This window comes from Secundilactobacillus silagincola (assembly GCF_002583405.1).
Classification (GTDB): Bacteria; Bacillota; Bacilli; order Lactobacillales; family Lactobacillaceae; genus Secundilactobacillus; species Secundilactobacillus silagincola.
On the sequence record NZ_BCMJ01000009.1, the window covers coordinates 1 to 57,671 of the forward strand.

The 57,671-nt window shown below is 43.1% G+C and carries 50 protein-coding genes and 3 tRNA genes (1 of these 53 running past the window's edge); 42 read left to right on the forward strand and 11 right to left on the reverse strand.

Features of this window, described 5'->3' with window-relative positions:
• Nucleotides 1-188: 188 nt before the first annotated feature.
• A tRNA-Thr gene (locus CES82_RS09740) sits at nt 189-261 on the reverse strand.
• A 218-nt stretch (nt 262-479) separates the two neighbouring features.
• Here CES82_RS09740 and CES82_RS09745 point away from each other — a divergent pair.
• Both CES82_RS09745 and CES82_RS09750 read left to right on the forward strand, forming a co-directional pair.
• A tRNA-Pro gene (locus tag CES82_RS09745) sits at nt 480-553 on the forward strand.
• Between the two features lie 65 nt (nt 554-618).
• A tRNA-Leu gene (locus tag CES82_RS09750) sits at nt 619-703 on the forward strand.
• An 88-nt stretch (nt 704-791) separates the two neighbouring features.
• Here CES82_RS09750 and CES82_RS09755 read toward each other — a convergent pair.
• On the reverse strand, nt 792-1,346 hold the full coding sequence (locus tag CES82_RS09755; RefSeq protein ID WP_098825947.1) for an NUDIX hydrolase: 555 nt from the start codon (nt 1,344-1,346) through the stop codon (nt 792-794).
• Between the two features lie 83 nt (nt 1,347-1,429).
• On the opposite strand from CES82_RS09755, the gene CES82_RS09760 reads away from it, so the two are divergent.
• Nucleotides 1,430-2,611 (forward strand): cation:proton antiporter, encoded by a 1,182-nt coding sequence (locus tag CES82_RS09760; RefSeq protein WP_098825831.1) that lies wholly within the window; start codon nt 1,430-1,432, stop codon nt 2,609-2,611.
• A gap of 80 nt (nt 2,612-2,691) precedes the next feature.
• On the opposite strand, the gene helD is transcribed toward CES82_RS09760, so the two are convergent.
• Nucleotides 2,692-5,001 (reverse strand): RNA polymerase recycling motor HelD, encoded by a 2,310-nt coding sequence (gene helD / locus CES82_RS09765; RefSeq protein WP_098825833.1) that lies wholly within the window; start codon nt 4,999-5,001, stop codon nt 2,692-2,694.
• A 383-nt stretch (nt 5,002-5,384) separates the two neighbouring features.
• Between helD and trpS the strand changes: the two genes are divergently transcribed.
• The 25 genes from trpS (at nt 5,385) to CES82_RS09885 (ending at nt 34,158) form a co-directional block, all read left to right on the forward strand.
• Nucleotides 5,385-6,401: a tryptophan--tRNA ligase gene (gene trpS / locus CES82_RS09770; protein ID WP_098825835.1), complete on the forward strand. Its 1,017-nt coding sequence runs from the start codon at nt 5,385-5,387 to the stop codon at nt 6,399-6,401.
• 36 nt (nt 6,402-6,437) lie between these two features.
• On the forward strand, nt 6,438-7,364 hold the full coding sequence (locus CES82_RS09775; protein ID WP_098825837.1) for a Ppx/GppA family phosphatase: 927 nt from the start codon (nt 6,438-6,440) through the stop codon (nt 7,362-7,364).
• Nucleotides 7,365-7,386: 22 nt separating this feature from the next.
• The gene (locus CES82_RS09780; protein WP_098825838.1) at nt 7,387-8,655 is read left to right on the forward strand and encodes a hydroxymethylglutaryl-CoA reductase, degradative; all 1,269 of its coding nucleotides are present in this window, start codon (nt 7,387-7,389) and stop codon (nt 8,653-8,655) included.
• A 5-nt stretch (nt 8,656-8,660) separates the two neighbouring features.
• Nucleotides 8,661-9,620: an IpaB/EvcA family protein gene (locus CES82_RS09785; protein WP_098825840.1), complete on the forward strand. Its 960-nt coding sequence runs from the start codon at nt 8,661-8,663 to the stop codon at nt 9,618-9,620.
• A 27-nt stretch (nt 9,621-9,647) separates the two neighbouring features.
• Nucleotides 9,648-10,346: an NAD-dependent protein deacylase gene (locus tag CES82_RS09790; RefSeq protein WP_098825842.1), complete on the forward strand. Its 699-nt coding sequence runs from the start codon at nt 9,648-9,650 to the stop codon at nt 10,344-10,346.
• A 64-nt stretch (nt 10,347-10,410) separates the two neighbouring features.
• Nucleotides 10,411-11,016: a TMEM175 family protein gene (locus tag CES82_RS09795; RefSeq protein WP_098825844.1), complete on the forward strand. Its 606-nt coding sequence runs from the start codon at nt 10,411-10,413 to the stop codon at nt 11,014-11,016.
• Between the two features lie 14 nt (nt 11,017-11,030).
• Nucleotides 11,031-11,876: a DUF72 domain-containing protein gene (locus CES82_RS09800; RefSeq protein WP_098825846.1), complete on the forward strand. Its 846-nt coding sequence runs from the start codon at nt 11,031-11,033 to the stop codon at nt 11,874-11,876.
• 161 nt (nt 11,877-12,037) lie between these two features.
• A complete protein-coding gene (metG, locus tag CES82_RS09805) occupies nt 12,038-14,089 on the forward strand; it encodes a methionine--tRNA ligase (protein ID WP_098825847.1) in 2,052 nt (683 codons plus the stop codon).
• A gap of 92 nt (nt 14,090-14,181) precedes the next feature.
• Nucleotides 14,182-14,958, forward strand: a complete 777-nt coding sequence (locus CES82_RS09810) for a TatD family hydrolase (protein WP_098825849.1) — start codon at nt 14,182-14,184, stop codon at nt 14,956-14,958.
• A gap of 1 nt (nt 14,959) precedes the next feature.
• A complete protein-coding gene (gene rnmV / locus CES82_RS09815) occupies nt 14,960-15,529 on the forward strand; it encodes a ribonuclease M5 (RefSeq protein WP_098825851.1) in 570 nt (189 codons plus the stop codon).
• On the forward strand, nt 15,526-16,410 hold the full coding sequence (gene rsmA, locus CES82_RS09820) for a 16S rRNA (adenine(1518)-N(6)/adenine(1519)-N(6))-dimethyltransferase RsmA (protein WP_098825853.1): 885 nt from the start codon (nt 15,526-15,528) through the stop codon (nt 16,408-16,410). The genes rnmV and rsmA overlap by 4 nt, the downstream gene beginning before the upstream one ends.
• A gap of 197 nt (nt 16,411-16,607) precedes the next feature.
• Nucleotides 16,608-16,865, forward strand: coding sequence for a Veg family protein (locus CES82_RS09825; RefSeq protein WP_098825855.1), 258 nt, complete (start codon nt 16,608-16,610; stop codon nt 16,863-16,865).
• A gap of 468 nt (nt 16,866-17,333) precedes the next feature.
• Nucleotides 17,334-20,240, forward strand: a complete 2,907-nt coding sequence (locus CES82_RS09830) for an SEC10/PgrA surface exclusion domain-containing protein (RefSeq protein ID WP_098825856.1) — start codon at nt 17,334-17,336, stop codon at nt 20,238-20,240.
• Nucleotides 20,241-20,481: 241 nt separating this feature from the next.
• Nucleotides 20,482-21,561: a hypothetical protein gene (locus CES82_RS09835; RefSeq protein ID WP_098825858.1), complete on the forward strand. Its 1,080-nt coding sequence runs from the start codon at nt 20,482-20,484 to the stop codon at nt 21,559-21,561.
• A 27-nt stretch (nt 21,562-21,588) separates the two neighbouring features.
• Nucleotides 21,589-21,738: a hypothetical protein gene (locus tag CES82_RS12510; protein WP_180245724.1), complete on the forward strand. Its 150-nt coding sequence runs from the start codon at nt 21,589-21,591 to the stop codon at nt 21,736-21,738.
• Nucleotides 21,739-21,960: 222 nt separating this feature from the next.
• The gene (ispE, locus tag CES82_RS09840) at nt 21,961-22,812 is read left to right on the forward strand and encodes a 4-(cytidine 5'-diphospho)-2-C-methyl-D-erythritol kinase (protein ID WP_098825860.1); all 852 of its coding nucleotides are present in this window, start codon (nt 21,961-21,963) and stop codon (nt 22,810-22,812) included.
• 14 nt (nt 22,813-22,826) lie between these two features.
• Nucleotides 22,827-23,750 carry an alpha/beta hydrolase gene (locus CES82_RS09845; RefSeq protein ID WP_098825862.1) on the forward strand — a complete coding sequence of 308 codons (924 nt, stop codon included), beginning with the start codon at nt 22,827-22,829 and terminating at the stop codon, nt 23,748-23,750.
• Nucleotides 23,751-23,855: 105 nt separating this feature from the next.
• Nucleotides 23,856-24,551: a metal ABC transporter ATP-binding protein gene (locus CES82_RS09850; RefSeq protein ID WP_098825864.1), complete on the forward strand. Its 696-nt coding sequence runs from the start codon at nt 23,856-23,858 to the stop codon at nt 24,549-24,551.
• Nucleotides 24,544-25,335 carry a metal ABC transporter permease gene (locus CES82_RS09855; RefSeq protein WP_098825866.1) on the forward strand — a complete coding sequence of 264 codons (792 nt, stop codon included), beginning with the start codon at nt 24,544-24,546 and terminating at the stop codon, nt 25,333-25,335. The genes CES82_RS09850 and CES82_RS09855 overlap by 8 nt, the downstream gene beginning before the upstream one ends.
• A gap of 432 nt (nt 25,336-25,767) precedes the next feature.
• On the forward strand, nt 25,768-26,613 hold the full coding sequence (purR, locus tag CES82_RS09860; protein WP_098825868.1) for a pur operon repressor: 846 nt from the start codon (nt 25,768-25,770) through the stop codon (nt 26,611-26,613).
• Nucleotides 26,614-26,671: 58 nt separating this feature from the next.
• Nucleotides 26,672-28,051, forward strand: coding sequence for a bifunctional UDP-N-acetylglucosamine diphosphorylase/glucosamine-1-phosphate N-acetyltransferase GlmU (glmU, locus tag CES82_RS09865; RefSeq protein WP_098825870.1), 1,380 nt, complete (start codon nt 26,672-26,674; stop codon nt 28,049-28,051).
• A gap of 59 nt (nt 28,052-28,110) precedes the next feature.
• A complete protein-coding gene (locus CES82_RS09870; protein ID WP_098825872.1) occupies nt 28,111-29,088 on the forward strand; it encodes a ribose-phosphate diphosphokinase in 978 nt (325 codons plus the stop codon).
• A gap of 255 nt (nt 29,089-29,343) precedes the next feature.
• Nucleotides 29,344-31,680: an ABC transporter ATP-binding protein/permease gene (locus tag CES82_RS09875; RefSeq protein ID WP_098825874.1), complete on the forward strand. Its 2,337-nt coding sequence runs from the start codon at nt 29,344-29,346 to the stop codon at nt 31,678-31,680.
• A 169-nt stretch (nt 31,681-31,849) separates the two neighbouring features.
• Nucleotides 31,850-33,727: a DUF2207 domain-containing protein gene (locus CES82_RS09880; protein WP_098825882.1), complete on the forward strand. Its 1,878-nt coding sequence runs from the start codon at nt 31,850-31,852 to the stop codon at nt 33,725-33,727.
• Between the two features lie 80 nt (nt 33,728-33,807).
• On the forward strand, nt 33,808-34,158 hold the full coding sequence (locus CES82_RS09885) for a DUF3899 domain-containing protein (protein ID WP_225364893.1): 351 nt from the start codon (nt 33,808-33,810) through the stop codon (nt 34,156-34,158).
• A 76-nt stretch (nt 34,159-34,234) separates the two neighbouring features.
• On the opposite strand, the gene yidA is transcribed toward CES82_RS09885, so the two are convergent.
• From yidA to CES82_RS09900, 3 genes are read right to left on the reverse strand one after another with little or no spacing between them, the layout of a single operon-like run.
• On the reverse strand, nt 34,235-35,041 hold the full coding sequence (gene yidA / locus CES82_RS09890) for a sugar-phosphatase (protein ID WP_098825884.1): 807 nt from the start codon (nt 35,039-35,041) through the stop codon (nt 34,235-34,237).
• 18 nt (nt 35,042-35,059) lie between these two features.
• A complete protein-coding gene (locus CES82_RS09895; RefSeq protein WP_098825886.1) occupies nt 35,060-36,409 on the reverse strand; it encodes an HD domain-containing protein in 1,350 nt (449 codons plus the stop codon).
• Between the two features lie 21 nt (nt 36,410-36,430).
• Nucleotides 36,431-37,255, reverse strand: a complete 825-nt coding sequence (locus tag CES82_RS09900; RefSeq protein WP_098825888.1) for a lipoate--protein ligase family protein — start codon at nt 37,253-37,255, stop codon at nt 36,431-36,433.
• 217 nt (nt 37,256-37,472) lie between these two features.
• Here CES82_RS09900 and CES82_RS09905 point away from each other — a divergent pair, with 217 nt between their 5' ends.
• The 5 genes from CES82_RS09905 to CES82_RS09925 all read left to right on the forward strand — a co-directional run bounded on the left by CES82_RS09905 (nt 37,473) and on the right by CES82_RS09925 (nt 42,316).
• The gene (locus tag CES82_RS09905) at nt 37,473-37,916 is read left to right on the forward strand and encodes a YwiB family protein (protein ID WP_098825890.1); all 444 of its coding nucleotides are present in this window, start codon (nt 37,473-37,475) and stop codon (nt 37,914-37,916) included.
• Between the two features lie 44 nt (nt 37,917-37,960).
• Nucleotides 37,961-38,602: a DNA-directed RNA polymerase subunit delta gene (rpoE, locus tag CES82_RS09910; RefSeq protein WP_098825892.1), complete on the forward strand. Its 642-nt coding sequence runs from the start codon at nt 37,961-37,963 to the stop codon at nt 38,600-38,602.
• Nucleotides 38,603-38,847: 245 nt separating this feature from the next.
• Nucleotides 38,848-40,458 carry a CTP synthase gene (gene pyrG / locus CES82_RS09915; RefSeq protein ID WP_098825894.1) on the forward strand — a complete coding sequence of 537 codons (1,611 nt, stop codon included), beginning with the start codon at nt 38,848-38,850 and terminating at the stop codon, nt 40,456-40,458.
• A gap of 221 nt (nt 40,459-40,679) precedes the next feature.
• Complete coding sequence (gene murA / locus CES82_RS09920) at nt 40,680-41,960, forward strand: UDP-N-acetylglucosamine 1-carboxyvinyltransferase (RefSeq protein ID WP_098825895.1); 1,281 nt, start codon at nt 40,680-40,682, stop codon at nt 41,958-41,960.
• A 104-nt stretch (nt 41,961-42,064) separates the two neighbouring features.
• Complete coding sequence (locus tag CES82_RS09925; RefSeq protein WP_098825897.1) at nt 42,065-42,316, forward strand: type B 50S ribosomal protein L31; 252 nt, start codon at nt 42,065-42,067, stop codon at nt 42,314-42,316.
• Between the two features lie 331 nt (nt 42,317-42,647).
• On the opposite strand, the gene CES82_RS09930 is transcribed toward CES82_RS09925, so the two are convergent.
• Nucleotides 42,648-43,886 (reverse strand): multidrug efflux MFS transporter, encoded by a 1,239-nt coding sequence (locus CES82_RS09930; protein WP_098825899.1) that lies wholly within the window; start codon nt 43,884-43,886, stop codon nt 42,648-42,650.
• Between the two features lie 165 nt (nt 43,887-44,051).
• On the opposite strand from CES82_RS09930, the gene CES82_RS09935 reads away from it, so the two are divergent.
• A complete protein-coding gene (locus tag CES82_RS09935; RefSeq protein WP_098825901.1) occupies nt 44,052-44,753 on the forward strand; it encodes a class A sortase in 702 nt (233 codons plus the stop codon).
• A gap of 311 nt (nt 44,754-45,064) precedes the next feature.
• Here CES82_RS09935 and CES82_RS09940 read toward each other — a convergent pair whose 3' ends face one another.
• A complete protein-coding gene (locus CES82_RS09940; protein WP_098825912.1) occupies nt 45,065-45,529 on the reverse strand; it encodes a low molecular weight protein-tyrosine-phosphatase in 465 nt (154 codons plus the stop codon).
• 172 nt (nt 45,530-45,701) lie between these two features.
• Between CES82_RS09940 and CES82_RS09945 the strand changes: the two genes are divergently transcribed.
• From CES82_RS09945 to CES82_RS09970, 6 genes are all read left to right on the forward strand, one after another.
• Nucleotides 45,702-46,487, forward strand: coding sequence for a hypothetical protein (locus tag CES82_RS09945; RefSeq protein WP_098825914.1), 786 nt, complete (start codon nt 45,702-45,704; stop codon nt 46,485-46,487).
• Between the two features lie 111 nt (nt 46,488-46,598).
• Entirely contained in the window at nt 46,599-47,981 is a 1,383-nt protein-coding gene (locus CES82_RS09950) for a UDP-N-acetylmuramoyl-tripeptide--D-alanyl-D-alanine ligase (protein WP_098825915.1), read from the forward strand.
• 184 nt (nt 47,982-48,165) lie between these two features.
• Nucleotides 48,166-49,710 carry a degradosome RNA helicase CshA gene (gene cshA, locus CES82_RS09955; protein WP_098825917.1) on the forward strand — a complete coding sequence of 515 codons (1,545 nt, stop codon included), beginning with the start codon at nt 48,166-48,168 and terminating at the stop codon, nt 49,708-49,710.
• A 188-nt stretch (nt 49,711-49,898) separates the two neighbouring features.
• On the forward strand, nt 49,899-50,261 hold the full coding sequence (acpS, locus tag CES82_RS09960; RefSeq protein WP_098825919.1) for a holo-ACP synthase: 363 nt from the start codon (nt 49,899-49,901) through the stop codon (nt 50,259-50,261).
• Entirely contained in the window at nt 50,258-51,370 is a 1,113-nt protein-coding gene (gene alr, locus CES82_RS09965; protein ID WP_098825921.1) for an alanine racemase, read from the forward strand. The genes acpS and alr overlap by 4 nt, the downstream gene beginning before the upstream one ends.
• Nucleotides 51,371-51,685: 315 nt before the next feature.
• Entirely contained in the window at nt 51,686-52,072 is a 387-nt protein-coding gene (locus CES82_RS09970; protein WP_098825951.1) for a type II toxin-antitoxin system PemK/MazF family toxin, read from the forward strand.
• 149 nt (nt 52,073-52,221) lie between these two features.
• Here the strand turns inward: CES82_RS09970 and cbpA are convergent, their stop codons facing one another.
• The 3 genes from cbpA to CES82_RS09985 all read right to left on the reverse strand — a co-directional run bounded on the left by cbpA (nt 52,222) and on the right by CES82_RS09985 (nt 55,776).
• Nucleotides 52,222-52,863 carry a cyclic di-AMP binding protein CbpA gene (gene cbpA / locus CES82_RS09975; RefSeq protein WP_098825923.1) on the reverse strand — a complete coding sequence of 214 codons (642 nt, stop codon included), beginning with the start codon at nt 52,861-52,863 and terminating at the stop codon, nt 52,222-52,224.
• Between the two features lie 451 nt (nt 52,864-53,314).
• On the reverse strand, nt 53,315-54,694 hold the full coding sequence (locus tag CES82_RS09980) for a L,D-transpeptidase family protein (RefSeq protein WP_098825924.1): 1,380 nt from the start codon (nt 54,692-54,694) through the stop codon (nt 53,315-53,317).
• Between the two features lie 128 nt (nt 54,695-54,822).
• The gene (locus CES82_RS09985) at nt 54,823-55,776 is read right to left on the reverse strand and encodes an L-lactate dehydrogenase (protein WP_098825926.1); all 954 of its coding nucleotides are present in this window, start codon (nt 55,774-55,776) and stop codon (nt 54,823-54,825) included.
• A gap of 429 nt (nt 55,777-56,205) precedes the next feature.
• On the opposite strand from CES82_RS09985, the gene pth reads away from it, so the two are divergent.
• Both pth and mfd read left to right on the forward strand, forming a co-directional pair.
• Nucleotides 56,206-56,763 carry an aminoacyl-tRNA hydrolase gene (gene pth / locus CES82_RS09990; RefSeq protein WP_098825928.1) on the forward strand — a complete coding sequence of 186 codons (558 nt, stop codon included), beginning with the start codon at nt 56,206-56,208 and terminating at the stop codon, nt 56,761-56,763.
• Between the two features lie 17 nt (nt 56,764-56,780).
• Nucleotides 56,781-57,671, forward strand: the 5' end (the start) of a protein-coding gene (gene mfd, locus CES82_RS09995; protein WP_439959063.1) for a transcription-repair coupling factor. Its footprint extends 2,625 nt past the window's final position; only the first 891 of its 3,516 coding nucleotides appear in the window; the start codon lies at nt 56,781-56,783; the stop codon falls past the right edge of the window.

Sequence of the window (57,671 nt, forward strand, 5' to 3'; positions counted from 1 at the left end):
AAGCTTCCGTAAGTTTAGGGCAAGAGTACTTTATACCTTGCGTATTAAGACTAAAAAAGTCCTAATCACGAAATAGTGATTAGAACTGATTTAATAAATTTACCAACAACAGTTGTCAAAGAGCCCTTTAAGTGAACGCTGACTGCAGCTATTTAACTAACACAGCATCACAACATGAATCAAACAAAAGCCGCTTATCGGATTTGAACCGATGACCTCTTCCTTACCATGGAAGTGCTCTACCTTCTGAGCTACAGCGGCAACTCATATTATACTACATAGAAGGTTGGATACGAAGCTAGTGAAGCAAAGTCCATAAAGTGCGACAAAAGAAATTTAAGATACTACAACAGGGAGAATGTTTTCTTAATTCGGAAAATTCAAAAAAATTCAATAACGACAAATTAGGCTAAAAATATGCTAGTAATAATTAGGGCTGAGTAGTATACTAATATAGTTGGCAATTTATAAAACGACATCGGGAAGTAGCTCAGCTTGGTAGAGCACCTGGTTTGGGACCAGGGGGTCGCAGGTTCGAATCCTGTCTTCCCGATAGCAAATCTGATGTCTTGTATTACAAGTACAAATACGATATGCTGCAGTAACGAAATAGATTATGCCGGAGTGGCGGAACTGGCAGACGCGCTGGACTCAAAATCCAGTGTCCGTTGAGGACGTGTGGGTTCGAACCCCACCTCCGGTATTAACATGAGTAAAATACATACTCTACAGCGTAAAAATTAAAACAACCTGATGATCAAATCATCAGGTTGTTTTTTCGTTTTCCCCGTTTAATTTGAGAGATAAAGCTGATAATAGCCAACTGCGGCCAAAGCCTGAGCAGTATTTACTTTTCCGGCTTTGATCCATTTCAGAACTTGAGTTAAATCAACCAGTTGAGTAGAAACGAATTCATCGCTATCGAAATGAGTAGAAGTTCGTTTTGACGGATCAAAGCGAAGCAAGATAAGTGCTGCTGTTTGATCCATAAAACCTTCAGAAGAAGTGACAGTAGTCATTACTTTAACCGACTGGGCTAGATAGCCAGTTTCTTCTTGAAATTCACGTTTAGCTGCCTCTTCAGGAGATTCCCCCGGATTAATAATACCAGCGGGCAGGGAAACTGATTCAGCATTAATTCCCACTCGATATTCACTAGTCATCACAACTTGTTGATCATCTGTTAGCGCCAAGATAGTGATAGTTGGTGCAGTGTGGATAAGGTCTCTTTCGACGGAAAGGCCATCTGGAGTATCAATCTCACATTGTTCGACTGAAAAAACGGGTCCTTGATATTGTTTTGTGTGGTTCTTAATGTTGCCAACTTGATGCCAATTCCTAAACATGTACAAGATTTCACTTCCAGTTAGTGTTATATTTTATTTAGTGTTGGTCATGCAGCACTATTTTACTACAAGGGGTGGTCAGTGTGAATTTTATAGGGACATTATGTTTCCTGCTAGTTTTGACAACCTTTGCTGGACACTTCTCAAATCGAATGGGAATTCCGTCCGTTATCGGTCAAATCTTAGTAGGAATTGTGGTGGGACCGGCAATCCTTAATTGGGTGCAGCCAAATCAGTTGTTGAACCTCTTCTCAGATATTGGTGTGATTATGCTGATGTTTATTGGTGGCCTGGAAAGTAATCTCACCTTGCTGAGGCGTTTTTTTAAACCAGCTATTATTGTCGCACTCTGCGGTGTCATTATGCCAGTGGTGTTTATGGGAAGCGCAGCAGTTGCCTTTCATTTTTCTGTTTTTGAAGCAACATACATAGGTGTTATTTTTAGTGCAACATCGGTTTCCATATCAGTAGCGGTATTACGAGATTATCACGCTTTGGATACTTCAGAAGGGGCAACCATCCTTGGCGCAGCCGTAGCAGACGATATCGTAGGTGTGATTCTATTATCGGTGATGATCAGTTTAATGGGAACTCAGGGTTTGAAGACTAGTGGGCAGCATACTAGCATCGCCCTTATTTTACTTGAGCAAGTCGCTTTTTTCGGCGGTACTTATTTAGTGGTGCGCTGGATTGCGCCTTATCTGATGGGAATCAGCGAAAAATTGCTTATGAATTCCAGTGTGACGATCATGTCTATGGTGATTTGCTTGGGCATGGCTTGGGTGGCAGATGCCGTTGGCTTGAGCGGGGCAGTTGGGGCTTTTTTTGCGGGAATTGCGGTTGCACACACGCCTTACCGGGAAGTCATCGAAGCCCATATGGAACCAATTGGCTACGCCGCGTTTATCCCGCTGTTTTTTGTCGGTATTGGTTTGAGTATGTCGTTTCGCTACTTAGGACAGTCGTTGGGCTTAATTGTCGTTATGACTATTTTGGCTTGCTTGACCAAGTTATTGGGCTGTGGTTTAGGCGCGCGGTTAACCGGTTTTAGTTGGCATAGTAGTTACGTCATCGGCTCAGGCATGATTTCTCGTGGTGAAATGGGTATGATTACGGTGCAAATCGGGCTGCAATCAGGTCTATTATCTAATGCGACTTATTCAAAAATGGTACTAGTAATTATTTTAGCTACCATGGTGGCGCCATTTATGCTTAAACAGGCTTTGAAGCCGAACAAGAAAGCGTTAGCACCTGTTAATAAATAGAGGGTAAGCTAAAACACCGTCATAATCTCGCGAGAAGCGACTGATTATGACGGTGTTTTTTTGATGTTTACTAGTTAAAATTAATTGGTAAATTCATGCTCAATTTGCAGGACCGTTTTTGGCAATTTATCAGAAGCAATCAACGGTGAAACGGGGCCAATACTCATCAAAATTAATTGGTGCATTGCTCGCGTTGCAATGGTGTACAGAGTGCCAGTAAACCGTTCATCAGGGAAGTTAGTCGCGGAAACGTTCCAAGCGATTACCGCATCAAATTCCAAACCCTTAGCCAGATAAATCGGCATTACCAGCGTTCCTTTCGGTAAGGATAAATCGGCGTCTGTCATTAACGTGACATCGTTAGTTTCATGATGTAATTTTTGATAAACAGCATGGGCCTGCTCCAAATTTTTAGTTAAAATTGCCACAGTACCGTTGTCGGCACGCAGACTGGTGACTTCATTCTCTAACGCATCGTAGCAACTTTCAGCATCATAGCGAATCACCAAACGTGGCAAACTTCCAGGTCGGGTGAATGCTTCAATCTGATCGCCATCTGGTAAAAGGGCCTTCGCAAACGTCGTGATCGGCAATGTTGACCGGTAAGAACGGTTTAATTTTAACAGCCGTGGTCGGTGAACGTTAAAGGCATCACGTAGGCTGGCTAATAATGCTTCAGGTGTTTGAACAGCTTTGAACAGGGCCTGTTCTGCATCACCTAAGAAAGTCATGTGCGCCTTAGGAAACGCGTGATGTAAATACTGTAGTTGGGCAATAGAATAATCCTGCATTTCATCCACAAACAAGTGCTGCATAGCATGGTTTTGCCCACCACCAGTGAGGATGTCACGAATATAAAGTAATGGTGCAGCATCTACCAACTCACATTTATGAAATTCGATATCATGTAAGAAGTTATGCTTGCTAGCTGCCATGGTATCATCTGACACATTATCTGGTGTGGCAACAGTATCCATGAAGTCAGCGTATTGACTGTAAATGTCTAAGAAGTAGTTATTGTAGATGGCATCATAGACCTTCCGTAAACGTCGAGTCACGATTTTGCGAGCAATATAATTGGTTTCGGCATCGACTTCTTGAAAGTCATGAAGTCGTTTCGAACCCAATAAATTATGGTATTCTTCGTCGGAAAGCTGATCGATTTTTTCAGCCACCCAGTCTGACTTAGCTTCTTGGTTGATTCGGCGCTTCAGTTGTTTGATCAGGATGTTTTTAGTCCTTAAAAAGCGTTCTGCCGGCTGCAAGTGCGGTAAGTCCTGATAGATCTTTTCAATTTCAGTTTTGTTGAAGAAAATCCGGCCATCAAAATAAATGTGATTAAATTTAAAATGAGTTGGTGCCAGGTTTTGACAATAGTCCGCGATTTGATGCATATAGTGTGAAGAGGACTTGTAGTCCACTAGAGCTTGCTGCTCATTAGTTAGCTCAAGGTCCTTTTCGTAGCGGTCAAATAAAGATTCTACGTTTAATCCCTGAAGCCGCTGAGTGAGAAAGTCGGCTAAAGTGACCTGTCGCATATTCCGCTCACCTAAACTAGGTAACACATCGGAAATGTAGTGGCTAAATAACTTGTTGGGTGAGAATAATACGATTTGGTCAGCCTGCAGCTCCTGGCGACTATGATATAACAGGAAAGCAATCCGCTGTAAGATAGCAGAAGTCTTACCTGAGCCTGCAACTCCTTGAACCACCAGCAAATCAGAACGAGTATCACGGATGATATCGTTTTGTTCACGCTGAATCGTGGCCACGATGTTTTGCATGGTTTCATCGTTTTGCTGTCCCAAAACGTGTTGCAACATTTCGTCACCAACGGTTTCGTTAGTGTCGAACATGGATTCAATTTTACCGTTTTGAATTAAAAACTGGCGCTTCTTGGTCAGCTTAGTAAGCTGTTTACCCGCGGGAGTGTCATAGGTGACATCGCCTAAAGTCCCGTTGTAATAAATAGCCGAAATGGGTGCTCGCCAGTCGTAAACTAAAAAGTTAGCGTCGTCATCAGTAAATGAAGCTGTCCCAATATAGAGTTTTTCCTGTTCGGTTTCGTCAGGATCCTGAATATCGATCCGACCGAAGTAGGGTGACTTCTCCAAATCTTTATAGACGTTTAACTGGCTAGAAATGATTTGTTCGTTTTCAATCAGTCGGGAAGCTAAGGCCCGTTGTTGCTGCAGTTCGGCAGAAGTTTCAATTCGGTCATCGACTTCCACGTAGTTAACCGAAGTGTTGGCACTGTAGTTTTCCTGCACCAACTTCATTTCGGCATGAGCCTTACTGTACTCCAGTGAGACTGACTTAATTTTTGCGGTAATTTGATTGATCACCGAATCGACACGCTGCTGTTCAATTTTTTGTTCCTGTGATTCCAAAAAACCGCCTCTTTCGTTTAATGTGCTTGAACCATTCTAGTGTGATTAGGTGGTTGTGTCAATTAGAAAAACTCAGGCCAAACCAACTTTGACAAGGACTGGTAAAATGCTTAAAATAGATACCATTATATAGATAGAATTCGTCAGTGCGTTTAGATCATGTTGACAGAGAGACCACGATTGCTGAAAGTGGCCAGAATGATCATTTTGGAGCTGATACGTGAATTTTAGGGTGCCTCCTTATCGGTGAGAGTGGTGACTTTACGTCACAAATTTAGGTGGTACCGCGGTTGACGTCCTATTGCATACGCAATTAGGGCGTCTTTTTTATTAAGTGTTATTGCACCAAAAAATAGGTACATAAATTGAAAGGGAGATTGAAAATGAGCAATAAAAAAATTATTTTAACTGGTGACAGACCAACAGGTAAACTTCACATTGGCCATTATGTAGGTTCCTTACAAAATCGGGTCAAATTACAAAATTCTGGCGACTACGAATCCTACATTATGATTGCTGACCAACAGGCGCTGACTGATAACGCCCGTGATCCAGAAAAAATCCGTAACAGTTTAATTCAGGTTGCTCTGGATTATTTAGCTGTGGGTATCGATCCCAAGAAATCAACTATTTTAGTGCAATCACAAATTCCTGCTTTAAGTGAACTAACGATGCACTACCTTAACTTAGTGACTGTTTCACGTTTGGAACGTAATCCTACGGTAAAAACCGAAATCAAGCAAAAGCAGTTCGGCCAAAGTGTACCTGCCGGCTTCTTCATTTATCCCGTTAGCCAAGCAGCCGATATTACTGCTTTCAAAGCTACTACGGTACCAGTAGGCGAAGATCAAGAACCAATGTTGGAACAGACCCGTGAAATTGTTCGTAGCTTCAATAGTATTTACGGTGAAGTTCTGGTTGAACCAGAAGGCTACTTCCCACCAGAAGGCGAAGGTCGGATTCCTGGCTTGGATGGAAACGCTAAGATGAGTAAGTCGCTGAACAACGCGATTTATTTGTCAGATGATGCTGACACCGTTCAAAAGAAAGTCATGTCCATGTATACTGATCCTACTCACGTGCACGTTGAAGACCCAGGCCACGTTGAAGGCAACACGGTGTTCACTTATCTCGATATTTTCGACGATGATAAGCAAAAAGTCGCAGATCTGAAGGCACAATATCAACACGGTGGTCTTGGAGATGTTAAAATTAAGCGGTATTTAAACGATGTTTTACAAGCTGTGTTGGACCCAATTCGAGCTCGTCGTGCACAGTATGAACAGGATATTCCTGGTGTTTACCAGATTTTGAAAGACGGTAGCGAAAAAGCAAATCAAGTTGCTAATCAGACCCTAAAAGAAGTCGTAGAGAAAATGGGTCTTAACTACTTCGGTTAAAAAACTTAAGCTGATAACGAGAAGGGGATGTCGGTGATGGATAATTTGGTGATCGTTGATTTGGGTTCTAATTCAGTCCGGATGACGATTAATGAAATTCGGCCGGATCAAACCTTCCGAGAGGTTGCGCGCTATAAGGAAGATTCTCGTATATCTGAAGGCATGGGTGACGAAAAAGAACTTCAAGATACGGCTATTCGACGGACGTTGGATGCTTTGCGCAAATTCAAAACGATTTACAAAGACCTGCCTAATTTAACGGTTAAGGCCATTACAACAGCGGCTGTTCGTCAAGCAAGCAACCAGGCTGAGTTTCTTGAGCGTGTTGAACGCGAAATCGGGCTCAAACTAGACATTTTATCCGGTGATGATGAGGCCTATTATGACTATCTGGGCGTTAAACATCGGCTCCGAGTCGAAGATGCCTTGATGCTAGACGTTGGCGGTGCCAGTCTAGAAATGGTGAATATTACTTCCGGTAAAGAAAGTAATCTAATCAGCATTCCCTTTGGTGCAGTCAACCTTTCAGAGCAGTTTAATCTCGACGATAAGGTTGATGCAGCGGACTTCTTTAGCGCATCCATTTTCCTAAGAAAACGACTGCGAGACATTTGGTGGCTGCATGAAGCACAAACGAAGCCTTTGATTCTATTAGGTGGGGCTAACCGGTCACTGGCACGGATGAGTAGACGGCAACAACAGATCTTGCACGTGGAGCAGATTCACGGCTATCAGCTGACGACCTCAGAGGTTTTTCGGTTATTTAGCATGTTATTAAGTAAAGATAAGGCACAGCGACAGCAGATTTCTGGCCTTGAACCAGACCGGGCCGATATTATTATTGGTGGCATCATGCCATTAGTACTGTTGCTGCAAATGTTAGATTCAGACCGGGTGATTTTTTCGGAAAGTGGTGTGCGCGAGGGCATTATTCACGCATATCTCAATCACGACTATAGTTAATGATAGTAAGGGATAGGTGAACATGGAAGCGACGTTTTCACAGTTTTACAAGCGGACACCGGAACAGCGATTAGCTATTTTAGCTGAAACGCTGGGGCTGTCTGAAGCGGAGCAACAAATCCTTAAGCATCGGGCAACGCAGGGAGATGCACCGTTACTGATTGAAAATTATTTGACGACGTATCAATTACCTGAGGGCGTAGCAGTCAATCTTCGTGTCAATGATCATGAGTACGTTGTCCCAATGGTCACGGAAGAACCTAGCGTCATCGCAGCGGCTAGTAATGGTGCCAAGCAGTTGGCAAAAGCCGGTGGTATCACAGCCACTGTGCATTCTCGGCTGTTAACGGGACAAGTGGTCCTTAGTGATGTAAAAGTTTACGCTTCTATTGATGATTGGATTGCTTTACACCAAAATGAATTACTAGAAGTAGCAAAACAGGCCCATCCATCCATCGTTAAGCGTGGCGGTGGGCCGAAGTCGATTCGGACTCGCGACCTCGGCGAAGGGTTTGTTTCCATTGATTTAGTGGTGGATGTTAAGGCCGCTATGGGTGCTAATATGATGAATACGATGCTGGAAGCCATTGCGGGGGTCGTGCAAAATAAATTGCACCACACTACTTTGTTTAGTATTCTCTCCAATGCTGGTGATCAGAGTTTAACAACGGCTACAGTATCAGTACCAGTCTCGCAATTGGCTGATCAGGCGGATAAGGCTCAGCAAGTTGGCAAGCGTATTGCCCAAGCGAGTCGTATCGCGCGACTAGACCCAATGCGTGCTGTCACCCATAATAAAGGGATCATGAACGGTGTCGATGCAGTAGTTGTCGCAATGGGCAATGATTGGCGAGCTATCGAAAGTGCCGCTCATGCTTATGCGGTAACGGATGGACAGTATCGAGGTTTGAGTCAATGGCAGCTTGAAGACGACCAGTTGACAGGCACGCTGACATTGCCATTACCTATTGGTATTGTTGGTGGTGCCACTAAGGTATTACCGTTAGTAGCGATTAACCAAAAGATGGCAAAGATTAATTCACCGGAAGACTTGATGAAGCTGATTGCCGCAGTAGGGCTTGCACAAAACTTCGCTGCGCTTAAGGCTCTGGTTACTAACGGTATTCAGCAAGGCCATATGAAAATGCAAATGCGTTCTTTGGCCATGTCCGTTGGCGCCACACCGTCAGAAGTGTCAGTATTAACGAAACAGTTAAGCAATACTGATGATCCTAATGAAGCTCAGGCGAGACAATTATTGAGTCAAATTAGAAATAACAAGGAGACGTAGATATCATGCAAAACGTTGAGATCAATTCAGAGACGCAATCACTATTAGATGCGGTCAATAAAATTTTTCCCGGAAAAGTAGAATTACAGTTCATCGGCAAATTGCAAAATGGTTATGTTCGTCATGATCAGGCACAGGCCGTTCAGGACAAGAATAATATTATGGTTCAGATCAGCGACCTTTCCGCACCAGACTACACGGCATCCCATGAGCTTTTACACCTATTGATGACGCTACGTGGGTTTCCACAAATTTTCTTTGCCATTTCCACTGGTGAAGAACAGCTAGATCAGCAGTTAATGATGCTGGGGACTGAACTCTATGATACGGTGAGTCACATCGTGGTGGTCAGCGAACAGCGTAAGCACGGCTTGATTACTGATGAAATCGAGCAGATGTACCTCAAGGGAATTCATGCCACTATCAAGCCAGAACCAACCCCAGTCGATGATAAAATGACGTTGCGGTTACTGACTTTGACCGATGCGCTGGTCTTTTATGGTGATGAAAATAAGGCGGTTAATGATCAACTGGAAAAGGACTATCCAATCTCGTTTGCAGCTGCTAAGAAGCTGTATGCACTGATTACTGAAAAACCAGTGGATTCACCATTTACCTTGCGTCGTAACGTGGTTAAGTTATTTAAGGCTTTTGATGAGCAGTTGAAAGACTGGGGATTACCACCAATCAATATGACCGAGTTTGCTACTATTTCAAACGTGGTTTCTAAGCGTCAATTACGGTTGGAAGTTCGCCAAATGTTTGAGCTATATCATTCTGATATGGTTGATATTAAGAGCAAGCGCCGGGCGTACGTTGGCATTAACCGGGCGGATGGTCAGAACTCCTTTGTTATTTCCGCACCAACTAAAGCTAACGATAATCCCGAGTATTATAAAGCCATTTATTCACTGTCAGTTGAGGAACTATTTAAGAAACTAGAAATGCCGTATATTTTACGTTAGAAATTTTGGTGATTGGAGGCCTTGATAATGGATGAAACGATTCAGCGGGCGTTTGAACAATCCAAGCACATCGTTTTCTTGACGGGTGCGGGCGTTTCAACGCCCTCTGGTATACCAGATTATCGTTCAAATAATGGGCTGTATACCCATCATAAAAACGCCGAGTATTATCTCAGTCACACCTGTTTAACTCAAGAGCCGGATGTGTTTTACGACTATGTAAAGACTAATTTGTATAAACCGGATGCTAAGCCCAACGTGATTCACGAAAAACAGGCAGCGTTGACGCAACAGGATCGTGCAACCATTGTGACCCAAAACATCGATAACTTGTATCGTAAAGCCGGCGCTAAGCACCTGGTGGAATTTCACGGTAACCTTTACCGGGTGTACTGCCAGAAGTGTCACCAAGAAGTGGATTGGCACGATTATCTTAAGAGCCCAGTTCATGAAGGCTGCGGCGGTCAGTTACGGCCAGACGTTGTGCTGTATGAGGAAGGCTTAAACGAAGCTAATATTTCTAATGCAGTGAACGCGATGGCAAACGCTGATTTGATTGTCATCACGGGGACTTCCATGAGGGTTTATCCCTTTGCTGGGTTGTTAGATTACCGCAATCCCATGGCACCTGTTATTGTGATTAACAATGAACCACTGTCATTTTCGTTTAATTTTGAAATGGTTCAAGAAGATGCCGCTAAGTTCTTTGAACAGCTCAAGGTATGAGCACAACCATTAACAATTCGACCGGTTCGCCGGTCATACATATGTTTAGTAGGGGGATTCAACAATGAGTAAATCGCGATTGGAAGCATTCACGGATGGTGTCATGGCCATCATCGTTACGATTTTGGTACTGGAAATCCCGGAACCGGATGGCACGACTTTTAGTGCATTATGGCCGCTGCGGTATAAGTTGATTCTTTATCTGCTAAGCTTTCTGACGGTCACCGTTTATTGGAATAATCATCATCACCTGTTTCAAATTACGGAGATGGTCAGCGGGGCAGTATTATGGGCTAACAATCTCTTCTTACTGACCATCAGTGTGTTGCCGATTGCTACTGATTGGGCTGGCAGTCATACGGGATATTCAGCGCCTGAAGCGACCATGGGAATCGTCTTTTTAGCGGTTAATATCAGTTTTTACGTTTTAGTTAAGGCCCTATTAGCCGCGCATGAACCCGATTCAGTGTTTACGAAATTCTTTGGTAAGGGACAGCGCAAGTCCTGGTATTCAATGCTGGTTGTTCTGATTGGCATTGGCTTAGCGTTTGTCTGGCCACCGGCTTCTGCAATTCTCTGTTTTGGTTCGTTGGTTCCGTGGATCGTGCCGGATCACCGCGTTGATCGGTATTTAAAAAAGAAGAGTAAACAGCAGTTAGTTAAAAAATGAGTGAGGTGCTTTTGATGATTACAATTGGTTTAACGACTTGGAAAGAGCACCCGGCTTTAATTCAAAATGTGCAACGGGATGTGACGCTGCCGGAATACGCGGCAGTTTTGCCAGTCGTTGAGTTAGACACACCGTTTTATGGGATTCCAAGGGCCAGTACGGTTGCTAACTGGCAAAAAGAAGTCCCAGAAAAGTTTCAGTTTATCTTGAAAGCAAATAAGCTCATGACCAAGCATGATTATGGCAAGGAGGAGGCCAGCGATGAGGAGCGTCAGCAGGCCTTTACCGAGTACCGCAGAATGGTTCGGCCACTGGTTAGCGCACATCAATTAAAAACCGTGTTATTCCAGTTCCCACCCTTTTTTCAGCGAACAACTGAGAATTTACAGTGGTTATTCGAAATTCGTGATCAGATGGCTGATTTACCAATCGCAGTGGAGTTTCGTGATCCCAGTTGGTATGATCCCGCTTTAACCGATGACTTAATGCGTTATTTAGCAGGTCTTAATATGACTCACGTGATCGTGGACGAGCCGCATCGTTTAAACGATGGTGTGCCATTCGTTGCTAAAGTAGCCGATGATCGGTTAGCTTTAATGCGGTTGCACGGACGCAACGAACAGGGCTGGTTCAATCGGGGTAAGGATTGGCGCGGTGTCCGAACGCTTTATAAATATAGTGACGAGGAACTAGCCGCCTTTGCAGCAACGGTTTCTGAATTAAGTACGCAAGTCCGTGAAGTTTGCGTTATTTTCAATAATAATTCGGGGCGTGACGCTGCACCTAACGCGCTTGCGTTAAGGGATTTGCTGCATTTATCATGGCAAGGGCTAGGGCCTCAGCAAATGAGTTTGTTTTGAGTTCTGTGTAAAATGATGAGACTCTGGCCCGAAAACTAGCAGTTGATGACTGAGAGTTATTTCTCCAACGGGTCAGATATGCTATAATGTTGGAGACTTTCTAGAAATAAAAATGTATTGATTACAAAAATAAATTGACTGAAAGGGGCCTGTTTTTAAACATGACAGAAACCAAACCTACGTATTACATAACAACACCAATCTACTACCCATCTGGGAAGTTACACATTGGTAACTCATATACCACGATTGCTTGTGACGCTTTAGCGCGTTATAAGCGAGAAACCGGCTACGATGTCTTTTTCTTGACTGGAACCGATGAACATGGTTTGAAGATCGAGGAAAAAGCTGAGCAACTTGGTACGGATCCTAAAAGCTACGTTGATGAAATGGCTGCTGGTATCAAGAAACTCTGGAAAACACTGGAAATTTCAAACGATAAATTTATTCGGACAACGGATGACTATCATGAAAAAGCCGTTCAAAAAATGTTCCAGCAATTACAAGACCAAGGTGACATCTACTTGGGCGAATATGAAGGCTGGTATTCAGTTGACGATGAAGAATACTTCACTGAAACGCAACTGGCTGAAGTCTATCGTGATGACAATGGTAAGGTCATTGGCGGTAAAGCTCCTAGTGGGCACGAAGTTGAACTGGTTAAGGAAGAGTCTTACTTCTTTAAGATGGGTAAGTATGCTGACTGGCTGTTAAATTATTACAAAGAACATCCAGAATTTATCCAACCGGCAAACCGGATGAACGAAATGATCAATAACTTCATCAAGCCTGGTTTGGAAGACCTCGCTGTATCACGGACCACCTTTAATTGGGGGATCCCGGTTAAGTCCAATCCTAAGCACGTTGTGTACGTTTGGCTTGATGCGTTGACCAACTATATTACGGCACTTGGTTACGATGGTAAAGATGACAGTCTATTCAAGAAGTTCTGGCCTGCTAATGTTCAGATGGTCGGCAAAGAAATTGTGCGTTTTCACACCATTTACTGGCCAATTATGCTTCATGCGCTGGGTCTGCCATTACCTAAGACTGTTTTTGGCCATAACTGGTTACTGATGAAGGACGGTAAGATGTCTAAGTCTAAGGGTAACGTTATTTACCCAGAGACCTTGGTTGACCGTTACGGGTTGGATTCTGTCCGTTATTACTTGATTCGGGCTATGCCTTACGGTAACGATGGTACGTTCACTCCTGAAGATTTTGTTGACCGTTTAAACTATGATTTGGCCAACGATTTAGGAAATTTGTTGAACCGGACTGTGGCCATGATCAACAAGTACGAAGATGGTGTCATTCCAGCCTTTGAGTCAGGTGTCACTGATTTTGATGCTTCCTTGGAAGAAACGGCTGAAACGACGATGGCTAACTACCACAAACTGATGGATGACTTACATCTTTCAGATGCACTGGCAGAAGTTTGGAAGTTAATTGCTCGCACCAACAAGTACATTGACGAGACTGAACCGTGGATTTTGGCTAAAAACGATGATGATGACAGTAAGCGCAAATTGGCTGCCGTTATGGCGCATTTGGCTGCGAGTCTACGAATCATCGCTTACTTCTTGAGTCCAGTGATGACTCATGCACCAAAACAAATTTTGTCGCAGTTAGGTTTGGAGTTTGACGACAACGTTAACTTGAAAGAATTGACGATGGACAGTTTACCTAAGAACAGCAAGGTTGTTGAAAAAGGGACACCGATCTTCCCTCGGCGTGATGCTGATGAAGAAGTTGCCTTTATTGCTGCTCAGATGACTAAGTCGGATAAGAAAAAGGGCCGGGCTGCTATGGAAGCCGCTAAAGAAGCTGCTAACTCAGGCGTTTGGAACCCAGAAAATACCGAATTGAAATCAAACAAGAAGGAAGTTCGTTTCGATGCCTTCGAAAAAATCGAATTGAAAGTTGCCGAAATTATTGACGTTCAAAAAGTTCAAGGTGCTGATAAGCTCTTACAATTCCGTTTGGATGCCGGTGACTCAGATGATCGTCAGATTCTTTCTGGTATCGCAGAATATTATCCAGAACCAAAGGATCTATTAGGCAAAAAAGTGATTATTGTGGCTAACTTGAAACCTCGGAAGATGCGTGGTCAAGTCAGTCAGGGGATGCTTTTGTCTTCTGAAGATGCTAATGGGAAGGTTCAGCTCGTTACGGTACCTGAAAGTATTGCTAACGGGTCAACAGTCGAATAGTAACTAAACTTTCGCAAGTGGCGGAAGGCGAAATCCGAATTTTCAGTCATTGAATATTCGGATTTTTGCTTCAATGTAGGAGAAATATTGTTATGAAAATTTTTGATTCACATACCCATTTGAACAGCGAAGAATTTATCGATGATGTTCCGCGTTATCTGGCACGGGCAGCAGATTTAGACGTTGTGAAAATGACCATCGTGGGTTCAAATACCGAACTGAACAGACAGGCGGTTCGGCTGGCTCACGAGTATCCCCAGTTGCACGCAGCTGTTGGCTGGCACCCGGAGGACTCAAAATTCTACGATGCTGATAAGGAAAAAGTTTTAGAGCAGCAGTTAGAAGAGGACCGGGTCGTTGCTCTTGGGGAAATTGGACTGGATTATCACTGGGATTCTTCACCGCAGGATGTGCAACGAAAAGTATTTAAACGGCAAATTGAAATCGCCAAGGACCATGGTATGCCAATCGTGGTGCATAACCGGGACGCTTTTGAGGATACCTATAACATCATTAAATCAGTGGGTATTAAGGATACTGGTGGTGTTATGCACAGTTTTAATGGTGATCCAGAATGGTTGAAGAAGTTTCTTGATCTGGGTATGATGATTTCGTATTCGGGAGTGGCCAGCTTTAAGAATGCTCACGAAGTTCATGATTCTGTTCGGGCGACCCCCCTTGACCGGATGATGGTTGAGACGGATGCACCGTACCTGACACCTGAACCGCACCGGGGCGAGCAGAACGAACCAGGCTTTACTCGTTATACCGTAGAAGCTATAGCTAAGGAACGCCAGACCACACCAGAAGAAATAGCCGCAGCAACCTGGCAGAACGCACACCGATTTTTTAAGATTAAGGAGTCCTAGATTGAAAACCATTAAAGAAGTCATCGTGGTTGAAGGTAAAGACGATACTAAGCAAATTGCGAAGGCAGTTAAAGCAGATACGATTGAAACCCGTGGCTCTGCTGTACCAGAAGAAACCCTTGATTTGATTGAGGAAGTGGCAAAAAAGCGCGGTATTATCATTTTCACTGATCCTGATTTTTCGGGTGAAAAAATTCGCAAAATCGTTTCGGAAGTGGTGCCTAACGCTAAGCACGCTTTCTTACCTAAAGCTGAGGGGGTGCCTACCAAAGCAGGCGGATCATTAGGCGTGGAACATGCTAGCGCCGAAGCAATACGCGAAGCCTTGGCCCACGTGTATACTGAGGGTGATTCAACAGTTGAACAGATCAGTCAGGCAGATTTGATCAAGGCTCGATTAGTCGGGGTCCCTGAAGCCAAAGCCCGTCGTGAAGCTCTAGGTGAGTTATTGCGAATCGGTTATGTGAACGGTAAGCAGCTCAAAAAGCGGCTTTTGATGTTCCAAATTAGTTCAGAGACATTCTGGCATGCGATTGAACAGATCGACCAAGAGGAGAGTGAACGCCAATGAGTACACCATTAATTGCAAGTCCGGCACGAACACAGGCGATTATTAACCGATATGGTTTAAACGTAAAGAAGAGTCTCGGCCAAAACTTTTTGACTGACATTAATATTTTGGAGCACATTGTCCAGGCAGCTGAACTGTCAGAGAAGGATAATGTGATTGAAATTGGTCCTGGTATTGGTGGTCTAACAGAGTTTTTAGCTCAAAACAGCCATCATGTATTAGCTTTTGAAATTGATGATCAGCTAGTGCCAATCTTGGGAGAAACACTATCCCAGTACGATAATATTACGATTCTTAACCAAGATATTTTGAAAGCCAATTTGCCCCAGTTGATCAAGGAAAATTTTGATCCTGATCGACCGTTAAAACTGGTAGCTAATTTGCCATACTACATTACCACGCCGATTTTGATGAACGTGTTACAAAGTGGCATTCAATTTGAGTCAATCACGGTCATGATGCAAAAGGAAGTGGCGGATCGGCTAGTTGCTGTTCCAGGCACGAAGGCTTACGGTTCACTTTCAATTGCGGTCCAGTATCAAACGGATGCTCAAGTGGCATTTACCGTTCCACGGACAGCGTTTATTCCGCAACCGAACGTGGATTCAGCCATTGTCACTATGAAGAAGCGGGTACCTTTCGATCCAGCTCCTTTTGACGACAAAGTATTTGCAAAGTTTGTTAAGGGCAGTTTCATGCATCGCCGGAAGAGTTTTTGGAATAATCTTTGTGCAATTTTTGGGAAGGATCAGGATGTTAAAGACCGTATCACGAACGTCTTGAATAAGGTCAGAATTTCACCACAAATTAGAGCAGAGAAACTAACCATTGAACAGTTTATTGAACTCACAAACGCGTTGCACGAAGAGGGTTTGTTATAAAAACTTTTCGGTACGCTGATGAGTTAACCGCAACAGACGCTTTTTCGATAAGCGGGACACGTGTCTGCTAAATCCTATCATGAAAGGATTTTAATCTGTTTTTTCATGACAAAATACTTGTTGTAAATAAGCGGTTGTGGTATAATTTGACTTTTCTGTGAAACCATGATAAAATGTTTCACACAAGGGGTGAGGTCATGCCAACAAGTTTAGCAACTATTAAGGACCGGCTGTCAACACACATTGGCCAGGAACTTATGGTAGTCGCCCAGGCAGGGCGTAAAAAAACAACGGAACGACACGGAATTCTTAAAGAGACATATCCTGCTGTTTTCGTTGTGGATCTGGACCAAGATGAAAATTCATTCGAACGTGTTTCTTACAGTTATACAGATATTCTGACTCAGAATATTCAGATTAACTTTGGCGATGGCGATGAGGATGACAATCAATAAAAATGGGCCTTTGAGGCCTTTTTTTATTGGCTAAAATTAAGGGATAGTGTGACACAACTCGGTCGATTCCGGCGCAGGTTTAGACTAGATTAAAGTATTGAACAAAAGCAAACTTTAAATTGTCTTTAAATCAAGAAGCCAAATGAAATTTTTATCAATATAGACTTATGTCACATTTTTTTTTGCTAATTAAGGCACTGAAATTGTAACTGACAGTGGCGAACCCACCGTTATGTGGTAATATACAAATGTGTACTCCTATTTGAGTAATTTTATATGATGGTTAGATATGACTATGAATTGTCAGAGTACATAAAGATATCCTAAGAGGGGGAATTAGGTTCTGTGAGAAACGTGGCACTATTAAGGCACTTTTTTCGGAGATATTGTTAGATTTGTGGGATAAGTCATGGTATGCAATGAAACTTAGTTTAGTGTGATTGTTAATATCAAGAGGGGGAAATTATTATGGGAAAAGGTACAAAAATTGGTGCGATCACTACTGCTGCAGCGATGGCTGGAATTATAGGGGTTTCAGTGAATGCAGAAGCTAAAGAACCAGAATCGACATCAACAAATGTGACAAGTTCTTCAACATCAACTTCGTCATTGCTTGATAGTCAAGTTAATCAAGCACAAAAACAAGTCAGTGATGCACAGACCAATGTTGATTCAGCACAGACTGAAGTTAACCAAGCGACGACTGATAGCAACAATGTAAGCGCTTCCCAAAAAGCCGCTAAGGATGCGCTTGATACAGCCAATGCTGATTTAACTGCTACAAAGCAGGAACAGGCCGCTGCTGCTAATTTGGAAGCACAAGCAACTCCCAAGGCTATTAGTGATGCTAAAAATGACGTATCCACTGCTCAGCAGAAGGTAAAAGATGATCAAACTGCAGTGGGCAATGCGCAGACGAAGCAACAGGATGCTCAAAATAATGTGCAAACCGCTGCTACTGTTATGAGTAAGGCTGACCAAACTGTTGCCAATCAACAAAAGGTAGTTGACGGTAGTACCCAGGCGGTTACAGATGCCCAGAAAGCATTAGATGGCACTGGTTCGGCTGAATTAAGTAAGAATAAAGCAGACGCTCAAAATGCAGTTAATACTGATAAGCAAACGATTACGGATGATCAGAAAAAGGTTGATGACGCCACAGCTGTAAAAAATCAGGCTGATGCAGATCTTGCGACTGCAGATCAGGCTAAAAAAGATGCTGATAAATCGGTCAGTGATTCAAATGCGGCGGTTCAAACTGCCAAAACTGCTGCAGATCAGGCGCAATCAGCAGTTAATGCAACGCAACAGCAAATTGATGCTTTAAAACAAGCAGCTGGAGTAGATAATTCGTTGCCTACATTAACGAAGGAATACGGACAGTTGGTTGATTTTATTGGTTTAGCTAACCCCACTGGTGAAGAAAAAGCGCAAATCCCAGCTAAAGTTCAACAATTGAAGGCTGTTGTTGCCCAAATATGGCAGGACTATAAAGACTATCAACCAACTAGTGAAGATGTTGCACAAATAATTCCGGATATTACTAATATGACGACAGAACAGCAAACGGAATTAAGTACGTTTGTAGCTGGATTATTGAATCCACTAAGAGCGGATATTGGTCATACACCTCTAACGGTTTCAAAAGGGTCACAAAAACTTGCTAATGATGTGGCTGCAAGATATGATGCAGATGACTGGAACGTAGCGCAATCGTTTCATGATAATGTTGGTGTTAATGATGTTTCAATTGAAAATGGTTTGCAACCATATGCTAAACAAGCGACTGACGGGTCTTTAGTACGAAATGATGGCTATCAAATGTATGAAAGCGCGGAGTCAGCAGATTCAGATCTGGCTAAAGGTACGATTGCAAGTACGCAAGGTATTTCAATGGCGACGTTAAAGGACAAAGTTTATAGTACTGTTCAACAAATGTTGTTTGACGATGCAGATTCAGGTTGGGGACACGCTGTGGCGCTTCTTGGCTCGTGGTATCCAAAGGACAAGGCAAATTATTTCGGTATTTCGTTTGATACACTTGGTCAACAACATTTGCTAGTAGTTCCCGACAATGGTTTTGATATTGCAGATTCTTCCAAGTTTGATACTCAGGATACCTATCCAATTCCAGAAAGCAAGCCCTCGGATGCACAGGCTAAGCTAGCCACGCTAAACACACTTCAAAGTCAACAGTCGGATACCTTAAATGATGCTAAAACGGTGTTAACACAAAAACAATCCGCTTTAACAGCCGCTAAACAAGCACAAACTACCGCTACTGATGCCCTCACCAAAGCTAAGACTGCAGCTGATAAAGCAACTGCCAATCTGAGTTCCGCAACAGACGCACTAAACACAGCCAAGAGTAAATTAACGACTGACCAAAAAGCTCTAGATAAAGCAACTGCCGACTTGGCCAATCTAAGCGCTGATGCTCAGACAAAACAGGCAGCCTTAGACGCTGCCAATGCTCAGTTAACTGCTGATAAAGCAAAATTGGCAACGTTAACTACTGCGGCACAGCAAGCTAAAGCTAATTCCGATACTGCTCAAAATGCTTTGACCACCGCTCAGCAAAATTTGAATACAGCTAAGAAGCAGTTGACTGATGATAGTAACAAGGTCAATGAACTACAGCAAAAAGTGACTGATTTGCAAAATGCAGGGACCCAGTTAGCTGATGCTAATCAAGCGGTTAAAGCAGCTCAAGATGACGTGAATACAGCACAGGTTGCCTATGATAAAGTAAAAGGACAAGCAACAACAGCCGCTGATCAATTAAAGGTGGCTCAGGCTAAACTGGATGCTGCAAAGCAGAGTTTGGTTACGGCAAATCAGAATTTAGCTAAGTGGGAAAAGAGTGCAATTCTTTGGCCACAAGTTGTTCAGGCTTTTAAAGAGGCACCGGCAAAAGTTGCAGCGAGAAATACGGTTCAGACGCAAGTCCAGATTCAACCCGAGGAAAATGGTTCAGCTAGTTCAACGAGTAACAACTCATCAGTATTACCAAGTCAGGAAGGTTCAAATTCTTTGGCGAGTCCATCGCAAAAGGCGACACCTACTCAACAGCCTAATAGTAATGGGACGACTCAGAATACTGAAGTGAAACCAGCAGCAGTTAGCCAAACTAATAGCCATTCACAGGGTGCGCAATCTTCAGTTAAAGCGCCACAGGATTTACTTTTCGATAAGAATGGACAAGTTTCAGGGACAACTGTACAAGCAAACAAGGTGTCGAAAGCTACCGATGTGAGTGCCAATAGTTTACCGCAAACATCTGAAGTAAATGAGGGCAACTTACTAGCTTTAATTGGATTAAGTTTGATGACGCTCTTCAGTAAATTTATTTTAAGGAAAAAGAATCGGATTTAATATATTATCCAAGTTAATCTTTAGCACAGTCAGCGATTTGACTGTGCTTTTTTGGAGAACAGTATTGACCTTATCGTGGTTTAAGAGGGATTATATTATCATTAATTACGCTATGAAATTTGTGATATTATATAAATGTATACGACTTTCGAGCAGTTTATTCAACTGGTGCGATAGTGATAAAACAATTGATTGGTTGTGAAAAAGGACAGTGTAAAAATAATTCTGGGGGGAATTTTCAATGAAGCATTTAGGTTTGATGACAAGTGCCATTGCTGGGGCAGTGGCGCTGTTGGGATTTGCTGGTACCGCAAACGCGGCGTCATATACGCAAAAGAGTAACGCAATTACACAGTATTCTTCGGGTAGTCTAAGGACAGTTGACAATAAGGCAACGGGGTTTGTAAAAGCTGGTGCTTACGCTTTCGCTAAAAATCCCGGTGGCAGTAATACAATCGCTAGTGTTGGCGGCAACCAAAAATGGACGTTGAAAACTGAATTTCAGCTGGCAGACACGCATAATGCTAAGGGCAGTGCGAAGTATGACATGACTAATCCGCAATCTGCTGCTTATGATGGCGGTCACTATCTCTACGTGGTCTATCAACCGCACTACACAAAAGGTATGACGAATAAGGGGTTTGTTGCCCGCTATGATATGAATAAACTTAAAGGCATGTCATTAGCTAAGCAGCAGGCTTTGATGGATAATAAGTCGGGCAGCTCAGCCGTGAAAGTTGGCGGTATTTTTACCACTGGTCATGGTCAATCATTAGCTTACGACAAGAAACATAAGTCACTTTATATGTGGCGTGATACGTCAATGAGTGCCACTCGTACGTCAACGTTGCAACGAATCAGCACATCTTCGTTAACGCCTAATAAAGCCATTACGTTCCATATGTCGAGTCATGGCGCCAATGTTCCTGGCGGGCACGATTTAACTTTTGATCACAGCGGTAACGCTTATTACTGGACGGTTTCAGGTTCGAAAGTAAAAGTCTATAAGGGCACGATTGGTTCCAAGACGGTTCATTTCCGTCTGACTAAACAATTGTTTGCTCATCGTCCTGGTACCCACGAACAAGCCATGGGATACAACGGTCATAATGGTCGCCTTTACCTAGTTGCTGATGATTCCATTACTAGTTTTCCAGCTAAAAAGCTCAACGGTAATGGCTCACTAAAAGCCAGTGATTTTAAGTACACCAAATTCAACTCACACCGTGAATTTGAGTCATTGATCTTTGATAACAGTGGTCACGGAATGTTAATGTCCAACCGTACGCCTGAAATTTTACGGAGTACAACTGCTTATTAAAAGGGAAGGTTAATAGTGGGGAACACCATGAAAAAATTTTTGACGATTGTGGTTGGTGTAGCAACACAGGCAACTGCAAGTGCTAAAATTTTTCATGATAAATGGGAAAACACATATGTTAAAGTTACGAAGAGTAAAGAGAAAGCAATGCTTATGTTTATACAAACGGTAATGTAAAATTTGCTAAACCGTATTTCGGTGAATAGCAGTTAAAATCGCTCATGGGTCTCATCAGAAAATTTTCTGGTGGGACTTTTTTGAGCTGATCTAGTTTATGTGGGGTTAATGCACCTCTTCCACACTCTGTTCATTTCGAGTATAATGTCTCTAATAACAAAACTTAAGGGAGCAGTAGTTTTATAAGGAAACGATTCTGACTGAAGTGTAGGTGATCAAAATTTGATAGTAGTGGAAAAGGCAGCGGCCAAAGTTAACCTTGGCCTTGATACACCGTTTCGCCACGCTGATGGACAGCCCGAGTGGGACATGGTGATGACCTCCATCGACCTTGCAGACTACGTTGAAGTTCGCTCAACCGGTGCAAGGCAGATCGTTGTGTCTTCTAACTCCGGTTTTTTGCCTAATGATCAGCGCAACCTTGCGTTTCAAGCAGCATCTTTGCTTCAGCGGACGTTTAAAGTTAAGCATGGTGCTCATATTAAGATTCAAAAAAATATTCCAGTAGCGGCGGGCCTTGGTGGCGGTTCTTCTGATGCAGCTGCCGTTTTACGGGCGTTAAATCAACTTTGGGACCTTAATTTACCAATTGCTGAATTAGCTAAATTAAGTCTGAAAGTTGATTCGGATGTCCCTTACTGTGTGTACAGCAAGACCGCTCATGTCACCGGGCTTGGTGAACAGGTCGAAGTCTTACAGCCAGCGCTAAAACCGGTTTGGATTGTTTTAGCGAAACCCAATGTGAGCGTTTCAACGCCTAGCATTCTGCGGCAAATTGATTATGACGTGCTGGCACATCCCAATATTGACGGGGTACTGGCCGCCATTGCAGCTGGTGATCACCAGCAATTAGTAGCTAATATGGGCAACGCGTTAGAACCTATTTCTGTTCGTCGTTATCCGGAAATTCAGCAGATCAAAGAACGGATGAAGGGGTATGGTGCGCAGACCGCGGTGATGAGTGGCACGGGGCCAACTGTATTTTCAGTTTTTAATAAAGAGTCTCGTGCTCAGCGCGTGTTTAACAGCATTCGCGGTTTCTGTCCGGAAGCATATCTTGTACGCTCACTATAAGGAGTGATGGTATTTTGTCTAAATGGCTTAAAATTTCTGCCGCAACGATTGCGACTGGCTTAACAGCAGCTGTAGCCGTTAGTGTCGCAGCTTATCATGGTATGACCCACATCAGTGACTCGGAAAAAGAAAAGGGGCATCACAAAGCAGTGGCGGAAAATACGGCTACCGATAATGTCTGGTATCTCAAACAGCCAATTCAAGAATGGCGGCAGGCCACGCCGGATGGGCTAACGTTACGTGCTAGTTACATTCCAGCTGCGCAAAAAAGTCAGCGGGTCGTTATTCTAGCGCATGGTATCAATCACGCTCGAGAACAGATGATTCCGTATGCACGCCTGTTTCATGATCATGGATTCAATGTTTTGATGCCGGATGCACGGGCACAGGGTGAAAGTGACGGTCACCGAATCGGTTTTGGCTGGCCGGACAGAAAGGACTATCTGGGCTGGGTTAATAAAGTTATCGATGAGTTAGGTGCTGACGTTAAAATTGTGCTCATGGGATTCAGCATGGGCGCTGCAACGGTTCTAGCTGCTGCCGGAGAACACTTACCGCAGAACGTAAAGGCTGTGGTGGCTGATTCAGGCTTTGCTTCAATCTATCAGATGGCCAAAACGACGCTTCGGCGTGATTATCATTTGCCAGCTAACATCATTGTGCCAATTGCTGATTGGCTGTCACGCTGGCGCACTGGTTCGAGATTGAGTCAAGAACGGGTGGATGAACAGCTTAAGCGGGCGATGGTGCCAGTACTGATTATTCATGGTGAAGATGATCAAGTGGTACCCGTGAAGCATGCAAAAGTTTTGTATGATGCCATTCGGGGCCCTAAACAGTCATACATTGTGCCTCACGCCAAGCATATTCAGGCCTATGCACATGATCCAGAGCGTTATCAGCAAGTGCTAGCTGACTTTTTGGCGCAATATCTCTAAAAGAGATTGACTTCTTTATAGAAACCTTTACAATAAAATAGTAATCATTACTGTTTGCAGTAAATAAAAAAGCACCTAGGTGCTTTTTTTAATTGAGGAGTTTTTATGACTGAATCTATACTACAACTAAAACAACTATCCTTTGCTTTCCCTGATAAGCAGGTACTGAAGAATTTGAACTACGATTTGAAACGTGGTGATTTTTTGAGTATCGTCGGTGAAAACGGGGTGGGGAAGACCACACTCATGCGCTTGATTTTACAGGAGTTAAAACCAACCAGCGGGACTTTAGACTTTTTGCCTAATCGTCAAGCTGTACCGGTTGGTTATGTACCGCAATTTCGTAATATTGATGCGGAGTATCCCCTTAGTATTCAAGATTTCGTGGGCTTGAATTTTGCTAAAATTGGTGTGCCATGGTTAACGGCAAAAGAGCGGCAAAGAGTGACCGAAATATTAACTGAAACAAAACTATTCAACATTCGTCGCAGGCCTTTGGGTCAAGCATCGGGTGGCGAAAAACAGAAAGCGTATTTGGCTCAGGCTCTCCTTGACCGGCCAAGCCTGCTGATTCTTGATGAATCGACTGCCAGTCTGGACCCGGTGGCTAAAACTGAATTACTTGATCTTGTAAAACAGATCAACAAAAATCAGCAACTGACCGTGATTTTTGTGACTCACGATATTCCATTGGCGCGCCGTTACGCGGATCATTACTTATTTTTGAGTCCAGGCCAATATGAAGCTGGTAATATTTCGGATTTGACCAATGAGAAAGTAGGCGAGATGAATAATGCTTAGTTATCCCTTTATGCAAAACGCCTACATGGCTGGCACACTGATCGCCATTATCTCTGGTATCATGGGTGTCTTTGTGATTGCCCGTAACATGTCATTTTTAACTCATACTTTATCTGAAATTGGTTTTGCTGGTGCGGCTTTTGGTATTTTTATGGGCTGGCAGCCATTAAATGGTATGCTGCTGTTTACGACCATTAGCTCCATTGGCGTCGGTGAACTGGGTGCTAAATCGTCAAGACGTGAAAATTCGATCACGGCGATTTCGGCCTTAGCCATTGGATTAGGAATCCTCTTCCTTTCACTGGCTGACAGCAACGCTAGTTATGCTACCGGTATTTTATTTGGAAGTGTGATTGGAATCAGTCGTGCTAACGTGGTTCAGATGGTGATCTTATCTGTTTCGGTGCTAGTTGTCGTTATGGTGATTTATCGCTACCTAAAATTTGACTCCTTTGATCCGATTGGCGCCCAAGTAAAAGGGCTATGGACCCGAACTTTATCGGTTATCTTTTTGGTGCTATTGGCGTTTTCCGTCAGTGTTGCAGCCCAAATTGTTGGTTCATTATTGATTTTTATTCTGCTGACTTTACCAGCGGCGGCAGCCAAGTATTTTGCTCATACAGTGGGCATGATGATCAGCGTCGCTGTAGCGTTCTCGTTGATCGGTGTTTGGTTGGGGCTTTACCTCAGTTATGTCACTAATTGGCCGGTGAGTTTCTTTATTGCAGTCATTGAAGTGATTTTTTATTTCAGTGCACTGGTTTATCAGCGAATGCGAGCATGAGAAAGCTGCGACATAATTCGGTAGATTCCAGAATATAACACCAAACAACGCCATTCCGATGGGTTTTATCGGGATGGCGTTGTTTGGTGTTATATGGCCGGAATCTGAGTTGTGGAACAGGTTAAGGCTATATTCAAGTAATGAACTAAAGTAAATTTTAGGATGTGTGTGAGTCAAGAAATTAAATTAAATCCTTGTCGATATAGACTTTTGTCACAAGCCCATTATTTGTATTAACTGGCACAGTTCATTGCATACGAAAGCAGCTAAAGTATCCGTATATCTAGACGATTAAAAAACAGGTAAAACGACTAAACTTCGCGGGCTTATTAATAAAATCATGAGATTCAAAGAATCCATCCCTAAAACCCGAACATTTATGCTAGAATGAGAATATTAAATCTGAAGTTAAGTGACATGGAGGAAACCAAAGTGAAAGTAAGAAGAAGCGACCGGTTGATTGATATGACCCGGTACCTATTAGAGCGGCCTCATCAATTAGTGTCGTTGACCTTTTTTTCGGAACGTTATGGTTCAGCTAAGTCTTCAATCAGCGAAGACCTGACGATTTTGAAACGGACACTGAAAGCCCGTGGGACTGGCCTATTAGAGACTGTTCCTGGCGCAGCTGGTGGCGCACGGTTTATTCCGTATATTCCCCAGCAAGAAGCCACTGAGTTTGTTGATGGCGTGATTGAATCACTGTCTGAAGCCGATCGCTTCTTACCGGGTGGTTATGTGTACATGTCAGACTTGCTGGGCCGACCAAGCGTTTTACGTCAAGTAGGGCGGCTGGTAGCCACTCAGTATTTGGAAGATGAGATTGATACCGTATTAACGGTGGCAACGAAGGGTATTCCGATTGCTCAAAGTATTTCGGATTACTTAAACGTGCCATTTGTTATCGCTCGGCATGACTCACAGATTACTGAAGGTTCCACCGTTAGTGTAAACTACGTATCTGGTTCTAGTAGCCGGATTGAAAAAATGGCACTCTCAAAACGTAGCCTAACGCCAGATTCTCGCGTCTTAATTGTGGATGATTTCATGAAAGGCGGCGGAACAGTGGGTGGCATGCAGTCCTTAGTTAAAGAATTTGATGCTAAGGTTGCTGGTGTTGCCGTTTTTGCTGAAGGCACTTTTGAGGGCGAAAGAAAGGTACCGAAGTATACTTCGTTGCTTAAAATACATGCTACTAACGATCACGTTGATGTCACTGCCGGGAATTTTGCTGAACAAATTTATACGCCGGAGCGACTGACTCAATTTCAAGATTAGGCGTTTGAAGGTTCATTAAATCAAGAGTTTTACTAATAATGTTAAGGAGTTTGTCTAAATGAGTACTAGAAATACGATTATTCTCGCTGCTGGTAAGGGAACTAGAATGAAGTCAAAGCTGTATAAAGTTTTGCATCAAGTTTGCGGCCGTTCGATGGTTGATCACGTGTTGACACAAGTTGAAAAGACACACATGGATCAAATTGTCACAGTGGTGGGTTATGGTGCTGAACAAGTTGAAGAAACCTTGGGTGACCGAACTAAGTACGTTCTGCAAAAAGAACAGCTTGGTACGGGTCACGCTGTTTTGCAGACGGAACCCTTGTTAAAAGATCAAGACGGAACGACCTTAGTTGTTAGTGGTGATACGCCGTTATTTCGGGCTGAAACATTTGAAAAACTGTTTCAGTATCATGAAGCCAAAAAAGCGGTTGCCACTATTTTAACGTCTCAGGCGCCAGACCCAACTGGTTATGGTCGTATCGTTCGTAACGATATTGGTATTGTTGAAAAAATTGTCGAACAAAAGGATGCCACCAAACAGGAACAAGAGATCAACGAAATCAACACTGGTGTCTATGTTTTTGATAATAAGGCACTTTTCGCAGCGCTCCATAAGACTTCTAACCACAACGCACAGGGCGAGTATTACCTGACAGATGTGATTCAGATTTTGAAGGAACAAGGCGATATTGTGGCCGCTTACCGGATGCCTTCCTTTGAAGAATCCATGGGGGTCAATGATCGTGTTGCGTTAGCCAAGGCAACTAAAGTCATGCAACGGCGAATCAATGAATATCATATGAACAACGGTGTGACGCTGATTAACCCAGAGGACACGTACATTGATGTTGATATTAAGATCGGCTCTGACACTATTATTGAACCAGGCGTCCTTTTGAAGGGCAAGACGGTCATCGGTGATAATTGTCGTATTGGTGCACATTCAGAGTTGCATGATACGGTTTTACATGATAATGTGACGGTGACATCTTCTTATTTGGAAGATTCTGAAATGGAGGATGGCAGCAATATCGGGCCAATGAGTCATTTACGTCCAGACTCACACATTGGTAAGAACGTGCACTTAGGTAACTTTGTTGAGGTTAAAAAAGCCACTATCGATGAAGGTACTAAAGTTGGTCATTTAACCTACGTAGGTAACGCACACTTAGGCAAACGGATCAACGTGGGCTGCGGGGTCGTCTTTGTTAACTACGATGGTGCCCACAAGCACGAAACAACGGTTGGTGACGATGCCTTTATTGGCAGTAACTCTAACCTGATTGCACCATTAACGGTTGCTGATCACGCCTTTATTGCGGCTGGCTCAACCATTACCGATGAAGTGAACCAGTATGATATGGCCATTGCACGTTCTCGGCAGACCAATAAACCGGGATATTTCAAAAAGTTACCTTACGATCCAGAAAAATAATGTACTGAATTTGTTATTTAGTGTAAAATGTACGTAGAATTAAGCCATTGGAGGATCCCATGTCAGAGAAATATAATGACCCAAAGTTGAAAATCTTTGCGTTAAATTCCAACAAACCACTTGCTCAGCGTATTGCTGATGAAGTTGGTGTTAGTCTTGGAAAAACATCAGTTGACCGCTTTAGTGATGGTGAGATCCGGATCAACATTGAAGAAAGTATTCGTGGTTGCCACGTTTTCGTGATTCAATCGACTTCCGCTCCTGTCAACGACAATTTAATGGAACTGTTGATTATGGTAGACGCATTGCGTCGTGCAAGTGCGGCAACAATTAACGTGGTTATTCCGTACTATGGTTATGCGCGTCAAGACCGTAAAGCCCGGTCGCGTGAACCCATTACTGCCAAGTTAGTTGCAAATATGTTGGAAAAGGCTGGTATTAGCCGAGTCGTAGCTTTAGATTTGCATGCTGCGCAAATTCAAGGTTTCTTTGATGTTCCGGTCGACCATTTAATGGGCGCACCATTATTGGCAGACTACTTTATTAACCATGGTATTGCGGAGAACGCGGTTGTAGTTTCTCCTGATCATGGTGGTGTTAGTCGTGCTCGTGCTTTGGCTGAATTTTTGAAGGCTCCGATCGCCATTATTGATAAGCGACGGCCAAGAGCTAACGTTGCTGAGATTATGAACATTATCGGTGACGTTAAAGGCAAGCGTGCCATCATGATTGATGACATGATCGATACAGCAGGGACGATTACGCTAGGTGCGCAAGCTTTGATGGATGCTGGTGCAACTGAAGTGTACGCTAGTGCAACTCATCCTGTTCTTTCGGGACCCGCAATCGAACGAATTTCAAATTCAGCCATTAAACAGTTAATTGTGACGGATTCAATCCAATTACCAAAAGAAAAACAAATTGATAAAATTAAGCAGATTTCTGTTGGACCGCTGATTGGCGACGCCATTATCCGGATTCACGAAAATCGCCCAGTTAGTCCACTATTCCATAACCGGTTTCACGGTAAAGAATAGCAATCAAAACTAAATGTCATCGAGACAGGTTCTCTCATTTCAGAGGACCTGTTTTTTACTACGTACACAAATTTTCAAGGGATTTAGAATAGCAATGCATGTATAATGAACTAAAAAGATATGCAATATTAGAACATATTGATTTTGGCAACATGAAAGATTTGATACCTTGTAATAAAATATTGAATGTTAGTCAACAGTTGACATTTATCAATTGTAGGCTATAATCGGCTTTACATGATGGAGGTACTAAATTTGCTAGAACTTAAACATTTAAAAAAATATTACCATGTTGGTGATACCACTACGAAAGCACTGGACGATGTTTCGGTGGCTTTCCGTAAACAAGAATTTGTAGCCATTTTAGGCCCCAGCGGCTCCGGGAAAACAACCCTGCTAAACAATATTGGCGGGCTGGACGTTTATGATTCTGGTGACTTAGTCATTAAAGGTAAGTCTACCAAGGAGTTTAAAGCGTCAGATTGGGATGCGTACCGGAACAACTCCGTGGGGTTTATTTTCCAAAGCTATAATTTAATTGGGCACCTAGGCATTATTGATAACGTTGAATTAGGGATGACCTTGAGTGGCGTTTCTGGCACGGAAAAAAAGGAACGTGCTATAACTGCTTTAAAGCGGGTTGGTCTGGAAGAACATATGTATAAGAAGACCAATCAACTTTCCGGTGGGCAGATGCAACGGGTCGCCATTGCGCGGGCAATCGCTAATGATCCGGAAATTCTGCTTTGCGATGAGCCCACGGGTGCGTTGGATACAGAAACCAGTCAGGAAATTATGAAAATCATTAAGGACCTCTCTAAAGAGCGGTTAGTAGTGATGGTAACGCATAACCCTGAATTAGCGGATCAGTACGCTGACCGAATCATTCGTTTTGCGGATGGGAAGATTCAGTCCGATAGTGATCCATACGATGAGAAGGAAGAAAATCAAAAGTTTTCCTTGAAGAAAACGAAAATGACTTACTGGACAGCATTAAAGCTATCCTTCACCAATATTCGAACTAAAAAAGGCCGTACTTTTTTGACGGCGTTTGCTTCAAGTATTGGGATTATTGGTATCGCGGTTGTTCTGGCGCTTTCTAACGGCTTTCAAAAACAGATCGATAAAACCCAATCCAACACGTTGGCGCAGTACCCCGTGACGATTTCGCAAACGGCATCGTCACAGAGTGGTGCTGATAATGGTGGCCAGAAGAAGGAGCATTTTTCCAAAGATAAGGCAGTGATCGCTGAGACTAGTGAGGCAGATAAAGCCCAGCATACCAACAAAATTTCTCAAAAATACATTGATTATGTTAAAAAATTGAATCCTAAATATGGGAAAAACATTGGTTATACTTATACTACTGGCATGAATCTGTTACGAGACGTCAATGGCAAGGTAAAACCGGTTCAGCTTTCGAACCAAGATCAAAAGAAAGCTAATGGTGTAGACGTTTCCAGTATGATGGCAAGTTCAGTGGGCGTTGGAGTTTCTTCTTATCCAACTGATAATTCTGGCAAGGTTAGCTTCTTGCACAAACATTACAAGGCCTTGGCCGGACAATTTCCAAGTAAAGCTACGGACGTGGTCTTGATTGTTAACAAGGATAATTCAACCAACGTGAACGCGTTGAAGAATTTAGGGTTTAACGTCAAGAATAACCAAAAAGTTAACTTCAATCAAATTGTGGGCACAACCTTTAAAGCGGTCAATAATGATACTTACTACACACAGCGAATGGGGATGTATTTGCCAAGCAACAATTATCAGTCGATGTACAATAACAGCAGTAATAAAACGTTACGCGTTGTTGGCGTACTACGAGTAAAATCGGCTAACGAAGAGAATATTTTGGCACCTGGCTTCGTTTATAGTGACCGGTTGACTAAGAGCATGGTTGCTCAAAATGCTGATTCTAAAATTGTGAAAGCACAGAAGGCAAGTTCAAGAAACGTCTTGACGGGCCAAACGCTTGATAATAGTACCGCTAAGGACCAAGTAATCAACGCATTGGGCGGATCTAAGATGCCTGCCAGCATTATGATTTACCCGAATACTTTCCAAAACAAAGACAAAGTGCTCAAATATCTGGATGGTTATAACAAGGGTAAATCAAAGGCAGATAAAATCATTTATACGGATATGGCTGGCTCCGTTTCTAAACTGACGGGTGGTTTAATGAATGCCATTACCTACGTGTTGATTGCCTTTGCTGCCATTTCGTTAGTCACTAGCATGATTATGATCAGTATCATTACTTACACCTCAGTGCTTGAGCGAACTAAGGAAATTGGTGTTCTGAAAGCATTGGGTGCTCGTAAAAAGGACATTACCCGGGTCTTTGATGCTGAAACAGCCATCTTAGGTGTGGCTTCAGGGGTGATTGGTATCGTGATTGCTTGGCTGGCAACTTTCCCAATTAATTCGGTAATCAAGAACTTAACTAATCTCAGCAACGTTGCGCAACTTAGTTTGTGGGCAGCAATCATTCTGATTATCGTTAGCACCGTATTGACTATTCTAGGCGGTCATATTCCGGCACGAATGGCGTCTAAGAAAGATGCGGCAACGGCACTACGAAGTGAGTAATTTTTAAATCATTGTGAACAGGTATAAAGAGCCACCAGACATTTAGTAATTTGCTAAATGCCTGGTGGCTTTTTTGATTGTGAACTTTTAACTTAATCTTCAAAATTTAAGTGGTCAAATAAATTATAGTTTGATAACATGATGGGGAGGTTAAAGGGGGAGTGTCAAAATGAAAAAGCGAATCATGTTTCTGTTCACGGTGATTTTGGCTGCATTATTTTGGGGATGGGGGAGTAGTCAGGCAGTTGCAGCAGGTTATAGTATTAATCGCTACCACATCAACGTTAACATTGAAAAAAATGGTGATGCGGCAGTAACACAGCGAATTAAGTATCATTTTGATGATCTATACCATGGTGTGTTTCTCAGACAGGATTATGCGGGTACCGATGGCATTATTGGGAACCCCACTGTGGCCATTTTAACCAAGGATGGTAAGACAGTCGCCAGTGCTAAAACGCCCGGGTTACAGAATACCTATGAAACTTCTGATTCCGGTAAAATTTATCAGATCAAGGTTTACCACACGGCCTATGATGAAAGCGTGACTTATCTTTATAAGTACCGACTTCGGCACGTGATCGTCAACTATGCTGACACGGCAGACTTGAACTGGAAAATCATTGGTCGCGGATGGACGGTTCCACTGAAACACGTTCAAATTACGGTTCAATTACCTGGAAAAAACGTCAAGCAATTACAGGCCTGGACTCATGGTCCGCTTAGCGGGCATACACAGGTTGATAAAAGGACTGGCAAAGTGACCATGAAGGTTGCCGAAGTGCCAGCAAAAACCTTTGTTGAGAGTCATATTGTCTTCCCGACGTCATTAACATCTGCCAATACAAGGACTTCCAACAAGAATCATTTAGCAGCGGTTCGTAGACAAGAAGCTAAATTGGCCAAACAAGCTAATCTTAAGCGAATCCAATCCCAGTTGATTCCGCTGGGGATTATGGTGGTGGCGTTAGGCTTAGGACTTTTGAATTTACTAAAGACATTGCGGTGGTTCAGAAACCACGTCGGCTTGCCGGTGAAGAAAACGCCCAAGGTTCACAGTTTTGAGATTCCTAATTATTCAGCGGTGACTAGTCAAAGTATTTTAACCGAGAGTGAGCCTGATACCAGGGCATTTACAGCTTGGCTAATGGAGCTGGCTGCTAACGGTGAAGTGGTGATTCAAGCTGAAAAAGTGCCATCCATGTTGCGTGAATCAGTGGCGACCTACCGGCTTACAGAGACCGTAAAGCTTAGTGTTGATCATCAAAACGACAAGTTATTGTCATTCTTATTTAATCAAATCGGTGAAGGTACTAAGCCCAACCGAACCTTTACGTTAATTGATATTGAGGACTATCGACGGAGACATCCTGATAGCTTGAGCTTGAAGGAGAGGTTTGACAATTGGCGAGAATCTCGTTATGAAGAAACGGACGCACTGGGGCTGTTTAACCATCGGACGGATGACGTTGGTGTTAAAGGCTGGCTCTTGATTATTTTCAATGTGATTTTAGGAATCGTCGGCCTAATAGCGGCACTGTTCTTCACGGTTCCGGTACTGCGTGTTGCTGGTGTGATTATTAGTATTGTGTTTATCATCATCAGTGTAATTGTGGCGATCAAGCATATGCGGCACGTTTCTCACTACACTCAGGCGGGCGAAGACGCTGCGGGTCAAATTCGTAACTTCCGCAGCATGATGCATGACATCGGTGAATTCGACCGGTCTCAAGTGGGGGATTTGATTTTGTGGGAACGGATGCTGCCATATGCCGCTGCGTTTGGTCTGTCTAAGCGGGTACTAAAAGCCATGGCGGTTAACTTCAGTGCTGCTGAATTAACGCCATTCTTCCAGAGCTATTACCCGATGTATCTGGATGACAGTTATTCGGGTGCTGATTTTGGGACGGCGTTTACGTCAACTTTTACAACGGCCAGCGTAGATAGTTCTAGTAGTGATTTTTCGTCGGATAGCGGCGGTTCTGGTGGTTTTAGTGGCGGTGATTCCGGTGGCTTTGGCGGCGGCTCTGGTGGGGGTGCGTTTTAGCCTCACCTCTAAAAGGGCTTGCACCATCACGCAATCTCAATTATGCTAGAGCACAATAATAGTTGAATAGGTGGGAGAATTTGAAAAAGGTAAAACAATATCGTTGGGCGCTACTGACACTGGTCATTATTGTAGCGGTTGGACTGTTAGTACTACTGTGGCAGCCGTTGATCGTGGTGGCCAATGTTTGGTTCATGATTGGCTTAGTCTTTTTAATTGGTGCTGCTTTTTTCGTTTTGGAAAAGGGCCATTTATTTGCGGGTTGGCGCAGACGACGGCACAAAGGTGAAGAATCGTTGCCTGAAGAAAAAATTTCTGTACGTGAAGTTGCCAGTTTGAAAAACGCCCCAATCGTGGTAAATAAATACGCCTGGTTTTGTTTAATCAACGCAATTGGGTTAATCGTTTTGAGTATTATTTTGACCATTTAATCGGTTTACACAGATAAAGAAGGCTAACAAGCAGTCATCATAACTGGTTGTTAGCCTTCTTTGTTTGGTTTAATGCTTAAAGCGCAAATTTTTCAATGGCGTATGCGACACCATCTTCTTCATTTGTTTTAGTCACGAATTGGGCGGTGGCTTTTACTTCATCAATGGCGTTACCCATGGCGACACCGGTACCGGCAAATTTCACCATGGTCAAGTCATTACCTTGATCACCGATTGCCATAACTTCGTCAGAAGCAAAGCCTAGTTTTGTTGCCAGTTCAGCAATGGCATTACCCTTGCTGGCCTGCTTATTCATCGCTTCATAGAAGTAGGGTTCGCTTTGAACCACGTAGAAACGTTCTTTTAATTCCTCAGGAAAATCTTTGATAAAGGCTGATAGTAATTTAGGATCATCAACAAACATGCCCTTTGAAATCGTCAGGTCATCCGTGATTTCTTCAGGCATTCTGAAGCGAATTGGCATTTGCACGAGAAATGCCTCAGCCACAGTGTAGGGACTGATATCACGATTGGCGGTGTAAATATGGTCTAACGTTTCCATGTGAAAATGGATGTTAGCTTTGCGTGCTACTGCCTCTAAATCGATATAGTCTTCTAAAGTGATGTTATGACTGACGATTGGGGTACCTGAAATGGTTTGCGCCAGACTGCCATTGAAGGTAACAACGTATTCGTCGTCACCCTGGATGTCTAGCGGTTTTAGGTATTGTGAAACACCCGTAATCGGGCGGCCAGTACACAGGACAACTTTGATGCCCTTTTGACGTGCTTTCGTTACGGTGTCAATCGTATGTTGTGTGAGTTGCTTACGGTCGTTGACTAAAGTGCCGTCGATATCAATTGCGATAAGTTTGATTGCCATGTGTAAACTCCTTAATAGTTAAATGATGTAGTCGTTATGCAAATGAGCCTGAAAAGCTTTGTAAACTGGATCAAATAGTTCGATATTGTCTTCTTTTGAAGATAACATTTCCTTTGGAAAGAAGAAGCGCTGGTCGCCAGAGAATTTCCCCGTAATGGCGCTTACTAAAGCACTGACGGTTGAAAGTTCGATGAGTTGACCATCGGACTGCATGAGTTCAATCTGAGTCATCGGTTTCTTCATATTAGGATCATAAGCGTCGTAAGGTAAATCGTAACTATTATTCGTATCCGTGTAGTAGAGGGAGTTAAAGCCAGCTTTTTCAATGAGTTGCCGTAATTCAGGAATTTCTTCCTTAGTCCGCTCATCAAATTTAACTGATTTTAACGGCTTCCGATCCAAGAAGCGGTGTGCTAAATCTGCCAGAATGGGATCGCTAGATTGCCGCCAGTGGGCGAAATACGTGGTGAGGGTACCGTCGTCCAACAAGAGGTAATCATCCAGATCGAATTCGTGGTTGAAGAAGGGATACAGCAAGTACGGCGCAGCTGACTCGTTTTTATTGTCCGCCGACTCATAGTCTTCTTTTGCCCGTTTCAGTAAATGACTTAAGATGACTTCCATTGAACGGGATACCGGGTGAAAGTAAATTTGCTGATACATCTGGAAGCGGCTAACGATGTAATCTTCGACGGCGTGCATGCCGCTGATTTCAAAGCAAATCCCGTCTTTGTACGGCCGCATGACTCTGAGAATACGAGTCAAATCAAACGTTCCGTACTTAGTGCCAGTATGATAAGCATCGCGCAGCAAATAGTCCATCCGGTCTGCATCAATTTGACTGGAAATCATTTGAACAACTTGCGGATTAGGATAAGTTTTTTGAATGACCGATGCGACCTGGGCTGGAAATTCGGGGCTGACGCTGCGAAGTACTTGGTTAACTTCGGTGGTTGGAGAAGTGAGAATTGCTACCGTAATGGCTTCATGATCAGTCTGAAAAATGTGTTCGAAAGTGTGGCTGTATGGACCATGACCAATATCGTGCAATAGGGCCGCACACAATGCTACCAGTCGTTCGTTATCGTCCCAAAGCCCGTCACCCGGTTTTTGGGTGGGATAATTACGTTTGAAGTTATCACAAATCTGCCGGGTGATTTCGTAAACACCCAATGAATGAGTGAACCGTGTATGCTCAGCACCGTGGAAGACTAATGAAGCGGTCCCAAGCTGCTTAATTCGGCGTAAGCGCTGAAATTCTTTGGTGTTGATCAAATCTAAAATGATTCGGTGCTGAATGTAAATATAGTTATGAACTGGATCGCGAAAGACCTTTTCACGAGGCAATCGTTCTGCTTGATATGCCAAATTAAACAATCTCTCCTTCAATTAAATGCTAAGCTGTTTTTTTTGCATCTTGGCGAGTTCTTTATTGTAAGCTTTTTGAAAATCCGGTGATTGCGTACTCGTCATCAGAGTTGTTGAATCAAGTTGCACACCTTGCTGCTGATAAGCTGCCAGTATGGCACCCTTTACTTCATCGATCGTCAGGGGTTGGTGCAGGGCATCCGCAATATTGGTCATGGTGTCGGGCCAAACGTCGGGGAAACCCAATTCATTAGTGTGGTTAGCTAATCCGGTATCGTAAAAATCACGCACGAGGGAACCGCGAAAAGCCTGATCACCCAAGATACTGATATAAGCCATGACAACTAGCGCTTTCGTACTGCGACGCTGTGAAATGCCAGCGAATTTCTGCCCGTTAACACTCAAATCATAGTCCCCTGGGCAATAGGAATGGGTAACCTCATAGCTTTCGATGGGGAGACTAGGGAAAGTCTGCTGAATTAACTGTTTCATGAGTTCGTAACCATCGTTCACGGACAAATGCTGTGAAGTTGTTTGCGGAATAAACAGTGAAACGTTCAGTACACCGCCATCGCTGACCACAGCCAAACCACCGGAATTACGGATGAAATAATCATAACCGTTATTGGTGACCGTTTTTAAGGCAGTCTGAAGTTCTGGCAGATGACGATCCTTTAAGCCAAGGATCAATGTTGGTGGCAGCGTCCAAAAATGTAGTAACGCTTGATCGGTGTCGCCGCAAAGATCAAGTAACGCATTGGTCATGCCAAACGCCGCCAGTTTATTATCGCTGGTTAGAGGTGTATCGATCACTTGTAAAGATGAAAATAACGTTTGTTTTTCCATAATATCCCTCGTTAGTTTAAGAAGAATTCTTTTATCATTATAACGGAAATAAAGAGCCACGTCACTAATTTTGGACTAGTCCATTATTCAGGCTATTAAACCAGGGTATTTTCCGGTGTCATTGCGAGAAATTATGGTAGAGTTTAATCGTGCAAAATCTCAAATAAAAGCGTTATAATGAACACAGCGTACTAAAAAATGGAAAGGAAGGGTTGCAATGGATGACTTGTCAACCAGCATTCCAGTTGGCATTCACTTAACGACTCATACCGTACAAGATGGTCAATCTTCTGATTATGCACTTGATGTAGAGGGTCAGATTGTTCAAATTGGTGAGACGATTTATTTGCGGTATCAAGAGCCGGACTCCGAAGATGAGGATGGTAATGTACCCGTAACCATTAAGTTTTTACCTAATGGCGACGTGACGTTGACTCGTAATGGGACCAATCGATTACGGATGCATTTCAGTGCGGGTAAACGGATTCGGGCAACGTACCGAACACCGTACGGATTAATACCAGTTGAAACGGTAACACCGCAGTTGCGGGTAGGCTTTCATCAGCGCCCGTTTGGTGGTTCAGCATCGATTGACTACCTACTTTATGTCGGTGAACAATTGTTAGGAAATTACGAGATTAGATTGCAATTTACAGTGTAATCGAGTATAGTGATTCGTAGACTGTGGAAGGGACGTGCACCAGTTTGGAATTAAAAGTCTTAGAAGGCCAAAATAAAAACGAATTATCGATGATTGAAGTAGCTCACGCCATTTTATCAGAACGTGGGGATGCCATGTCGTTTGTTGACTTAGCTAATGAGGTTCAGGCATACCTGGGCGATTCAGATAAGGAAATTCGCGAGCGGCTTTCTCAATTCTATACCGATTTGAATATTGATGGCAGTTTCATTTCGTTAGGTGATAACGTCTGGGGTTTGCGGACCTGGTATCCTTTCGAATCAATCGATGAAGCTACGGTTGGTGCGGAAGAGGACGAGGATCATCCGAAGACCAAAAAGCACAAGAAAGTGAATGCTTTCTTAGCTGATTCAGCGGATGATGATGACGTTATCGATTACGATGACGACGATCCTGAAGATCAAGATGACGTTGATGTTGATGATGACGATCTTGACGCTGACTACAATGAAGATGACGATGACGACGCCGACGATAGCACTAAAGAACTTGGTAAATACAAGAACGATTTAGCGGATATTGACGACGGCGATGATGATGACGATACAGACAGCATGCCAGATGGTATTGAAGGTCAATTGTCAGAATTTAATGAAGATGATGATGACTTCGACGACGATAATGACGACGAAGAATCAGGTAAATAGTTTTATTGCTCAGCTCGTGTAGCTGAGTTTTTTTGTTGTTTAACCGCTGTCGATGTGACAAATTGATTTTCTTAAGTGAAAGCACTTGACGCAAAAGTAACAACTTGTTATTATGTTTTTTGGGCACCTTACGAGGAATCGCAAGGTCAACGTTCGGAATAATGCTCCCTATTCATCATGAATAGGGAGTTTTTTATTGGTTTACGACTGTTTTTCCCTAAACTTAATCTACGAGGAGTTATACAATGACCAAATATATTTTTGTAACTGGCGGTGTGGTTTCTTCACTTGGTAAAGGAATTGTTGCAGCATCTCTTGGACGTCTGCTTAAGAACCGTGGGTTAAATGTGACTATCCAAAAATTTGATCCCTACATTAACGTCGATCCTGGTACTATGAGCCCATATCAACATGGTGAAGTTTTCGTAACAAATGACGGGACCGAAACTGATTTGGATCTTGGCCACTATGAACGGTTCATTGACAATGACCTCAACAAGTATTCTAACGTCACGACTGGTAAAATTTATTCAGAAGTATTGGAAAAGGAACGTCATGGAGACTACCTAGGCGCGACGGTTCAAGTGATTCCGCATATTACCGGTATGATTAAAGAAAAGATTATGCGGGCAGGAAAAACTTCAAACGCCGATATTGTTATTACTGAAATTGGCGGGACCGTGGGTGATATTGAATCTCAACCATTCCTAGAAGCAATTCGGCAGATGAAGGCTGAAGTGGGCGATGAGAATGTTATCTACATTCATACCACGCTGATTCCGTATCTCCACGCTGCTGGTGAAATGAAGACCAAGCCAACACAACATAGTGTTCGTGAGTTAAGAGGTTTAGGAATCCAGCCTAATATTTTAGTTGTCAGAACTGAAAAGCCGATTACCGAAGCGATGCGGAACAAAATTGCGTTGTTCTGTGACGTGAAGCCAGAAGCCGTGGTTGAATCAATGGACGTGGACACCATTTATGAAGTGCCGCTGCGTCTTCAAAAGCAAGGCATGGATCAGCTTGTTCTTGATCATTTTGGTGTGAAGGCACCTGCTGCTGACATGGGCGCTTGGTCAACGATGATCAACAAAATTAATAATTTAAAGAACACGATTACAATTGCGTTGGTTGGAAAATACGTCAGTCTTCAAGATGCCTATATTTCTGTTGCTGAAGCTTTGAAGCATGCTGGCTACCCACTGGATGCGAAGATTGATCTGCGGATGATCGATGCTGAAAAGGTTACGCCAGAAAACGTGGCAGAAACCCTAAAGGATGCAGATGGCTTACTGGTTCCCGGTGGTTTCGGTGACCGAGGAATTGAAGGTATGATTACCGCTATTCAGTATGCACGTGAAAACGACTTACCATTCCTAGGCATTTGCTTAGGGATGCAAATGGCCAGTGTTGAATTTGCACGTCACGTGCTGGGTTATGCGGATGCTAACTCAACTGAAATGGATCCAAACACGACTCACAAGGTAATCGATTTGATGGCTGATCAAACTGACGTTGAGGATATGGGTGGCACGCAACGCCTTGGCGCTTACCCATGCAAGTTGAAGCCTAATACAGTGACTGCGGCGGCATATGATAACAAACCTGAAATCTCAGAACGTCACCGTCATCGTTACGAATTTAACAATGCTTACCGTGATGAAATGAGTAAAAAGGGCTTAGTCTTCTCGGGTACTTCACCTGATGATCATTTGGTTGAAGTTATTGAATTACCAAGTAATAAATTCTTTGTGGCAGCTCAATACCACCCAGAGTTCCTTTCACGGCCAAACCGTCCAGAAGGATTATTTAAGAACTTCGTTGCAGCAGCAAATCAACAGCACAACGAGAATTAAATTTGAGCATGTTAAAAGTCGCGTGGTCACTAAGATCATGCGACTTTTTTCGTCTAGTTGGACAATTGTCCGTTATTTAAGACGATTTTTAGGTATATTGGTGCCTCAAATATTACAATTTAATGGAATCGACGTTAAACTATTGTATTTTAACTGTTCATTATTTATGATAAGTTAGGACTGCATCGAAGCACGATTTTATAGTAGAGGGAAATTATGTCATGAAAAAAATGATAATCCACGGTGGACAGCGCCTGTCAGGCAGCGTCAACATCGGTGGTGCTAAAAATAGTACGGTCGCACTAATTCCAGCGGCAATCCTGGCAGATACACCAGTTAAATTTGATATGGTACCAGATATTCTAGATGTTCATAACCTGATGCTGATTTTGGAGTCCATGAATGTGCACTCTAGATTTGAGGATGGCGTTTTGTCAATCGACCCCACTGAAATCGTGGAAGCACCAATGCCGAGTAAAGCCATTAAAAGTTTAAGGGCTTCTTATTATTTTATGGGCGCATTGCTCGGACGGTTTGGTCGTGCAATACTGACTTTTCCAGGTGGCGATAACATTGGACCGCGCCCCATTGACCAACACATCAAAGCGTTTAAGGCGCTGGGTGCAGAAGTCGAAGATGACCACGGAACAGTTCGCATCACCACGGGTGAAGATGGCCTGCATGGCGCACGGATTTTCTTGGACGTCGTTTCTGTTGGCGCAACGATCAACACGATTTTGGCGGCTGTTAAAGCAAACGGACTAACGACTATCGAAAATGCGGCTAAAGAACCCGAGATTATTGACATTGCAACGTTTTTGAATAATATGGGTGCCCATGTTCGTGGTGCTGGTACGGATGTCATTCGAATCGAGGGTGTTCCTGTATTACGTGCCACCAACGTTCACACGATTATTCCTGATCGCATCGAAGCAGGTACTTTTTTAGCAATGGCTGCTGCGATGGGGGATGGTGTAGAAATTCACAATATTATTCCTGAACATTTGGAGTCATTTACGGCAAAACTGATCGAAATGGGTGTTGATTTACAGATTGGTGAAGATTCTGCTTATGTTGGCCCGTCTCATGATCTAAAGGCAATCGAAGTTAAAACCATGCCGTTTCCTGGCTTTGCAACAGATCTTCAGCAACCCATTACGCCACTGTTACTAATGGCGAAGGGGAGCAGTATTATCGTTGATACGATTTATCCGCAACGGTTAAAGCACGTCCCTGAGTTGAAGAAAATGGGAGCTAAAATTCGTCCTGAAAAGGATATGATTGTGGTGGACCACACCGATCATTTAACCGGTGCAACCGTGGATGCGGGAGAGATTCGCGCAGGTGCTTCGTTGATGATTGCTGCTTTAATGGCAGAGGGCACAACGACCATTACGAGTGCGGACAATATTTTACGTGGTTACGGCAGCATTGTGGAGAAACTGACTGCATTGAAGGCTGACGTTAGAATCGAAGATAGTGATCGAGTAGAAGAATTATAAGAGTGACTTGAATTAGACCAATTCTTATGATATTCTATTTAGGTTGACGATAACAATCAATCTCTGTTTCAGTACATGATTCAGGGCAAAGGAGCGAAACAATTATGAAAAAAGGAATTCATCCAGATTACCACCAAGTGGTATTCCAAGACTCAAGTACCGGCTACAAGTTTTTGTCAGGTTCAACTGCAACTTCTGAAGAAACAGTCGACTGGGAAGATGGCAACACTTATCCATTGATTCGTGTTGAAATTTCTTCTGACTCACATCCTTTCTACACTGGTAAGCAAAAGTTTGCCCAAGCAGATGGTGCTGTGGATCGTTTCAACAAGAAGTACGGTTTAAAAAACGACTAACATTAATTAGTGAGCCACTTACCTTGATTAAGGTGGGTGGTTTTTTTATTTGACTATATTAAAAGCGCCACGTCCAACAGCTGTGCAATTGGACGTGGCGCTTGTTTTTTTAGATTGCGTAAACGTGTTCAGGCAAGCAGAGACTTGCACCTAGGACGCTTCCGACATAAATCCAAGTTCGAGATTTTTGTGCTCGTTGCTGTTACATTGCCAAAACGTGCTCCGGCAAGCAGACAGCTACATGTAAAAGTCTCCCAGCATAAATCCACGGGTTTGGGATTTATGCTGGGAGGCCCTTACACTCCGCTATCTAACCGCTTGCCTTCGCACTCTAGCTATTCAAATGCTTTCTCCTCAAACTAGCAGTGTTATGCCAAACTAGCAGGAAGTTTAATAACACTAGTACAGAGGTTGAAATGAAGACCCCTGAGTAGTCGAACACCGTGGAAACGATTGAACCAATCATTGGTCCCAGCACACTGCCGATTGCTTGGAAAGACTGGTTCCAACTGAAGACCCGGCCGGTAACCTCTGGCGGGGTATTTTTTGACAAAATCGTTTGGACTGCTGGTAACATAGTGGCGTTAGAAATACCAATAAGAAATCTCAAAAACATCAGTTGCCAGACGTTGGTGACGAATGCCATTGGCAGATAGACTAAAATAGCAAAGATAAAGCCAATCGACAAGATCAATTCAGTACCAATTCGATCACCTAAACGGCCCAACTGAGGGGCTGCAAAAAGTGTGGCAACCCCCGGAATAGCAGCAACGATCCCACTAAACAGCGTGATAGCTGATCCCTTGGGCATGATTTCTCTGACGTACAGTGACAAAATTGGTGAGATAGACATGTTGGAAGCCTGGATGATCAAGGTGGTAATGAACATTCCTAAAATTAATCGTGGATGATTAACCACACCCAGTACTTCTTTGCTCGACAGCATGTTTTCTTTTTTAACGGGAGTAAATGATTCCGTAACGAAAAAGTAACTGACGAAAAAGACGGATAATAAAAGTGCACCAGTAATAAAGAAGGTGACGCGATAGGAGAAAATTTCGGCTAAAACACCACCAACAAGGGGACCGAAAAGCGATCCGGCAACGTAACCCGTTGATAAAGTACCGAGCGCCTGACCACTCTTACTTTTAGGTGCCTGAGTTGCCATTAACGCGTTGGCGTTACTAATATAACCAGAAAAAATTCCTTGAATAAAACGTAGGGCCATCAATTCCCAAACGCTCGTGACAGCGCCCATTAGTCCCATAACAACGGCCATTCCAAGTGAAGCTCGTAATAGCATCAGTTTACGGCCTTTTCGATCAGCTAATCGTCCCCACATTGGACTAGCTACGGCTGTAACCAAATAGGTTGCGGAGAACGTGATACCGGAGTATAGATTAAGTTGATCTTTGGTGAAGTTACCTAATGTATCCACATAAAGGGATAAAAACGGCATGATTTCGCTAAAGGCGAGTCCAGCCATAAAGGTACCAAACCACAAGACGAATAAGTTGCGCCGCCAGATGGGACGTTTGGGCTTGACGGTGGCAGGTTCTGGTTCAGTCAATGAATATCAATCTTCTTTCTTTTAAATCATTCTTCAATCGGGTAAAATATAGCAGTAACATTAAGAGTAGCACGTTTTGGGTGTATAACCAAGGTATACCAATTAAGTGCTAAAATTATTAGACCGCTTACATGGGTGATCTAATAGGGATAGTGGGGAGATCAAATGAAGAATAAAGGACATAGCCAATTTACAAAATGGCTGTACAGAATTGGTTTGGTGATACTTTTACTCATTTCGCTGGGATTAATTTTTAACCAGCAAATTAAAAATTATCTGGTGAGTTCGTATCAACCGAAAATAACGGCCAAATCAGCTGCGAATAACGACAAAAAGCAGGCTAATTTTAATTTTAGGAACGCTAAATCCTTGAATTTCTCAACGGTGGCGAACGCACGAATGAATTCGCAAAAGATTCTGCCAGTTGGTCAGATTTTAGTGCCAAAGTCCGGTATTCACTTGCCGATTGCTAAAGGAGTTGCTAACACGACCCTTGCGTTAGCTGCGGGGACCATGCGATCAGATCAAAAGATGGGTGACGGTAACTATCCGTTAGCAGGTCACCATATGGTACGAAAAGATATCCTTTTTTCGCCGCTGTACTTTAAGACGCGGGTAGGTGATACGATTTACACCACGGACATGAAGAAGGTCTATACGTTTAAGGTTTATCGACGGGAGTTTATTGCTGCCACACGTATTGACGTGGTCAACCAAACGAAGTCTAATATCATTACATTGGTGACGTGTGACGCAACTGGTGCGCGGCGATTAATGATTCGTGGGAGATTAACGCACACTGCAAAGCTGTCAGATACGCCTGTGAAGGTCCAAAAGGAATTTGCGGCGAAGTTCAATAATAAATAATGTGACAAGTGAAGCAGTCGGTGAGACGACATTTACGATGTATCCAAGAGTGTGTGACGAAACTCGGTAGATTCTAGAATTTAACTTGAATAACCCCCATTCCGACGTACTTTGTCGGGATGGGGGTTATTCAAGTTAAATGGCAAGAATCTGAGTTTTGGTGCATGATTAGACAATATTAACGCATTGAACCAAAGGACAGGCATCACTAATTTTTACTGAAAAATGGATTGAAATATTTACCAATATAGACTTATGGCACAACCCCATTTATTGTTTGGATTAAAACAGGATTTTGACTATGACACCAATCAGTTAGCCGCTTTAATTTTATCTAACCAAGCTGGTAGTGCAGACATTAAGACTTGATACGTATACTCAAATCGGTGAGTGTACCAAGGATCTGGAATTTCCTGCCCCTGTTTATCAGGGAGAATATCTAAGCAGAGATGAATTTTATGGCGATCTTGCGCAGGTGCCATTTGGTTGAGATTAAAGACATTTTGACCGTCCATTGTAATAATGTAATCCGCCCAGTCAAAATCTTGCCGGGTAATTGGCCGAGAGTGCATGTAGCTGTAATCCAATCCATGAGCGGCCATTACCTTTTGGGCACCGGGGTGCGGCTGATGACCTTCCTCTTCACTGCTGGTTGCACACGAATCCACTTGGATTTGATTCTGGAGGCCAGCTTTTAAAACCAAATCTTTGAAAATGGCTTCTGCCATAGGTGAACGGCAGATATTGCCTAAACAGACAAAAAGTACGTTGGTCATGATTCAGACTCCTTTTGAGTAATTTCCCCCATGTTATTTGATAATGTCCGGAACGTCAAGCGTGGGAGAGATCAGTAATAAATTTAATGAGATTAAACGTTTAACATCCTTTTTAGTAATGTTTCGTAGTACAATAAAAGTGTCTATAATGTGAGAGAGCGTGGGAAAAGTGATGCAAGGGAATTTTATCTATATTAACTGGGAACAGGTGAATAATCTTGTGATATCATACGGGATTACCTCGGCTGATTTTGTGAATGGCATGTCAGCTGTTCCTCAGCGAATTGTTTTGATCGACGGTAAACTTGAGGGGAATCAAGTCAATAGCCACACGCGGTTTCAAACGGTAACTGGTCAAAACTCAGTGCGTGAGTTCATCTTGTCAAAGACAAATTCGCCCAAGATGTGGCTGGATTATCATGAGAGTGATGATCTTGATTTGATGATGCCCAGTGAAATTGCTGAACTACTGTACATGGCGCATATGGGAACTCATTACCACCTACCACTTTATTCCAAGCTTCAAAATGCATATGCTTATCTGGGGACTACCACGGGTTTTGTTAAAGTTTATTATCGTAAGATGGCAACTTTTGAGCACATTTTGGATATTTCATTGAAGCGTCATTTAAGGTTATTGCACAGTAATCGCTGGATGATGTTTAACCGGCCATTTTCAGTCAGTGAAGTGCCAAAAGAAATTATCCAAAAAGTACAAACAGCTTTTTCGGAGGGCTTGGTTTTTGCGTTTGATCAAGCGGTGGAACGTCGCCGGCGATACTTGATTCCTATACGTCTGCAGGAACATCCAGAACGCCAGAATTGGTGGCATGACCGGATGGATGTCTACGAAACGACCCGACAAGTTGGGACGCTTAGCTATGACGTTGAGCAAAAACAGTGGGGAATTGAAATTACGGATGAAGTTCCTTTTTCAGAAAACGAAACGGATTTATAAAGCGGAGTCAGTCAAGTTTGCAGCTTGACATGTCGCCGCTTTTTAACGCCCAGTCGTGGTATAATACTCGGTGTGCAAAAAAAACGAGACAAAAATAGGAGATTGTTTTCAATGAAGATGCAGCTTGGTGAAATCGCAAGTGCGGTTTCTGCTCAAAATGATACTAGTGCTTGGAATGAAATTGAGGTTTCCAGTGTCGCATTTGACAGTCGTCACCTTTCTAACGGTGCGTTATTTGTACCTTTGGAAGGGGAGCGAGACGGTCATGAGTTTGTTCAAAGCGCACTAAAAAACGGTGCCGTAGCAACGCTTTGGAAAGCGGACCATGGTGAAGCACCCGCGGACTTGCCAGTACTGGTTGTTGATGATCCGTTGACTGCGTTACAATCCCTTAGTCAGCATTACTTACTTAAAATCAACCCTAAAGTTGTGGCGGTGACTGGTTCAAACGGTAAAACAACGACTAAAGATATGGTGGCGGCCATCCTTTCTGCCCAATTTAACGTGACTAAAACCATGGATAATTTCAATAATGAAATTGGGGTGCCGGTTACCATCCTGTCGATGGAACCTAATACCGAGGTGCTCGTGATTGAGATGGGCATGGATCGTCCGGGCCAGCTTGACTTCTTAAGCCGTTTGGTTGAGCCGGATGTTGCTATTATCACCATGATTGGCGAAGCACACATTGAGTTTTTTGGTACCCGTGACAAGATTGCTGATGCAAAAATGGAAATTACGCACGGCTTAAAAGCAGATGGCACGTTTATTTATGATGGTGATGAGCCACTATTAGTTGAACGGGCCAAAAAAGTGTCACAGCGGCAGCGTACCTTTGGCCGCCAAAAAAACAATGATATGTATGCTTTAAATGTTGATGCAACTGATACTCAGACGACCTTCACTGCGAGTGAGTGGCCAGAACAAAAAATGACGGTTCCGATGATTGGCGATTATAACGTCAACAATGCACTGGCGGCGCTAAGTGTTGCCAAATTGTACCGGATTTCACCACAAGCATCGGCTAAAGCCTTCGGAAATTTGAATTTGACTGAAAACCGTGCAGAGTGGGTTAGTGGTACTGCGGGAGAACGAATTTTGAGTGATGTTTATAATTCCAATCCTACCGCTGTTAAAGAAGTGATGGCTGCTTTTTCTAAAGTCGCAACTACCGGTAAACGGCGGGTTGTATTAGGGGACATGCTGGAACTAGGTGAGCAGTCAGACGGGTTGCATGCTGGACTTGCAACTGTTTTTGATCCGACTTTAGTGCAGGACGTCTATTTGGTCGGACCACATATGAAGGCTCTTTATGATGCGTTGCAGGACAAGTTTGAAGTCGCTCATCTCCATTTGTATGCTACGGATGAACAGTCGCAACTAATCACTCAGTTGAATGCTGACATTCAACCTGAAGATATTGTTTTGATCAAGGGTAGCCATGGCATTCATCTAGAGAATGTTTTGGCTGCATTGCAAGCAAATAATAACTAAAAGTCTGCAACTTAGTGAGTGATAAAAATATTAATTGTTGCTTTTCCTAGTTGTGTGATGTATGATACTCTAGTTGTATTTTTTTCGAACTAACACTTGTAAAATGGGGAATAAGACGCACCATACGAGACGGATTTCTCATAGTCTTATTTCCTTTGTAAAAGCCTATTAGGAGGACATTTATTTGAAGTTTTCAGAACTCGGGTTAACCAAGCCTTTACTCAAGGCCGTTGAACGTAACGGTTATGAGGAAGCAACCCCCATTCAAGCAGAAACCATTCCAATGGTATTGGAAGGTAAAGACGTTATTGGACAAGCACAAACAGGGACTGGGAAGACTGCGGCCTTCGCATTACCTATTTTGCAAAACATTGATCGTGATGATCCCAACATTCAAGCGCTGGTCATTTCACCAACTCGTGAATTGGCAATCCAGACTCAGGAACAGATTTTCCAACTGGGTCATGAAGAGCATGCGAAGGTTCAGGTTGTTTACGGTGGTGCTGATATCCGTCGTCAAATTAACAGCTTGAAGAACCATCCTCAAGTCTTGGTCGGCACACCTGGTCGTTTACTCGATCATATGAACCGCCGGACGGTGAAGTTAGACCACGTTAAGATGCTGGTCTTAGATGAAGCCGATGAGATGTTAAACATGGGATTCTTAGATGATATTGAATCTATTATTAAGCAAACCCCAGATAGCCGGCAAACAATGCTGTTTTCAGCAACGATGCCACCAGAGATCAAACGGGTTGGTGTGCAGTTTATGCACGAACCACACCACGTTAAGATCAAGGCTAAAGAATTAACGACTGACTTAATTGAACAATACTATGTCCGTGCTAAGGACTACGAAAAGTTTGATGTAATGACTCGGATGTTTGATGTTCAAGCACCTGATCTAAGTATCGTCTTTACTCGAACAAAGCGTCGGGTTGATGAAATCACCCGTGGTCTTGAAGCCCGTGGTTACAATGCTGCCGGTATTCATGGTGACTTGACTCAAAAGAGTCGGTCTCAAATCTTGAACCGGTTTAAGCATGGTAAGCTTGATATCTTAGTGGCAACTGATGTTGCTGCTCGTGGTATCGACGTTGAAGATGTGACTCATGTCTTTAACTACGATATTCCTCAAGATCCAGATAGTTACGTGCATCGTGTCGGTCGTACTGGCCGTGCCGGGCACCATGGTGTGTCGTTAACCTTTGTTACACCAAACGAAATGGACTATCTTCGTGAGATTGAAAAGTTAACTAAGGTGCGGATGCTGCCATTGAAGCCACCTTCGGAAGCTGAAGCCTTCAGCGGTCAGTTAACTGCTGCTGAAGAAACGGTTAAGGGATTAGTCGAAAAGACTGATACCGATAAGTATGCTGATGTTGCTTCAAAGCTCCTTGATCAGTACGAAGCCGTTGACTTAGTTGCTGCACTTTTGAACGACTTAACCAAAGATAACTCAAACCAAGTTCCCGTTAAGATTACTCCGGAACGTCCATTGCCTCGTCACAAGGGTGGCGGCGGTAGTCGGAATTATCGTGGCGGTCATGGCGGTGGCCATGGTCGTGGTGGCAACAACCGTCATTACGGTAAGAGTAATGACAGTCATCGTCGCTACGGTTCTGGTTCTAGCAAGGACCACCGTGATCATGGTGGTAGCCGTGATCGTCGCGACCGTAAGAACAACGGTGGCAACAAACACGGTTTTACGATCCGTAAAAAAGACTAACATTTAATTTCAAAAGGGTCCTTCAGTCTGTGAGCTGGAGGATCTTTTTTTGGTCGTCATTAAATGAGAAAATTAAAAATTAGGGAGTGAAAAAGCGTCAACTAAGCGTGAGTAGGTGTCATGTTAATCGATTGGTTGACTGTGGTAAAATTAAAAAGACGAAATCAGTGTGAAAGTGAGGCCCTAGCTTGATATACGGAATTGGAGTAGATATTGAAGAAATTAACCGTATTCGTGAGATAGCTGACCAAGAACGGTTTGTTAAAAAGGTGCTGACACCTAATGAAGTAGCGGTTTATCAAACCCTAAATGCGAAACACAGTGCGGAGTTTCTGGCTGGTCGCTGGTCCGCTAAGGAAGCATACAGTAAAGCTTTTGGAACTGGTATTGGCCATGCAGTTTCGTTTCAAGATATCGAAATTTTAGATGATGAAACGGGAAAACCTGAACTGGTGAAGCATCCTTTTAACGGTAAGGGCTTTGTTTCAATATCACATACTCGTGAATTAGTAATGACACAAGTCTTGCTAGAAGGAGACTCAGCAGAATGACAATTGGTATTCATCGGCCCACTCAGTTAATTATTGATCAGTCGGCCATCTATCATAATATTGCTACCGAGAAATCGCGGTTGAAGCCTGGCGTTGAACTTTTTCAGGTCGTCAAGGCGGACGGTTACGGACACGGACTTGTTCAAGTTGCTAAAATAGCAGAAAAGGCGGGTGTAACCGGTTTTTGCGTGGCTATTTTAGATGAGGCACTAACGTTGCGAGAGGCTGGGTTTAACTTACCTATCTTAGTGTTAGGTATTACTGAGCCGCAATATGCAGATTTAATGGCCAGTCATCATATTTCTGCCACGGTGGGGTCAATCGACTGGTTAGAAGAAGCAAGCCGCTATTTGATTGAAGAGCATCGTTTAGCCATTCATCTCGCACTGGATACGGGAATGGGGCGGATCGGTTTTCAGCATCCTGAAGAGTTGCGTCAAGCCGTTCAGTACCTTGATCAGAAGCCACAATTTAATTTTGAAGGGATCTTTACCCATTTTTCCAAGGCAGATGCGGCCGATACAGCGTATTTTCAACATCAGATTGATCGTTGGAAAGCGTTTATGGCAGTTCTGCCATACCGTCCCAAGTACGTCCATGTCTCTAATTCTGCTACCAGTCTTTGGCATGATGCTTGTAACGGCAATATGATTCGTTATGGGGTAGCAGCGTATGGCTTGAATCCCTCCGGTACAGAGTTAACCGTACCATTTCCATTGCAACCTGCCATGAGTCTTAAGACCAAAATGGTGTTTGTTAAAAAATTGCTCAAAGGGTATTCTGTGAGCTATGGCGCTACGTACACTGCACAAGAAGATGAGTGGGTGGCAACCTTGCCAATTGGCTATGCTGATGGTTATGAACGGCGCTTGCAGGGCTTCCATGTGCTGGTTAACGGTGAGTTTTGCGAAATTATTGGTCGGGTGTGCATGGATCAGCTGATGATTCGATTACCACGTCAATTTCCGGTTGGAACGGTGGTAACGGTGGTCGGAGAAGACCATGGTAAAACGATCAGTTTACAGGATGTAGCCGATTACTGTGGAACTATCCATTACGAAATTGCTTGCGGTTTTACTCAGCGTTTAAAGCGCACTTATATTAACTAAAACTCAAACTAACCTTTTGCCCGACCAAAACCGGGCAAGGGGTTCTTTTTTATTGGTGGCAATGGTAGAATTATAAGAATGAGTCACGGAGAATAGGAATCTATCATGAGAAGTTATAGCATACTAGGTATAGCGTGTGGTTATTAATTTTAAACTATTTGGGATAGGAGCCTAGATTCTAGCTTCTCAGGTTACGGCCTTCAACTGATTTGGTAGTTATGACGGAGTCTTTGATCACCGGATACAAAAGTAAGTCACTCAGTTATTGTTGGAGGATCATAGCTAGTGGTGGCGAATGAACAAGGGGATGAAGAGATGGCAAATGATGAGATCAAACGCGGCGATATTTATTATGCCGATTTGTCGCCTGTAGTTGGATCGGAACAAGGTGGCGTCAGACCAGTATTAATTGTTCAGAATAATATTGGTAACCATTACAGTCCTACCGTAATTGTGGCCGCTATAACAGCGCGAATTTCTAAACCCAAAATGCCGACCCACGTGCCAATTAAAGCTCATCATACTGGTATCGAAAAAGATTCGGTGATTTTATTGGAGCAAATTCGTACGATTGATAAGCAACGACTAAAAGATCATGTGGCACAGCTAGATGAGGTTACCATGCAACAAGTTGATCACGCTCTAGAGGTCAGCATCGGGTTAAATAAAAAGAGTGATTATAAGCAGCACAAACGCGCTTAATTTTTTGGAAAATTACATAGTGCCAAAATGAAGTATCATTCGATTAGTTTTAAAAAATAACAAGACAGCGACCGATTCCCAAGCTATCAGGGAATCGGTCGCTGTCTTGTTATTTGGCTGAAATTTTAACTTAGTGGTGTTATTTAAAATCAGATCTCATGATTTAAGTTTTCAATTTCGGGTACTTTGAAATCTTTTCGTTCCAAGGCACGAACAATGCGATCAAGCTTTGTTTGATCAACGTCAGCTGGTAAGGTGAACATGATGCGGTGAACTAATTCGCCATCCCGAGCGTCGAGGCTGATCACACTGGCGATGCTAGTGTACTTGGTAATAATTTTGGCGATACCTACCAAATCACCACGCGTACCTGGCGAAACAACGGTAACAACGTAAGAACCAATGTTGACGTTCCACGATTGGGAGAGCATATCCATTAGCCGAGTATGCGTCAAGATACCGTAAAATTTGTTTTCCGCATCAAGCACCGCAATATACGGAAGATCTTTAATCGAGAAAAAGACGTTGAAGAAAGCGGCATCGATTTTGATAAATTTAGTGGCATTTTTTAATAAAGTTGTCACTGGCAGTTTCATATCACCACCACGTGACTTATGCCGATAGATATGCATCTTGTAGATGTTACCCCGGAAAATCGTCCCGGTTTCATCTAAAATTGGCACACAGCGATAACCGGAATCTTCAAGTATCTTAAGAGCTTCCTCTAAAGTGACATTTTCCTGGACAGTCACTAGTCGCTCTTTAGGCTTGATCAAGGACTTCAACAACATTGGGTGTAACCTCCTAATAATTAGAACTCTCTAATAAACTAGAAATATCATAACATAAAAATCACCTGAGAAACAACTGAATAGGGGTTTATTGGGGAATAATCGCTGTTTGGTCAAATTAGAATTCGAAAAATCTTAGCGTAGGCTTAGAATTAAAAACGGCTATCAGATGGTTATTTAGTTTTAACCTAAATAAAGCGCCCGAGGTTGTGCCATAAGTCTATATTGGTAAGCATTTCAATCAATTTTTCAGCAAAAATTAGTGATGCCTGTCCTTTGGTTCAATGCGTCAATATTGTCTAATTATGCGCCAAAACTCGGATTCCTGCCATTTAACGTAAATAATGCCTACTCCGCACAAAATCCGCGGAATAGGCATTATTTACGTTAAATTCTGGAATCTACCGAGTTTTGTCACACACTCAGACGCTTGATTAGATAATTGGATTAGTTAGTAGATAACAACTGGTGTGTGCAACGGTACCGCAGCATAAACCTTACCAACAACGGATGGTGGGGTATTGACACAGCCATGTGAGCCATGTGTGAGATACCAATCACCGCCATAGCGTGGTTGCCACGGTGAATCATGAATACCAACACCTGTATCATCAATTGGCATCCAATACTTCACGGGTGACGCGTAATTGGAACCATCGTCGTTCTTACCGCGTAAGACGGCGTTGCGTTGCTTGCTCCAAACGTCCCAGACACCGGATGGCGTTGTGCCAGAAACGGGTTTACCCGTAACGACATCAGTCGAAATAATCACCTTGCCATTTTTATATACCCACATATGCTGAGCAGGTTTGGAAACTTCAATATAAGTACTGCCGAGATCAGAACCATCCTTGTGGTAGCCAGTACCTTGGATAACTGGTGTACGAGTCACTGGTTTACCTGCTAGCACTGCCTTTGAAAGAATCGGTGTTTCAGAAGCAACTTTAATACTCCAGCCGTACAAACCGGCAGGCACCTTAACGGTTTTACCATCATGAGCTTTAAAGTGACGGGTTTTATGAATCGTACCGTATTGATAGCTTAGTTTAGTTAAATACTTGGTGATCTGAGCATTTGAAGTTGTCACTTGACCGTTCTTGGTGGTTAGCCAACTGGCAATTGTGTCACTGGGAACCTGTATCGAATGATTTGTGATCCGATAGGTAATCTTATTCTTGGCTAATTTTTCGGCCTTCGTTTTCGCACTAACGAGTGATTTACTGTTAGTTAAGACGGTTGGCTTCACGTAAGCTTGTTTTAAATTAATCGTTGATTCATGAGTTTCAATCGCTTTAGTGAGGGCTGTCTTAACGGAAGCTTGGGAAATCTCAGTACCGTAAACTGGTTTTTCAATGGTAAATTGATGACCTTTATACACCAGTTTAGCGTTATGAGTCGCCGTCCGATTGGTGCCAGCAACTTGAACAATCTTATTGGCTAACGCGGTTAAATCCGCATCATCCATTGCACTAGCGCTGAGCCTTTGATCGTCGGCTGAAGCACTAAAAGTGTGTACTGGCCAGCTATAGGCATTTTGCTTGGCAATCAGCTGTTTAAGTTGAGTTGTCGAATAGGCCTTAACACCAGCTTCACGCGAAGTGAATTGAGCCAGTGTTTTTGAATGTTCTTCAACTGTATAAGTTTGATTAGACAGTTTCGTTTTTAAAGTCTGTGCTGCTTGTTCAGCAGTCTGACCACCTACTCGAATGCCACCGATTTGGGTGTCACTCAAAAAGTGGCTATTATAATGGGCCGTTCGCCAACCGTAACCAATTGCAAGAATTGCGATTACAGTTAAACCCGCGGAGACCCAACGTGATCGATGTGTCATGTTCTGATCCTCCTTATGGTCATCTATAAGGATAAGGCATATTCGAGTAAAACTCAATTTTTCTTCACTAAAAAAGTACCTCCTAAGTAGAAGGTACTAGTCTTGATACAGTAAACTTTGACTAACTATCAGCCGTTTAGTGCCGCTAAACCATCTTTTGTAACTTTCTTTAAAGTATCTGCTGACGCTTTCATCTTCGCTTGTTCCGCTTCACTTAGTGGGACTTCAATCACACCAGCTAAGCCAGTTGCGTTAATGATTCCTGGTGTACCAATGAAGATATCATCAAGGCCATATTCGCCATTCAAGGCTGCACCAACTGGCAAGATAGCATTCTCATCACGGAAGATTGCTCTTGTGATCCGCATCAGGCTAGTCGCAACACCATAGTAGGTAGCTCCCTTGGCGTTAATGATTTCGTATGCCTTATGCATGGTTTGATCCTCGATTTCGTCAAGATCTGCGTCGGTAATACCCTTTTCCTTTGCAATTTGGCGAAGTGGTTTTGAACCAATAGTGGCTTCATCGTATGCAGCAAATTCAGTATCACCGTGTTCACCTAGAATGTAGGCATCAATACTGCGGGGATCTAAATTCAGTTTCTTGCCCAATGCCACACGTAATCGAGATGTGTCTAATGAAGTGCCTGATCCGATTACACGATTCTTAGGGAAGCCGGAGAATTTCCAGGTCGCGTAAGTTAAAATATCCACAGGGTTGGCTGCAACTAGAAAGATTCCATTAAAACCAGAATCGACAATTGGTTTGACGATTGAACTCAATATCTTTAAGTTCTTATCAACTAAGTCTAACCGGGTTTCACCAGGCTTTTGTGGTGCACCGGCCGTGATCACTACTAAGTCAGCATCCTTTGCATCACTATATTCACCAGAATAAACCGTTTTAGGTGATGTGAATGCTTGGGCATCCTCTAGATCTAATGCGTCGCCGTGAGTGCGTTCCTTAATGACATCGACGATCACTAACTCCTCCGCAAGTCCTTGTTGCATCATTGCAAATGCATAAGCTGATCCTACAGCACCGTCCCCAACTAGGACAACTTTTTGATGCGATTTTGACAATTTACCCACCTCTTTCAAAATAGTTAATCTTTAACAGGGATAGTTTATCATGAAATGGTAAGCGCTTACCAATAATTGATGCTCTGAAATATAACTTTCATAATGTCACTTTGTGAAAGCTGATATTTCAGGTAATCCTTATTAATATTGGAATAGGCCATCATTTAAAAATCGACTGCACAAGCTAATGGGCAGGCTGCATTTGATAAGTCAACGTCTGACTTGTTCACTGATGTATTCGAAAGGTGTTATTACTGAGATTGGAACAAGATGATATGCATAAACCAGTGACGTATGCTATACTTTGACTTGATATTTGTACTTAGAGTTCGTAAGAATCTTTTACGCTGAACGGTTGAAACTACCGTTCAGCTATTTTGCATGGTTTAATGTAAAAAATGATAACAACAATAGGGAGCGTATTTAATAATGAAAATGATCGTTGGGCTTGGTAATATCGGTCCGCAATATAAGCAAACGCGACACAACACTGGTTTCATGGTTGTGGAACAGTTTGCGCAAAAAGCCGGTTTGCAATTTACTAGCCGAAAGATGGAGGCTAAGCTGGCAACTGGTCAAGTGAACGGCGAAAAGGTGATGCTGGTTGAACCCACTACCTTTATGAACGAGTCAGGCCGGGCAGTTGGCGCACTTATGCGCTTTTACAAGCTGGACGTCGATGATTTGATCGTTGTTCATGATGATATGGATATGCCCTTAGGAAGAATTAGAATTAGACCAAAGGGTTCTGCTGGCGGACATAATGGGATTAAGAGCATTATTGCTGCTTTGGGAACCACGGAATTTAACCGAATCAAGGTTGGTATTCAGCATCCGCAAAAGAGTACAGTGGTCAACTACGTGCTTGGAAAGTTTACTGAAGAACAGCGTGCCACGTTTAACGTTGCTGCGGACCATGCAGTTGCAGCACTATTTGATTGGGTTGATGGTGAAACGATTCCCGATTTGATGAATCAGTATAACTAGTAAAGGAGTGAAGCTTAGTGCAACTTGCAGATTTTTTTGCAAATATGCCGCAATATCAGCAACTCGTGGCTGGCTTTGATCAGCAAGGCCGGGAATTGTTAACGGGTATCGCTGGATCGGCGCGGTCATTGTTGATTCAGACTTTGATGCAAAAAGAACAGCGCCCCATGATTTTTGTGACTGACACCATGTATCACGCTGATCAGCTGACGGATGAGTTGAGTGGTCAGCTGACGGATGATCAATTATTTGAATTTCCAGTTGAAGAACTGCTAGCTGCAGAGATAGCCACTAGTTCTCCTGATTTTCAGAGTCAGCGAATTCAGGCACTCAGCGCATTAACACAAGCTAAGCCGGCTGTCATTGTGACATCAGTTTCAGGATTGCGGCGACAGCTACCTGATCCAAAGCTATTCAGTCAGGCACAAATACCGTTAAAGACTGGCGGTGAGGTTGATCTAGAAGCCTTAGCTGCCCGGCTGCAACGGATGGGGTACACTCGGCAAAAATTAGTTGATGCACCGGGCGATTTTGCTATTCGCGGTTCGATTATTGATATTTACCCGTTAGATACGGAATATCCCGTTCGAGTAGACTTATTTGATACTGAGATTGATTCGTTACGCTACTTTGATGCCAGTACGCAACGAAGCGTAGAAAACATTGACGCCGTCACGATTCATCCCGTTACTGATATGTTGATGACACCAGAGGAACGGCAGACGGCTGCTGATGGACTAAATAAGAAATTAACTAAAGAGCAGAAAAAACTGTCTGATGAAGATAGTGAGCAACTTACTAATAGCATTACCCCCTTGATTGAATCCTTAACTAAGGGGGATGTTTCTGCCGAGTTAAGGCTATTCGCCAATGACTTTTTTGGTAAAACTAATCTCTTAGATTATTTA

Excerpts from the sequence above, each read along its gene's own strand:
- yidA (WP_098825884.1), bottom strand. The coding sequence starts at position 35,041 with ATGGCAATCAAACTTATCGCAATTGATATCGACGGCACTTTAGTCAAC.
- CES82_RS09810 (WP_098825849.1), top strand. The coding sequence starts at position 14,182 with ATGAAAATTTTTGATTCACATACCCATTTGAACAGCGAAGAATTTATC.
- trpS (WP_098825835.1), top strand. The coding sequence starts at position 5,385 with ATGAGCAATAAAAAAATTATTTTAACTGGTGACAGACCAACAGGTAAA.
- CES82_RS09870 (WP_098825872.1), top strand. The coding sequence starts at position 28,111 with ATGTCAGAGAAATATAATGACCCAAAGTTGAAAATCTTTGCGTTAAAT.
- CES82_RS09850 (WP_098825864.1), top strand. The coding sequence starts at position 23,856 with ATGACTGAATCTATACTACAACTAAAACAACTATCCTTTGCTTTCCCT.
- CES82_RS09980 (WP_098825924.1), bottom strand. The coding sequence starts at position 54,694 with ATGACACATCGATCACGTTGGGTCTCCGCGGGTTTAACTGTAATCGCA.
- CES82_RS09855 (WP_098825866.1), top strand. The coding sequence starts at position 24,544 with ATGCTTAGTTATCCCTTTATGCAAAACGCCTACATGGCTGGCACACTG.
- CES82_RS09970 (WP_098825951.1), top strand. The coding sequence starts at position 51,686 with ATGGCAAATGATGAGATCAAACGCGGCGATATTTATTATGCCGATTTG.
- CES82_RS09945 (WP_098825914.1), top strand. The coding sequence starts at position 45,702 with ATGCAAGGGAATTTTATCTATATTAACTGGGAACAGGTGAATAATCTT.
- CES82_RS12510 (WP_180245724.1), top strand. The coding sequence starts at position 21,589 with ATGAAAAAATTTTTGACGATTGTGGTTGGTGTAGCAACACAGGCAACT.
- CES82_RS09900 (WP_098825888.1), bottom strand. The coding sequence starts at position 37,255 with ATGGAAAAACAAACGTTATTTTCATCTTTACAAGTGATCGATACACCT.
- CES82_RS09905 (WP_098825890.1), top strand. The coding sequence starts at position 37,473 with ATGGATGACTTGTCAACCAGCATTCCAGTTGGCATTCACTTAACGACT.
- CES82_RS09830 (WP_098825856.1), top strand. The coding sequence starts at position 17,334 with ATGGGAAAAGGTACAAAAATTGGTGCGATCACTACTGCTGCAGCGATG.
- pth (WP_098825928.1), top strand. The coding sequence starts at position 56,206 with ATGAAAATGATCGTTGGGCTTGGTAATATCGGTCCGCAATATAAGCAA.
- CES82_RS09880 (WP_098825882.1), top strand. The coding sequence starts at position 31,850 with ATGAAAAAGCGAATCATGTTTCTGTTCACGGTGATTTTGGCTGCATTA.
- pyrG (WP_098825894.1), top strand. The coding sequence starts at position 38,848 with ATGACCAAATATATTTTTGTAACTGGCGGTGTGGTTTCTTCACTTGGT.
- CES82_RS09790 (WP_098825842.1), top strand. The coding sequence starts at position 9,648 with ATGGATGAAACGATTCAGCGGGCGTTTGAACAATCCAAGCACATCGTT.
- metG (WP_098825847.1), top strand. The coding sequence starts at position 12,038 with ATGACAGAAACCAAACCTACGTATTACATAACAACACCAATCTACTAC.
- CES82_RS09795 (WP_098825844.1), top strand. The coding sequence starts at position 10,411 with ATGAGTAAATCGCGATTGGAAGCATTCACGGATGGTGTCATGGCCATC.
- rsmA (WP_098825853.1), top strand. The coding sequence starts at position 15,526 with ATGAGTACACCATTAATTGCAAGTCCGGCACGAACACAGGCGATTATT.
- alr (WP_098825921.1), top strand. The coding sequence starts at position 50,258 with ATGACAATTGGTATTCATCGGCCCACTCAGTTAATTATTGATCAGTCG.
- cbpA (WP_098825923.1), bottom strand. The coding sequence starts at position 52,863 with ATGTTGTTGAAGTCCTTGATCAAGCCTAAAGAGCGACTAGTGACTGTC.
- CES82_RS09940 (WP_098825912.1), bottom strand. The coding sequence starts at position 45,529 with ATGACCAACGTACTTTTTGTCTGTTTAGGCAATATCTGCCGTTCACCT.
- CES82_RS09800 (WP_098825846.1), top strand. The coding sequence starts at position 11,031 with ATGATTACAATTGGTTTAACGACTTGGAAAGAGCACCCGGCTTTAATT.
- CES82_RS09825 (WP_098825855.1), top strand. The coding sequence starts at position 16,608 with ATGCCAACAAGTTTAGCAACTATTAAGGACCGGCTGTCAACACACATT.
- CES82_RS09950 (WP_098825915.1), top strand. The coding sequence starts at position 46,599 with ATGAAGATGCAGCTTGGTGAAATCGCAAGTGCGGTTTCTGCTCAAAAT.
- CES82_RS09785 (WP_098825840.1), top strand. The coding sequence starts at position 8,661 with ATGCAAAACGTTGAGATCAATTCAGAGACGCAATCACTATTAGATGCG.
- murA (WP_098825895.1), top strand. The coding sequence starts at position 40,680 with ATGAAAAAAATGATAATCCACGGTGGACAGCGCCTGTCAGGCAGCGTC.
- CES82_RS09755 (WP_098825947.1), bottom strand. The coding sequence starts at position 1,346 with ATGTTTAGGAATTGGCATCAAGTTGGCAACATTAAGAACCACACAAAA.
- glmU (WP_098825870.1), top strand. The coding sequence starts at position 26,672 with ATGAGTACTAGAAATACGATTATTCTCGCTGCTGGTAAGGGAACTAGA.
- CES82_RS09925 (WP_098825897.1), top strand. The coding sequence starts at position 42,065 with ATGAAAAAAGGAATTCATCCAGATTACCACCAAGTGGTATTCCAAGAC.
- CES82_RS09935 (WP_098825901.1), top strand. The coding sequence starts at position 44,052 with ATGAAGAATAAAGGACATAGCCAATTTACAAAATGGCTGTACAGAATT.
- CES82_RS09775 (WP_098825837.1), top strand. The coding sequence starts at position 6,438 with ATGGATAATTTGGTGATCGTTGATTTGGGTTCTAATTCAGTCCGGATG.
- CES82_RS09835 (WP_098825858.1), top strand. The coding sequence starts at position 20,482 with ATGAAGCATTTAGGTTTGATGACAAGTGCCATTGCTGGGGCAGTGGCG.
- CES82_RS09780 (WP_098825838.1), top strand. The coding sequence starts at position 7,387 with ATGGAAGCGACGTTTTCACAGTTTTACAAGCGGACACCGGAACAGCGA.